The following is a 55,001-nucleotide window of genomic DNA, read 5'->3' as shown; positions in this document are numbered from 1 at the left end:
TGACGTCTGCTCAACGTTCCGTCCGGCCCCCCGGTTCCGCACGGCGGACCCCGCACCTTCGTCCGGGCGGGGACGCGCGGTGGGCCTGTTCCGTCGGTGGAAGCTGGTAATAAGGGGGGCATGATTGAAGCCCCCGACGCGGCGATGCTGCGCGAAGAGGCCGAGGAGCGGCTGCGGGCCCTGGCCGGCGACCACGCCCGGCTGCGAGACGACCAGTGGTCCGCCATCGAGGCGCTCGTGCTCGACCGGCGCAGGGTGCTCGTCGTGCAGCGCACCGGCTGGGGCAAGTCCGCCGTCTACTTCGTGGCCACCGCCCTGCTGCGCGAGCTCGGCGAGGGCCCCACGGTCATCGTCTCGCCGCTGCTCGCCCTCATGCGCAACCAGATCGCCGCCGCCGAGCGCGCCGGCATCAGGGCCGTCACCATCAACTCCGCCAACCCCGAGGCGTGGGAGGAGATCTACGGCCAGGTCGCCGAGGGCATGGTCGACGTGCTGCTGGTCAGCCCCGAGCGGCTCAACAACCCCGACTTCCGCGACAACGTGCTGCCCGAGCTGGCCGAGAGCGCCGGGCTCGTGGTCGTCGACGAGGCCCACTGCATCTCCGACTGGGGCCACGACTTCCGGCCCGACTACCGCCGGCTCGCCACGCTGTTCGACGAGCTGCCGCCCGGCATCCCGGTGCTGGCCACCACCGCCACGGCCAACGCCCGCGTCACCCGCGACGTCGCCGAGCAGATGGGCGAGGGCACGTTCGTGCTGCGCGGCCCGCTGGAGCGCGAGAGCCTCCACCTGAGCGTCGTCAAGCTGCCCTCGGCCGAGCAGCGCCTGGCCTGGCTGGCCCAGACCCTGCGCGAGCTGCCGGGCTCCGGCATCGTCTACACGCTCACCGTCGCCGCCGCCCACGAGATCGCCGGCTACCTGCGCGAGCAGGGCCACGAGGTGGCCGCCTACTCCGGCCAGACCGACCCGGCCGAGCGGCTGGCCGCGGAGGAGGCGCTGCTCAACAACAAGATCAAGGCGCTGGTCGCCACGAGCGCGCTCGGCATGGGGTTCGACAAGCCCGACCTGGGCTTCGTCGTGCACGTCGGCGCGCCGCAGTCGCCCGTCGCCTACTACCAGCAGGTCGGCCGGGCCGGGCGCGGCGTCGAGCGGGCCGAGGTCATCCTGCTGCCCGGCACGGAAGACCGCGAGATCTGGGCCTACTTCACCTCCCTGGCCTTCCCGCCCGAGCCCGTCGTGCGCGCCACGCTCCAGGCGCTCGAACAGGGCGGCGTGATGTCCACCCAGGCCCTGGAGACCGCGGTCGACCTGAGCCGCAGCCGCCTGGAGATGATGCTCAAGGTCCTCGACGTCGACGGAGCCGTGCGCCGGGTCAAGGGCGGCTGGGAGTCCACCGGCGAGCCCTGGGCCTACGACAGCGAGCGCTACGCCCGCATCGCCGCCGAGCGCAAGGCCGAGCAGGACGCCATGCTGCGCTACCTGACCACCGAGGAGTGCCGCGAGCAGTACCTGCGCAGGCACCTCGACGACGACACCGCCACGCCCTGCGGCCGCTGCGACAACTGCACCGGCCGCCACCGCTCGCCGGAGATCGCCGCCCAGGCCGTCGAGACCGCCCGCGAGCGTCTGAGCAGGCCCGGCGTCGAGATCGAGGCGCGCAGGCAGTGGCCCACCGGCCTGGCCGACCTGTCCGGCAGGATCAAGCCCGAGCTCGGCGCCGAGCCGGGCCGCGCGCTCGGCCGGCTGACCGACATCGGCTGGGGCAACCGGCTGCGCGAGCTGCTCGCCGGAGCCGACGGGCCGATGGCCGACGACATGTTCAAGGCCGTCGTCCAGGTGTTGTCGGCGTGGGACTGGCAGGAGCGGCCGGTGGCCGTGGTCAACGTGCCGTCGGCCACGCGCCCGCAGCTCGTGCGCGGCTTCGCCGAACGGCTGGCGCAGGTGGGCCGGCTGACCTACCTGGGCGAGCTGGGCTACCGGGCGGGGTCGCCCGGCCGGCAGTTCAACAGCGCCAAGCGCGTCCAGGCGATCAGGGGCACGCTGGCGATGCCGAAGGACCTCGGCGCCGCGATCGCGCAGTGCGGCGGCCCGGTGCTGCTGATCGACGACCGCGTGGACACGGGCTGGACGATGACCCTGGCGGCGGCCCTGATCCGGCACGCCGGCGCGCCGGCGGTGCTGCCGCTCGCGCTGGCCACCACGTCCTGACCGGCGGAAGGAAGCCCGGCCGGGGCAGGGGAAGCTCGGCCGGGGAGCGGGTCAGAACGGCGGGCGCGCGCCCAGGTGCATGATGGCCTTGGCGGCGAGCCGGCACGCGGCGGCCAGCGACTCGGCCGGCGGCTTGCCGGCCAGCCACGGCGGCAGGAACCCGGCCGAGAACGCGTCACCCGCGCCCGTGCCGTCGACGATCTTGTCGACCGGCTCGGCGGCCACCCGGACCGGGTCGGGGCGGCCGTTGCTGAACCACAGCGCGCCCTCGGCGTTCATCTTGATGACGACCTGCGGGAACCACGCGGTGAGCACCTTGGCGGCGGCCTCGGCGTCGTCACGGCCGGTCAGCACCTTGGCCTGGTCGATGTTGGCGAACAGCAGCTTCGCGCCGTTGGTCCATTCGAGGAACGGCTCGGCGCCCGTGCGCTCCAGCGGCGCCGAGGAGGCGCAGTCGACCGAGATCGACATGCCCGTGCGGCGCGCCATGTCGAGCGCCGCCAGACCGGCGTCGCGCGAGCCCTCGTTGACCAGCGTGTAGCCCGAAAGGTGCAGGTGGGCGCCCGAGGCGAACAGGTCGCGCGGCAGGTCTTCGGGGGACAGGGCGGCGTTGGCGCCCGGGTCGGAGAGCATCGTGCGCTCGCCCTTGTGCGTGACGAGCACCACGCAGGTGCCCGTGGGCCGCTCGGGATCCATGACGAGCCGGGCGTCGACGCCGTAGCCCATCAGCTCCATGTCGCGGTTGCGGCCGGTGATGTCGGCGCCCCGGCGGCCGATGAAGGCCACCTCCGCGCCCTCGACGGCGAGCCACGAGGCGATGTTGGCGCCGGAGCCGCCGCCGTGCATCGTCACGATCGCGGGCGTGTCACTCGCCCTGGCGAGCGCGTAACGGGCGCGCGCGACCGCGTCGGTCATGAGATCGCCCACCACGACGACCCGCGTCATGATGCCACCACCTTGCTGCCTTCAGAACGACCCTGGCCACGGCAAAACTAACAGCTTCCGGGCTGTTCGTGGGGCTGACCCCGGACACCGGGCAGCAGTCGATGCACAAGCGTTGCCCAAGAGGCCCGCCGGTCTTGGCATGTGGGATGCGGGTTTACGCTCGTGGCGTGGAGGCACAGTATCCGGCTCACTGGGAGGCCGACGTCGTCCTGGCCGACGGAGGCACCGCGCACGTGCGCCCCATCAGGCCCGCCGACGCCGACCGTCTGCGTGCTTTCTACTCCCGTCTGTCGGCCGAGTCGATCTATTTCCGGTTCTTCGGCCCACGGCCCCGGCTGTCCGACCGCGACGTCGAGCGCTTCACCAACGTCGACTACGTCAACCGCGTGGCCCTCATCGCCACCATCGGCGCCGAGATGGTCGCGGTCATCCGCTACGACCGCACCGAGCCGGGCGAGGCCGAGGTCGCCTTCCTGGTCGAGGACGCCCACCAGGGCAGGGGCGTGGCCTCCGTGCTGCTGGAGCACCTGGCGGCCACGGCCCGCGAGCGCGGCATCGAGCGGTTCGTCGCCGACGTGCTGCCCGCCAACATGAAGATGATGGGCGTCCTGCGGCAGGCCGGCTACACCGCGCAGAGCCAGTTCGCCGACGGCGTCGTCCGCATGACCCTCGACCTGACCCCGACCGAGACCTCGGCCGAGGTGACGACCTCGCGCGAGCACCGCGCCGAGTCGCGGTCGATCGCGCGCCTGCTGGCCCCCGGCTCGGTCGCGGTCATCGGCGCCTCGCGCGAGCCCGGCGGCGTCGGCCAGACCGTCCTGCGCAACCTGCTGGCGGCCGACTTCACCGGCCCGGTCTACCCCGTCCACCGGCAGGTGCGGGCCGTCGCGGGCGTGCGGGCCTATCCCAGCGTGACCGAGATCGACGGCGAGGTCGACCTGGCGGTCGTGGCCGTGCCCGCCGAGGGCGTCCTCGACGTGGTCAAGGAGTGCGCCGAGAAGGGCGTGCACGGGCTGGTCGTGGTCTCCTCCGGGTTCGGCGAGACCGGCGCGTCCGGCCGCGCCCGGCAGGACGAGCTGGCCCGCATCGCCCGCTCCTACGGCCTGCGCGTGGTCGGCCCCAACTGCCTGGGCATCGCCAACACCGACCCGGCCGTCAAGCTCAACGCCACGCTGGCCGCCACCGTGCCGGGCCGCGGAAGGGTGGGCTTCTTCAGCCAGTCGGGCGCGCTCGGCACCGCGCTGCTCCAGCGCGTGGCCCAGCGCGGCATGGGCATCTCGTCGTTCGTCTCGGCCGGCAACCGCGCCGACGTCTCGGGCAACGACCTCCTGCAGTACTGGGAGGAGGACGCCGCGACCGAGGTCATCCTGCTCTACCTGGAGTCGCTGGGAAACCCGCGCAAGTTCACCCGGCTGGCCAGGCGCATCGCGCGCAACAAGCCGATCGTGGTGGTCAAGAGCGGCGGCACCCCGGCCGGCCACTCGGCCGAGGAGCTCGGGCTGCCCGACTCCGCGATCAGCTCCCTGTTCGCCCAGGCCGGCCTGATCAGGGTCGACGACCTCATCCAGCTCTTCGACGTGGGCCAGCTGCTGGCCTACCAACCGCTGCCCGCCGGGCCCAGGGTCGCGCTCGTGACCAACTCCGACGCCCTCGGCCTGCTGGCCGCCGACTCCTGCCTGGCGGCCGGCCTCGAACCGCGCCCGCCGGTCAACCTGGGCGCCGCGGCCGGGCCGGCCGAGTTCGGCGCGGCGCTCGCCGGCGAGCTGGCCGCCGACGAGGTCGACGCGGCCGTCGTCATCTACATGCCGCCGATCCCCGGCGAGTCGGACGAGGTGGCGGCCGAGCTGCTGCGCGTCTCGCAGGGGTCCGCCAAGCCGGTGCTGGCCACGTTCCGCGGGCATCTCGGCATGCATCCGTCGCTGCGTGTGCCCAGCGGCTCCGGCGGCACGCCCGCGCGGGGCTCCATCCCGTCGTACGCGGCTCCGGAGGAGGCGGTCAGGGCCCTGGCCCACGTCGTGCGGTACGCCACCTGGCGGGCGCATCCGGCCGTGCCGCCGCCCGAGCTCGACGGCCTCGACACCGCCCGCGCCCGCGAGCTGGTGCTGGCCGCGCTGTCCGGCGCCCCTGCCCCGGCGGGTGAGGAGCCGGGCGGGTTCGCCGAGCCGGGCCCGCCGGTCGAGATCGACGCCACCGAGCTGCTGTCGTCCTACGGGCTGACCGTCTGGCCCGCCGAGGTCGTCCGCTCGCCGGAGGAGGCCGTGGCCGCCGCCGAACGGCTCGGCTGGCCCGTGGTGCTCAAGGTGGCCGACCCGGGGGCCTCGCGCCGCGCGGGCACCGTACGCCTGGGGCTCACCGGCCCCGAGATGGTGCGCCATGCCTACGCCGAGTTCGCCGACCAGCTCGGCGAGCGGGTCGAGCTGGCCGTGCAGCGCATGGCGCCGCAGCCGGCCGTGCCCACCGTCGTGGGGGTCGTCGAGGACCGCGCGTTCGGGCCGGTGGTCTCGTTCGGGCTCGGCGAGGTGACCGCCCGGCTGCTGCTCGACCAGGGCTTCCGGCTGGCGCCGCTGACCGGCGAGGACGCCGCAGCCCTGGTGCGTTCCGTACGCGCGGCCCCGCTGCTGTTCGGCGAGTACGGCTACCCGCCCGTCGCCGTCCCCGCCCTGGAGGAGCTGCTCGTCCGCGTGGGCCGCCTGGCCAACGACCTGCCGCAGGTGGCCCGGCTCGACCTCGACCAGGTGCTGGTGGGCGAGTCGGAGGTGCTGATCCTGGGCGCCCGCGCCACCCTGCGCACCCCGGCCGGACCACGCCTGGACGGCGGCCCGAGAAGGCTCTCCTGACCGCGCGCACAATGTCGTTCATGTCTAGACAAAGACGTTCATAGAGCGTTATGTCTGGCGGGTGAGTGCACTGCGCGGCCCTGGCAGGATGGAGGCATGAGGGAAACCCGAGTCTCAGCCGCGGGCCTGCGTGAAGCGATCGAGCGCAGCGGCTACTACCCCGACCTCGTCACCGATGCGGTCGAATCCGCGCTGGGCAAGGAGGCCGTGACCGCGTTCGTGGTCCACCACGAGGCCACCTTCGATCCCGCGATGGAGGTCCGCAGGCACGTCACCGTCCTGGTGCTGTCGACGACGAGGCTGCTGGTCTGCCACACCGACGAACACCCGGCGGTCGAGGGCGTCTCGGCCTCCCACGCGTCCACGACCACCGAGGCGGTCCGGCTGAGCCGCGTGCAGTCGGTGGCCGTCACCCGCGTGGTGCCCGACCCGGCCTCCTACGTGCCGGGCGTCCCGCCCACGGAGGTCACCCTCACCATCGGCTGGGGCGCGATCTCCCACGTCGACCTGGAGCCGGCCACCTGCGGCGACGAGAACTGCGACGCCGACCACGGCTACACCGGCGCGATCACGGCCGACGACCTGTCGCTGCGGGTCAGCGAGGCGGCCGACGGCCCCGAGGCGGTGACCCACGTGCTGGCCTTCGCCAAGGCCCTGTCCGAGGCCACCGCCAGAGCCGCCGCCTGACCACGACGGCCCGCCGTTCGGCGCATCGCGCGGCCACCCCAGATGACCGCCAGGGCCGCCGCCTGACCACCCCCGGCCACTAGGATGTGGGGATGCTGCCGGACTACGGCGCCGGGTCGCTGGCGGACCTCCCCGGTTCGCTGCTGGCCGCCCTCGGCCTGACCGAGCCCAACCCGCTGGCCCTCGACCCCGCGGCGCGCGTCTGCCTGCTCCTGGTCGACGGCCTGGGGGCCGAGCTGCTCCGCGCCCACCCCGAGACCGCCCCCTTCCTGTCCGCCCTGCCCGCCCGCACCCTCACCGCCGGTTTCCCCGCCACCACCGTCACCAGCCTGTGCTCGCTCGGCACCGGCCTGACCCCGGGCGAGCACGGCATGGTCGGCCTGACGCTGGCCGTCCCCGGCACCGGCCACCTGTTCAACTGCCTGCGCTGGACCCTCCCCGGCGGCCGGACGATGGACCCCGACGAGTGGCAGCCCGCCCCCACCGTCTACCAGCGAGCCGCGGCCCAGGGCGTCGACGCCGTCTACGTCGCCCCCGCCGAGTTCGAGGGCTCCGGCCTGACCAGGGCCGTGTACCGAGGCGTGCGCCACGTGCCCGCCGACGGCGTCGACGACATCGTCGCCCGCGTCGGCGAGGCGCTGCGCGCCGCGCCCCGCGCCCACGTCACCGCCTACTACGGCAAGCTCGACGCCGTCGGCCACATGTCCGGATGGGGTGGCGAGGAGTGGCTGGGCGAGCTGGCCGTCGTCGACGGCCTGGCCCGGCGGCTGGCCGAGTCGCTGCCGCCCGGTTCGGCCCTCTACGTCACCGCCGACCACGGCATGGTCAACGCCACCGAGAAGCTCGACGCCGAGCGGGTGCCCGCGCTGACCGAGGGCGTGGCGCTGCTCGGCGGCGAGGCCCGGGCAAGGCACGTCTACGCCGAACCCGGAGCCGCCGGGCACGTCATGGAGGCGTGGCGCGCGACGCTCGGCGACCGCGCCTGGGTAGTGTCCAGGCAGGAGGCGGTCGAGTCCGGCTGGTTCGGGCCCCGGGTGCGCGAGGCGTGGCTGGGCCGCATCGGCGACGTCGTGGCCGTGCCCCGCGCCGGTCTGGCCCTCACCGCCCCCACCCGTCATCCGATCGAGGCGCTGTTCACCGGCTACCACGGCTCGCTGACCGCCGCCGAGCTCAACGTCCCGCTGCTGGAGGTATCCACCCGATGAGTGCGCTGATCACGCCCGCCGAGCTCGCCGCGCTGCCCGACGTGTCCGTGCTCGACGTGCGCTGGCGGCTCGGCGGCCCGCCCGGCGTGCAGCTCTATCGCGAGGGGCACCTCCCGGGCGCCGTCTTCTGCGACGTCGACGCCGACCTCGCCGCGCCGCCCGGTCCCGCCGGCCGCCACCCGCTGCCCGGCGCCGACGAGTTCCAGCGGGCCATGCGCACGCTGGGCGTGTCAGACGGGCGCCCGGTCGTGGTCTACGACGACGCCGGCTCCACGACCGCCGCCCGCGCCTGGTGGGCCCTGCGCTACTTCGGCCACCGGTCCGTACGCGTGCTCGACGGCGGCTTGGCGGCCTGGGCCGAGGCCGGCCTGCCGATCACGAAGGACGAGCCCGAGGTCGCGCCGGGCGACTTCACCGCCAGGCCCGGCGGCATGCCGACGCTGACCGCCGACGAGGCCGCCGCGGTGGCCGCCGAGGGCGTGCTGCTCGACGCCCGCGCCGCCGAGCGGTACCGGGGCGAGGTCGAGCCCGTCGATCCGGTGGCCGGGCACGTGCCCGGCGCGGTGAGCGCGCCCACGACCGGCAACGTCGACCAGGGCGGCAGGTTCCTCGCCCCCGCCGTCCTGCGCGACCGCTTCGCCGGGCTGGGCGTGCGCGAGGGCGTCCCGGTGGGCGCCTACTGCGGGTCGGGGGTCACCGCCGCCCACGAGGTGCTGGCCCTGGAGCTGGCCGGCGTGCCCGCGGCCCTCTACGTCGGCTCCTGGTCGAACTGGGTCGCCGACCCCGCCCGCCCGGTGGCCACCGGCTGACGCCCGAACGCGGTCAGCCGGCCGGACGGACCGGCCGGTCGCCCGCCCCGAAACAGACGAACCCCAGCAAGCCGGTCTTGGCCGACGCGCAGGCCAGAGCCGCGTCCGGCGCCTGCCCATCGGCCAGCAGCTCGTGGAAGGCGCCCATCATGGCCATCGCGGCCTCGTCCCCGATGGGCACCATCCCCGCCACCACGCACGAGCTCCCGCGCGCCAGGAACGTGCCCGGCAGCCCCAGCGGCGCCCCCTCCGCCGGTGTGCGGGCCATGCCCGAGTTGCACGCCGACAACACGACCAGCTCCGGCGCGCGGTGCAGGCCCAGCAGGTCGTAGGCCATGAGCTGCCCGTCGCCGAGGGTGATGCCGGACAGCAGCGGGCTGCGGGCGTGGAAGGCGCCGTGCGCGGCCAGATGGAGGACGTCGGCCTCGCCGAGCGCCGCCAGCACGGCGTCCCGGCGGCCGGGCACCGCCCGCGCGCCCGGATGGCAGGCCAGCACGCGGGCCACCTCCTCCTCCGCGTGGGCCAGCTCGGGCCCGGCCGCCGCCAGCACCACCGGCGCTCCCTCCCGCACGCGGGCCCGCCGCCGCGCGCCCACCCACGCTGCCGCGCTCGCCGCCACGCTCACAGGACGCTCACGCAGCCCCGGCAGCGCGCCCCAGGGCAGGGTGTGCAACGGCCCCACCGGCACCACCACCAGCGGCCGGTCACCCAGCTCGGCCGCGAGCGGCCCCAGCAGCAGCCGCTCCAGCTCCGCGCCGGCGCCGGTCAGCTCGGTGAGCGCCTGCGCGGGACCGGCCACGTCGAGCCCCGCACCCCACTGACGCAGGGCGTGGCGCAGCCGCATGATCGCCTCACGCGCCTGCCGCACGCCGCCCAGCCGCCGCAGGATCAGCCGGTCAGCGGTGATCAGCACCACCAGCAGCGTCTCCTCCTCGGCCACGAACTCCACCAGCGCCGCGCCGTCGAGCGCCGCCCGGACCCGGTCGATCTCCACCAGGCCGCACGCGTGTTCCGGCGCCGCGACCGCGCGCCACCGCTCGGCCCACTCGAACACCTCGCCCGCGTACCCGTCGCGCACCGCCAGGCCCAGCCCGAAGGCGGCCAGCCGCTCACCGGACCGGGCCGCGTGCGCCCGCAGCGCCGGATCCTCGAACGTCTCCACCTGCCCGCTCACCTCGGCCAGCCCGTCGCGGACCGCCCGCAGCGCCCCCGTGACGTCCTCCCGCAGGGCCGCCTCCAGAGCCAGGGCGTGCTGGCGGACGGTCGCCGGGATCTGCGCGAGCTGCGTGGTCTGCGGCTCGGGGGCCAGCGAGGTCAGGCGGGTGCCAGCCGGCATCCAGCGTTCGGCGCGCTCGGCGTGCCGGGTGAGCCTGCGCAGCTGCGCCGAGGCCACCGGATGGTCGTCGACGGCCAGCGCCGCCTCGGCCGCGCTCAGCCGCAGCGCCGCGGCGGCGGCCACGTGCGAGGAGACGTCCTCCAGCTCGTCGGCGCACTTGATCAGATCGGTGACCAGCTCGGACGTGACCGGCCCCATCGCCAGCCTGGCGCGCAGGACGACCTCGCCGGCCAGCGGCAGCCACGACAGCCGCTCCTGCTCGGCCAGCTCGCGCGCCGCCTGCTCGGCCACCTGCCGGGCCCGGTGGGGGTCGCCGGTGAGCAGCTCGACCTGGGCCAGCTTCAGCCGCGCCTCGGCCAGCGCCACCTGCGCGCCGGAGGACTCCAGATCGGGCACGGCCAGGCTCAGCATCGCCCTGGCCTCGCCGGGCAGGTGCGCCGCCAGCAGCGCGCCGGCGAAGTCGGCCCGCATCGTGGCCAGCCGCTCGGGGAAGCCGAACAGGGTGTCCTCGGCCGCCCGGTAGTGCTCGAACGCGCCCGCGATGTCCCCCCGCCGCACGGCCAGGAACGGCAGGTTGGCGGCCGACAGCCGGGCCAGGTGGCGCAGGCCGGCGTACTGGGCGATCTGCAGGCAGGCCGCGATGTCGCGCATGGCGGCGTCCCAGTCGCCGCGGTAGGCGTGGATCAGGCCGCGGTTGAGCAGGCCGCCGGCCAGGAAGCGCCGGTCGTCGACCGTGCCGGGCGCGGCCACCAGGGCTCGCAGCGAGCGGTCGCAGGCGGCGATGGCCTCCTGGTGGCGGCCCAGGTGGGCCAGGGCGACCGCGCGCTGCGTGTCGAGCTTGGCGCGGTCGAGGGGCGACAGGTAGGCCCAGGCCAGGGCGGCCACGCGCAGGGCCTGGAGCGGGTGCCCGCGCTCGGTGCGCACGGTGACCAGCGACAGCCGCGCCTGGGCCTGGCGCTCGGCCGGGGCGCCCGGAGTGGCGATGGCCTGCCGCAGGCAGTGTTCGGCGCTGAGGAGGTCGCCCAGCTCGCGGGCGGCCAGAGCCATGGCGCGCAGCGCGATCGCCTCGGCTTCAGGCGCCTCGGCGCGGCGGGCGGCGGCCAGGACGGTGCGGCCGGCGTAAAGGGCCTGCTCGGGATCGACGTGCGCGCGCAGCACGGCGGCCTCGGCCGCCTCGACGAGCGGGCCGTGGTCGGGTGCTGATCCCGGTGGGGGAGAAGTGACGCTCATGGGGGGCTGACCGGCGGGGAGGAGGGGTGGGGACGTACTGCGTGGGCGGCGGCGTCACGGCCGGATGCGCACCCACCTGGTCTGGACGGGGGCATGACCGGGACGGTGGCACACGATGCTCAGCCATCCGGGCGGCAGCCCGGTGGCGGCGAACCGGCCGTCCTGGGCGACCTGCCGGGTGAGCGTCAGGTGGGGGGTGCGCACGTCGATGGCGGTGCCCTCCCCGGGATCGGGAAAGATCTGCCCGGCGACGTCGATCAGCCCGTCGCCCACGGTCACCTCCAGGTCGAAGGTGAGACCGTCGGTGACGAACCGCACCAGATGCGAGCCGTCGTCGCGGTCGGGCGCACCGGACCGCGCCGCCCGGCCACCGCCGTGGTCGACGGGGTTGGCGGTCACCGCCTGGGGGACGCGCAGCCCGTAGATGTCACGCGCGGCGGCCGACACGTGCCCGGGCATCGGGTCCATGCCGGCGGCCAGCCGGAGCGCCGCCAGGAAGTACTCGTCGTTGATCATTGCGCTGTCTCCTGTAGTGAGAGCAGAGTGCGCAGTTTCTCCAGGCAGCGGGCCCTGGTCGGCCCCACGCTGCCCACGGGCAACCCGAGCCGCATCGCCATCTGCTGGTTTCCCAGATCGGTCGCGACCAGCTGCAGCAGCGTGCGGCAGGGTTCCTGCAGGGCGGAGACCGACTTCCACAGCAGCCGCCTGCCGTCCGCCTCCAGCACGGCGGACGCCGGATCGGGCTCCTCGACGGCCCCGAAGGTGGGCCTGCCCTCCGGATCGGCGACCAGCAGGCCCGACGGCTCCTTCCGGAGCAGGAGGAGCGCCTCACGGCGGGTGGTGGTCATCAGCCAGCCGCCCACCCGCGAGGGGTCGCGGATGTCGTGCATGTGCTGGAGCAGCCGCAGCCAGGCGCCCTGGACCGCGTCGGCGGCGTCGGCCTCGCCCAGCCCGCACGAGCGGGCCAGCGCCCACATGCGCGGGCCGAACCGGGACTCCATCTCGTCCCAGGCGGATCGGTCGCCGTCGGCCGCGTCGCGGAGCAGCTCCGCCGGATCGCGCAAGTCGCTCATGCGGCCTCCTTTCGTCCCGCACGGGGAGGTCATTCTGCCTCACCGTGATTGGCCGAGGACTGAGCGTAAACTCTACAGACTCGTGGGTACGAGAACTCCCAGATCGGGAATTTGCCGGGACTGCCGGGGGTCGAGCAGTCGTTCGACGGCTTCCTTGGCGGGTTCGCGCCGGGCGGCGTCGGCCACGGCCCCCGACACCAGCGCGGTGGCGAACGACGTGCCGCTCCAGGCCGCGTAGCCGGCGAACTCGCCGGTGTCCAGGAAACTGCTGGTCAGCCAGTCGCCGCGGGCGCAGGCGTCGACCCAGGTGCCGTACCCGGAGAAGGGCGCGCGGCGCTCCTGGGCGGCGTCGAGGGCCGCCACGCCCACCGCGCACGGCAGGGCGGCGGGCCAGAACGGCCGGTCGGAGGCGGTGTTGCCGGCGCAGGCCACCGTCACGGTGTCCTTCAGCGCGCCGATGGCGTCGGCCAGCAGGGGCGGCGGCCGGTCGTCGAAGGAGTGGCAGCCGAAGGAGAGGTTGAGCACCTGGGGCGGGTCCTCGCGCATGCGGTGGAGGGTGCGCACCACGGTCGCCTCGTCGCCCAGGCCGTCGCCGTCGAGCACCCGGCGGACCCGCAGCCTGGCGCCCGGGGCCCGGCGGGCCAGCAGGCCGGCGACGAACGTGCCGTGCCCGGCCTGCGCCCCCTGGGCCGCGTCGGCGCTCTCCGGGCCGAGCCTGGAGTACCAGTCGCTGCCCGACCACCACGGGTGCTTGGCCACGCCGGTGTCGAGCAGGGCCACGACCACGTCCGAACGCGACCTGGCCGGCCTGAAGGATATGGGCGGAGTGGGGAACGGCCGGGACGCCGGTCCGCCGAAGAACAACGGCTGGCCGGTGAGCACGTGGTTGGGCGAGGCCCGGAAGCCCCGGTCACGAAGCTCGGCGGTGATCTCGCACGGGTCCACCCCGGCCGACAGATGCAGGACGGTGACCCCGTCGGCCTCGGAGACCGCCTGCGTCCAGCGGGCGGCGGCCGACACCGCGCCCCGGTCGACCAGCACCTGACCTGGCCGGATGAACGCCTCGCCGACAGATTGCATGTCCATGAGCCGGTTGTTTCCCCGCCCGCCACAACTGTCACGTGACACGCCCGCACCAACTTGGTATGGCCCCCCTCTGGTGTCCGATGGCGACCGACGGTAGTCTTCCCCTAGTCACTTGTGATCATCCCGGGGCGAGGCCGTTGGGGAAGGCGCACCTCGTACCGAAACGGGAGGTCCGGTGTCTGCTCGTGGCGTGCTTTACGTCCACTCGGCTCAGCCCGCGCTGTGCCCTCACATCGAATGGGCAGTCGCGGGTGTCCTCGGCGTGCCCGTTGATCTGACGTGGACTCCGCAACCAGCCGCGCCGAACGTCGTGCGCGCGCAGGCGGAGTGGGAGGGCCGCGCCGGCATCGCGGCGGCCATCGCCTCTTCCCTCATGGGCTGGCAGCGCCTGAGATTCGAGATCACCGAGGATCCCTCGCCCGGCGTCGACGGCTCCAGACACGCCTACACGCCGACGCTCGGCGCCTTCACGGCGGTCATCGGCGCGGCCGGGGACATCATGATCCCCGAAGACCGCCTGCGTGCCGCCATGATGATGGCCGCCCAGGGCCGGTGCGTGCTGGAGGACGAGCTCGACAAGCTGCTCGGCCGGCCGTGGGACGAAGAGCTGGAGCCGTTCAGGTACGCCGGCGACGGCGCTCCCGTCCGCTGGCTGCACGCCGCCGTCTGACCCCTCCCGCCTCCCGCCGAGCGCCTGCCGGGGCGGCCCGCGGCAAGCACGTCATGCCCTGGAGCCGTCCGGCTTCCCGAACAACGGAAAGGCCCCGCACCGGGTCGCGGTGCGGGGCCTTTCGCGTGGAACCGTCCTCTACAGCGGGATGTTGCCGTGGGCGCCCCTGGCCGGGGTGGCCTGGGCGAGCACCTTGGCGATGGCGCCGCGCGTCTCGGCGGGCTTGATCACCTCGTCGATGACGCCCAGCTCCTGGGCGCGGGCCAGGCCGCCGGCGAGCTGCTCGTGCTCCTCGGCGAGCCGCTGCTCCAGCGCGGGCCGCTCCTCCTCGGACGCGGCGGCGAGCTCGCGCCGCTTGAGCACGCGCACCGCCGCCACCGCCCCCATGACCGCCACCTGGGTGGTTGGCCAGGCGAACACCCTGGTGGCGCCCAGCGCCCGCGAGTTCATCGCGATGTACGCCCCGCCGTACGCCTTGCGCGTGACCACGGTGACCCGGGGCACCGACGCCTCGGCGAAGGCGTGCAGCAGCTTGGCGCCGCGCCGGACGACGCCGTCGTGCTCCTGGCCGACGCCCGGCAGGTAACCGGGTACGTCCACGAGGACAACCAACGGCACTCCGAACGCGTCACACATACGTACGAAGCGAGCGGCTTTCTCGGCGGACGTGGCGTCGAGGCAGCCGCCCAGCCGCAACGGGTTGTTGGCGACGACGCCGACCGTCCGGCCGCCGAGACGGCCCAGGGACGTGACGACGTTGGGCGCCCACTTGGCGTGCAGTTCGACGCCGGCCTCGTCGAGCAGGCCGTTGACCAGCGGCTTGACGTCGTAGGCCCGGCGCGCGGACTCCGGCAGCAGCGAGGAGAAGTCGACCTCCTCGACCGCGCCGGGCCGCACCCGGCCCTGGTGACCGAGCAGCGTGGCGAGCCGGCGCGCCTGGAGGTAGGCCTCGGCCTCGGTCTTGGTGACGACGTGCACGACGCCGCTGCGCCTGCTGTGCGGCTCGGGGCCGCCCAGCGCCTCGCTGTCGACGCTCTCACCGGTGACGCTGCGCACGACGTCGGGGCCGGTCACGAAGATGCGGCCGGTGTCGGCCAGGATCACCAGGTCGGTGAGCGCGGGGCCGTAGGCGGCGCCGCCGGCCGCCGGGCCGACGACCACCGAGATCTGCGGCACGACGCCCGACGCCTTGGTCATGGCCGCGAACACCCGGCCGACGGCGTGCAGCGACTCGACGCCTTCGGCGAGCCGGGCGCCGCCGGAGTGCCAGATGCCGATGACCGGCACCCGCTCGCGGACGGCCACGTCGTAGGCGTGCACGATGTGCTCGCAGCCCTCGCTGCCCATCGCGCCGCCCTGGTAGCGCGCGTCGCTGCAGAAGGCGGCGACGGGCACGCCCTCGATCCTGCCCATGGCGGCCAGGACGCCGCTGTTGTCCTGCGGGGTGATGAGCCGCAGCGAGCCCTCGTCGAGCAGCGCTGCCAGGCGGACGACTGGATCGCGGGGGTCGGCGGGCTCCTGGCCGGAGCCTTCACCCACCACCCGGCTGTCCAGTACGGTCATCAAGCCCCCTTGAAGACGACGGTCACGTTGTGCCCGCCGAACCCGAAGGAGTTGTTGACCGCGGCGATGTCGCCCTGCGGCAGCGAGCGGTTCGCGCCGTGGACGATGTCGACCTCGATGCCGTCGTCGAGGTTGTCGAGGTTGATGGTGGCCGGGACGATCCGCTCCTGCAGCGCCTTGATCGTGAAGACGGACTCGATGCCGCCGGCGCCGCCGAGCAGGTGACCGGTCATGGACTTGGTCGAGGTGACCAGCGGGTGGGTGCCGATGGCCTTGGCCACGGCCTGCACCTCGCCGACGTCGCCCGCCGGGGTGGAGGTGGCGTGCGCGTTGACATGCTTGACGTCGAGGCCGGTGATCTCGGCGTCGGTCAGCGCCTGCGTCATCGCCATGATGATGCCGCGGCCCTCGGGCTCGGGCTGGGTGATGTGGTGGGCGTCGGCCGAGTAGCCGACGCCGGAGGCGTAGGCGTAGATGCGCGCGCCGCGCGCCTTGGCGTGCTCCTCGGACTCCAGCACCACGATGCCGGCGCCCTCGCCGAGCACGAACCCGTCACGGTCGCGGTCCCACGGCCGGGAGGCGCCCTGCGGGTCGTCGTTGCGGGTGGACATCGCCCGCGCGGCGGCGAAGGCGGCGATGTTGAGGCCGTGGATGGCGGCCTCGGTGCCGCCGGCGACCACCACGTCGGCGCGGCCGAGCCGGATCATGTCCATGGCGTAGCCGATCGCCTCGGCGCCGGAGGCGCAGGCGGAGACGGTGGCGTGCACGCCCGCCTGGGCGCCCAGGTCGATGCCGATCCAGGCGGCCGGGCCGTTGGGCATGAGCATCGGCACGGTGAAGGGCGACAGCCGGTTCCAGCCGCGCTCCTTCCACGTGTCGTAGGCGGTCAGGGTGGTGCTGATGCCGCCGATGCCGCTGGAGACCACGACGCCCAGCCGCTCGGGGGCCACCTCGGGGGCGCCGGCGTCCTGCCAGGCCTCCCTGGCGGCGACCAGGGCGAACTGCTCGCTGCGGTCGAGACGGCGGGACTCGGGGCGGGGCAGCACCTCAGTGGGGTCGACCGCCGCCGTCCCCGCGAACCGCACGGGGACGGAGTCGATCCACTCCGTGGTGAGGGTCTCCACACCCGACTGACCGGCGAGGAGCGCCGTCCAGGTCGAGGTGACGTCTCCACCGACGGGCGTCGTCGCGCCGAGCCCGGTGACGACGACACGTACCCGGTTCGCACTCACGTTTTCGCGCTCCTTACTGGTCAGAACTGCTGGGTGTCAGGCCTGGATGAAGTTGAGGACGTCCTTGACCGTCTTCAGGTTCTTCAGCTGGTCGTCGGGGATCTCGACGCCGAACTCGTCCTGAGCGGCCACGGCGATCTCGACCATGGACAGGGAGTCGATGTCGAGGTCGTCGACGAAGCTCTTCTCGGGGGTCACCTCGCCGGCCGGAATGCCGGTGATCTCGTTGATGATCTTGCCGAGGCCCGCGAGGATCTCCTGCTCGGTGGCAGCCATGTCGCTACTTCTCCTTCATTTTCTGGTTTCTGTACGGCTTCCGCCGTACGAGCTGAGGTACGGCGGGAGCCGTACCGGATCCTACGGAATCTCGATCACTTGGCCCGCATAGGTCAGACCGGCGCCGAAGCCGAGGATGAGCGCGAGGTCGCCTGAGCGGACCTCGCCGCGCTCCAGCATCCGCGAGAGCGCGAGCGGGATGGAGGCCGCCGACGTGTTGCCCGCGGTGACGATGTCACGGCCGATGACGGCCTTGTCGGCACCGAGCTTGCGCGCGATGGCCTCGATGATGCGCAGGTTGGCCTGGTGGGGGACGAACGCCGCCAGCTCCGAGGGGTCGACCCCGGCGCGGGCGCACGCCTCCAGTGCCACCGGGTGCAGCGCGGTGGCCCAGCGGAAGACCGTCTGGCCCTCCTGGGAGAGGAACTTCGTCCGGTCGGCGATGGAGATGGCCTCGGACTTGTCGCCGGCGCTGCCCCAGACGACCGGGCCGATGCCGGGCGTGTCGGTCGGGCCGACCACCGCGGCGCCGGCGCCGTCGGCGAAGATCACGGCCGTGGACCGGTCGGTCCAGTCGACCCACTGTGACAGCTTCTCCGAGCCGACGACCAGCACGTTCCTGGCCGCGCCGCCGCGGACGGCGGCGCTGGCGGTGGCCAGCGCGTAGCAGAAGCCGGCGCAGGCGGCGTTGACGTCGAAGGCGCCCGGGGACTTGATGCCCAGCCGGTGGGCCACGACCGCCGCGGCGTTGGGGATCTGGGTCTCCAGCGTGCAGGTGGCCACGATCACCAGGTCGACCTCGTCGGGGGTCAGGCCGCTGGCGGCCAGCGCCTTGCCGCCGGCCTGGACCGCCATGTCCTCGACGGACTCGGTGGCCGAGGCGACCCGGCGCTCCTTGATCCCGACGCGGGACTGGATCCACTCGTCGTTGGTGTCCATGGTCTTGGCCAGGTCGTCGTTGGTGACGACGTTGTCCGGCTGGTAATGGCCGAGGGCCAGAATCCGGGCGCCGGGGGCGATGTCGGGGATCCTCACTTGATCAGCTCCCTGGCCGCGTCGAGGTCGTCGGGTGTCTTCAGCGCCACGGTCTCGACGCCGCGCAGGCCGCGCTTGGCGAGCCCCGTCAGCGTGCCGCCGGGCAGCAGCTCGATCATCTTGGTCACGCCCAGCTCGGCCATCGTCGCCATGCACAGGTCCCAGCGGACGGGGCTGCTGATCTGCGAGATGAGCCGCTGGACGAACTCGGCGCCGCCGGCGGCGGGCCGGCCGTCGGCGTTGGACAGCAGCGTGACCTGCGGGTCGCCGGGCACGACGTTCCAGGCCGCCTCGCGCAGGGCGTCGACGGCGGGGGCCATGTGCTCGGTGTGGAACGCGCCGGCCACCTTGAGCGGGATGAGCCTGGCGCGGGCGGGCGCGTCGTCCTTGAAGGCGGCGAGCTGCTCCAGCGTGCCGCCCGCCACGATCTGGCCCGCGCCGTTGATGTTGGCCGGGGTCAGCCCGTGACGCTCGATCGCGGCCAGCACGTCGGCCTCCACGCCGCCGAGCACGGCGGTCATGCCGGTCTCGGTGACGGCGGCGGCCTTGGCCATGGCCTGGGCGCGCTCGCGGACCAGGCCCAGGGCCTGTTCGGAGGTGAGCACCCCGGCCAGCGCGGCCGCGGCGAACTCGCCCACGCTGTGGCCGGCCAGCACGTCGGGGGAGGCCCCCAGCGCTTCGGCGGCGGCCAGCGCGGCGGCCACCAGCAGCGGCTGGGCCACGGCGGTGTCGCGGATCTCGTCGGCGTCGGCGGTGGTGCCGTAGGCCACCAGGTCGATCCCGGCGACCTCCGACCAGGCGCCGAGTCTGTCGGCCAGACCGGGCAACTCAAGCCAGGGGGTCAGGAAGCCTGGGGTTTGGGCGCCTTGGCCCGGAGCGACGAGTACAAGCACAAAAACCACCATGCCCTGTAGAACTTCGACACGCGGATGGAGATCCGTACGAACTTTGTCCCGGGTGCTTTGTAGGAACCCTACAGTGAAGATTTCGGGAATGTTACGTTAGGGCCCGCCATGCCGCGGCGCCTTCGGAAAGCCGGCCCAGGATGAGACCGACCTGCAGCGTGAAGGCCGACCTGCCCTCGGTGGGCTGGTAGCCCGTGAGCTCGGTGATCTTCTTCAGACGGTAGCGGACCGTGTTCGGGTGCACGAACAGCAGCCGCGCCGTCGCCTCCAGGGAGGTGCCCTGTTCGAGGTAGGTGGCCAGCGTATCGAGCAGGGGTGTGCCGGCCAACGGCAGGTAGACGTTCTCGATGAGCTGCTCCCTGGCGTCGGCGTCGCCGTCGAGGGCGCGTTCGGCCAGCAGGTCCTCGGCGTGCACCGGCCTGGGGGCGTCCGGCCAGCCCGCGGACGCCTTGAGCCCGGCCAGCGCGGCCCGCGCCGACCGCGCGGCGGCGTGCAGGTCGGGCACCTCGGGACCGATGACGATCGGGCCCACGCCGAAGCGCGCCACGACCTGCCGGGCCGCGTCGTGGACGCTGTCGGCGCCGCCCACGATCACGATCAGCCGGTCGGCCTGCACGCCGGCCAGCAGGTCCATGCCGATGCGGCGGCCCTTGTCGCGCAGGCCGTCGATGACCGCGCGCGGGTCGTCGTCGGGGGCGTGCCCGGCGATCACGACGACGGGGGAGGAGGTCCAGCCGAGGGCGGCGGCCCAGGAGTGGAGGCCGTCGTCGACCTCGCCGCGCACCAGCGCGTCGACGATCAGCGCCTCCAGCCTGGCGTCCCAGGAGCCGCGGGCCTCGGCCTCGCGGGCGTAGACGTGCGCGGCGGCGAAGGCCACGTCGCGGGTGTAGCGCAGCATGGCCTGCTGGAGCTGGTCCTCGCCGCCCGGCGCGGCCAGCTCGTCGGTCTGGGCCTCGACCACCTCGACCACGATCCGGACGATGTCGACCGTCTGCTGGAGCGAGATCGAGCGCTTGAGCTCGCGTGGGGCCGTGCCGAAGAACTCGATGCTGGGCGTCGGCCGGTTCTCGCCGGCGTGCTGGAACCACTCCACGAACGCGGCGATGCCGGCCTGGGCGACCAGGCCCACCCACGAGCGGTCCTCGGCGCTGAGCGCCCGGAACCAGGGGAGCTGGTCGTCCATGCGGGCCATCGCCGCCGTGCCGAGCGCGCCCATGGCGCGCTCGAGCCTTCGCGTGGTGTCCTCCCGGGTCCGGTCTGTCACGCCTCCTAGAGTGCCAGGTCGCTTCCGATGACCGGAACGGTGGTGTTTCAGATGACCGCAACCGCCGTGATCAGGCCGATCGCCACGTGGGTGACCGCCAGCAGGCGCGCGCCGGGCTGCAGCTCCGGCTCCTTCACCAGCTCGCGTACGGAGATCCCGACGACCTTGTCGAACACCAGCATCGCCACCGTCTGCACCACGATGCCGACCAGCCCGAACACGGCCGTGCCCGCGAGCCCCTCGGCCAGACGGCCGCCGGAGGACCAGATGGACGCGGCCACGATGAGCCCGATCGCCGCCAGCGCGGACGTCGTGAGCAGCGTCGCGTTCGCGTTGCGCTGGGTGCGGATGATCTCGCTCAGCTTGCCGGGCGTGGCCCAGTCGATCACGTAGAAGCCGACGATCAGCAGGATCACGCCGACGGCCGCGTACGCGGCGATCGCGCCGGCGCCGCGGGCCAGGACTTCGAGAAGGGTCACGTCATTTCCAATCACGGGGGTGCTTCAGTTCGCGATGCGATGAGGGACGAAGGAGGAGGTGTCGTCGGTGATCAGGCCGGTGGTCTCCCTGATGCCGAGCCCGGCGGCCTCGTCGGCGACCACCCAGGCGCCGAGCACCGGCCGCTGGCCCTCGAACGCGGGCAGCGCCTCGAACTCCTGGAAGACGTAGCCTTCCCGGCCGTAACGGCCCGGAGTCTCCTGGGCGCCCTCGGGGGTGACGACGCGCATCGAGGCGCCCTCCCGGCCCAGCAGCGGCTTGGCGATGTAGGAGGTCAGCTCGCGCGGCCCGTCGAGGTAGGCGGGCAGCAGGTTGGGATGGCCGGCGTAGAGCTCCCACAACACGGCGAGCAGCGCCTTGTTCGACAGCAGCGACTTCCACAGCGGCTCGATCCAGGTGGAGTGGCGCACCGCGTGCCGGCCGAAGTCGTCGGCGAGCATCCACTCCCAGGGGTAGAGCTTGAACGCCGAGCGGATCATCTCCTCCCCGGCGTCGACGAAACGGCGGTTGAGCTCGTCCCAGCCGATGTCCTCCATGGCGACGGCGACCGTCCGCCGGCCCGCCTGCTCGGCGGTCTCCTGCAGGTAGGCGACCGTCATGGCCTCCTCGCCCGTCTCGTCGGCGTTGGTGAAGGCGAAGTGCGTGGGGCCGGGCGGCAGCGGCAGCTCGCGCCAGCGCTCGATGAGCCGCTCGTGCAGGGAGTTCCACTGGTCGTCGCCGGGGTGGACGTCCTGCAGCCAGAACCACTGGATCACCGACGACTCCACCAGCGACGTCGGCGTGTCGGCGTTGTACTCCAGCAGCCGGGCCGGGCCGGTGCCGTCGTAGCGCAGGTCGAAGCGGCCGTACAGGTGGGGGTCGCGGCGCTCCCAGGAGCGGGCCACGGCGTCCCTGGCCCACTCGGGGACGGCGAAGTCGGCGTAGCGGCCGGTGGAGACGACGTGCTCGACGGCCCGCAGGCACATGCCGTGCAGCTCCTCGACCTGCTCCTCCAGCGACTCCACCTCCTCCAGGGACAGGACGTAGTGGACCGACTCGTCCCAGTAGGGCCTGCTCAGGCCCTCGGGGTGGGCCACCCGGTGGTAGGCCAGGCCCTGGCTCTCGATCGTCTTCTCCCAGCCGGGACGGGCGATGCCATGCTCGCGGCGCACGTCAGCTCCCGCCGCCCCAGCTGTTGCCGAAGCCGCCGCGCTGGATCGACTTGCCGCTGCGGCTGGAGATGTTCACGTCGGAGGGCCGGTACGTGGTGCCGCCCTGCATGCGGTTGCCGACCCGGCGGCCGCCGTAGTACCACATGTACGCGCCGCGCGAACCGGCGTAGTAGTGGGACCCGCCGCCGCTGCCGCCGTCGTCGTCGCAGTAGTCGTCGTCGACGACCTCGTACGTGCCGTCCTCCAGCTGCACTACGCAGTCGGCGGTGACGTCGTCGTCGTCCTGGGTCGCCGCGCAGTAGCCCACCAGCATCACCGACAGGACCCCGAGAATGGTCAGTGGGACGGCCTTGGACGACTTGCGCGGAGGTGGGGGAGCCGGCATGCGCGGCGGTTGTGCCATGTGGTTCCTGCTTTCCTGGGCGAATCAGCCTATCGGTGCGCTTCGCCCCTGTTCAATGCCGGTCGTCGTCCGCTCGGGTATGAATGACTCATGGAACCGGTCCAGGCCCTGCGCGAGATCGCCTTCCTGCTCGAACGCGCAGGTGAGCCCACCTATCGGGTCCGCGCGTTCCGTCGCGCGGCCGCGGTCGTGGACGACCTGCCGGAAGGGGAGCTCGCGCGGCTGGCCGGAGCCGGCGGGCTGGGCGACCTCCCCGGCATCGGCAAGGTCACCGCCCTCGTGATCAACGAAGCGCTCGACGGTCAGGTTCCGACGTATTTGCGTAGGTTGCGAGCCACCGAGGGCGTCGAGCTGGACGCCGAGACCGCGGCCCTGCGCGAGGCGCTGAAGGGCGACCTGCACAGCCACTCGGACTGGTCCGACGGCGGCTCGCCGATCGAGGAGATGGCCGAGGCCGCCAGAGGGCTCGGGCACGAGTACTGGGCGCTGACCGACCACTCGCCGCGCCTGACCGTGGCCAAGGGACTGTCGGCCGAGCGGCTGGAGCGGCAGCTCGACGTGGTGGCCGGGCTCAACGAGCGGCTGGCGCCCTTCCGGATCCTGACCGGCATCGAGGTCGACGTCCACCTCGACGGCTCGCTCGACCAGGACCCGGCGCTGCTCGGACGGCTCGACGTGGTCGTGGCCAGCGTCCACTCCAAGCTGCGCATGGACCGCGAGGAGATGACCCGCCGCATGGTCACCGCCGTCGCGAACCCCCTGGTCGACGTCCTCGGCCACTGCACGGGGCGGGTCGTGCGGGCGGGCGGCGAGCGCGGGGTCAAGAGGCCGGAGTCGGAGTTCGACGCCGAGCTGGTCTTCGAGGCGTGCCGGCGGTTCGGGGTCGCCGTGGAGATCAACTCCAGGCCTGACCGGCTCGACCCGCCCAAGCGGCTCATGCGGCTGGCGTACGAGACGGGGTGCGTGTTCTCGATCGACTCCGACGCGCACGCGCCCGGCCAGCTCGACTGGCAGCGCTTCGGCTGCGAGCGGGCCGCCCGGTGCGGGATCGAGGCCGCGCGGATCGTCAACACCTGGCCCCTGGACCGGCTGCTGGAGTGGACGGCGGGGTGAGCCCTGGGTGGCGGCGGAGCCAGGTCGTTGTCGCGGGGGCCGCGCGGGGCCGGTGATTGTCGGTGGCGGCGCGTAGCGTTCCGGCTGTGAACCGTACCGACCGGCTCTATGCGCTCGTCGAGGACCTGCGCGCCATCGCGCCACGCTGCCGCTCCGCCCGCGAGCTCGCCGAGCGGTTCGAGGTCAGCGTGCGCACCATCGAGCGCGACATCACCGCGTTGCAGGGGTCCGGGGTGCCGATCTACGCCGAGCCCGGTCGCAGGGGCGGCTACGCCCTCGACAAGAAGATGTCGCTGCCCCCGCTCAACTTCACCCCGGCCGAGGCGGTGGCCATCGCGGTGGCCCTCAGCCAGGCCGGCGACCAGCCGTTCGGCCGCCAGGCCCGCAGCGCGTTACGCAAGGTGGTCTCGGCCATGCCGGGGCCCGAGGGCGATCTGGCCAGGGAGCTGGCGCGGCGGGTGCAGCTCGTCAGCGAGCCGCCCGAGCCCGGCTCCCCGAGCCGGCCGCTCGGCGCCGAGGGCATCTCCAGGGCCATCGAGGAGGCGCTGCTGCGGCGGCGCGTGCTCAGGCTCGACTACGCCGACGCCAAGGGCGCGCTCACCTCGCGCGACGTCGAGCCGGGGGTGTTCCTGGGCGGGCGCGGCGGTTTCTGGTACCTCGTGGCGTGGTGCCGGTTGCGGGAGGACGTCCGCGTCTTCCGGCTCGACCGCATCGCCGCGGCCGTCGTCACCGTCGAGCGCTGCCCCGAACGGCCGCTCGAAGGGTTCGCCCCCGACGTGCCGGAGATGGTGGTCCGCGGAACCATGCTCGATTAATCATGCGAAAACACCGACATAGGGTTGTCGCCATAGCGATACATCGTTGTCTTGTTCGAAAGACGAGGAGACGATGATGGACAACACGGTGACCTGGTTCGAGATCGCGACCGACGACCCCGAAGGCGCCGAACGTTTCTACGGCGAGCTGTTCGGCTGGTCGTTCAGCCGCGACGACGACGGCCCGCTCGACTACCGCATGATCGGCTACCCGGGCGGCGAGCGGCCCGGCGGCGGGCTGTTCAACAACAAGGGCGACTTCCCCGCCCACGCGGTGTTCCACGTGCAGGTCGCCGACGTCGAGGCCGCGTGCGCCAAGAGCGAGGCGCTCGGCGGCAAGGTCGAGATGAAGGTGATCGACGACGGCGCCGGCACCGACTTCGCCTATCTGCGTGACGTCTCGGGGAGCCTGTTCGGAGTCTTCCACCGCAGGTGAGCCCTTCGGCGGCGGACGCCGCCGGAGCTCGCGGGACCTCGCCGCGATCGCGCCCCCCGGGGAAGCACCTTCCCCGCCGAACCGAGGCCGCGCGACGCGGGCCGTCCCGCCTGAGAGCGGTTCACCCGCCCTGGACACGCCGCCGATCGCCGAGCGGCGGCGCGTCCAGGGCCCCTTCCCCCGGCCCGGGGGTCGTGTCAGAAGCGTCAGAAGGCGGCGGCCGCCAGCCAGCGGGTCAGCAGGTCGTGGTCGCCGAAGACGGCCGGCGACCGCGGGGGCCGCCGACCGTAGAGCACCAGGAGCAGCTCGCTCGCCGGGCCGCGTACGGCGGCGTCGCCCTTGGTGTGGCCGCGTTCGCAGCTGACCGCCCCGTCGGCGCCCTGCGTGATGGTCCACTCGCCGTCGAGGTCGCTCGCGTGGAGGTGGATCGTGGCCCCTTCCGTGCCGAGCCCGGCCAGCGACTTGGTCACCCAGGTCGCGTACGGCAGGTTGTGCAGGAACTCCTCGACGCCGTCGACGGCGGTCGCCGCCGGGATCTCCGGGTCGAGGCCGAGTGCGAGCTCGGCGTCGGCCCGGTGGATCACCAGCTCGAAGAGCATCCTGGGCGCCCACCATCCCGCCCGCCGGTCCGGGCCCCACGTCCACACCGCGAGGTCCGGGTCGGTGGTGCGCAGCACGTCCAGGAGGGCGGCGGCGCCCTCCACGAGCCAGGCGGCGTCGCCGTGCGCGCCCTCGGCCAGGCCGCTGGGCACCTCGCGCGACCAGACGCGCTCCTGGACCCGGTTGCGCAGCACGTACGTCGCCCAGCGATGGGTCCGGCCGACATGCGTGACGAGATCGCCGATCGTCCATCCCGGACACGTCGGCACCGGGACGGACAGATCGGTCGCCAGCGCCGCCAGCCGCGCGGCTTCGCCCTCGATCCGGGCGATGAAGGTGTCGTTGTCGGTCACCCGTCACACACTAGGCCGCCGGGCAGGTCGCACCCTTGGCGGGCAGCTTGCCCTCCACCAGGTACGCGTCCACCAGCCCCTGCACGCACTTGCTGCCCGACAGGTACGCCCCGTGCCCCTCGCCCTCGTACGTCACCAGCCGCGCGGTCCTGAGCTGGGCCGTCAGCCGCGGCGCCCACTGGTACGGCGTGGCGGGGTCGCCCTTGCCGCCCACGACCAGGATCGGCGCCGACCCGGTGGCGTTGACGTGCCGCGCCTCGTTGCTGCCCTTGGCCGGCCACACCCGGCACAGCCCGCCCGAGCCCTCGCTGCCGAACAGCGGCGAGATCCGCAGCGCCGCCGCCTCGGTGCGCCGCAGCTCGGCCTCGCTGGGCCGCTCGGCGGTGTCCACGCAGGTGATGGCCGGGAAGCTGGTCATCTGCGTGGAGTAGGTGCCGTCCTCCGAGCGTCCGGTGTAGGAGTCGGCCAGGTACATCAGCGCCTCGCCGTGGCCCTTCAGCGCCTCGCCGAGCGCCTTCTCCAGGAACGGCCAGGTCAGCTCGGAGTACAGGGCGGCGGCCACGCCGGTGGAGGCCAGGCCCTGGGTGAGCTGGCGGCCGTCCACCTTCAGCGGCTTGCTGGTGAGCTGGTTCATCAGGTTCTCGACGTTGGCGTTCGCGGCGGTCACGTCCTTGCCGACCTCGCAGCCGCCCTTGACGCAGCTGCGCAGGAAGCTCTCGTACGCCTGCTGGAAGCCGCGGGTCTGGGTCAGCGTGCGCTGCTCGAAGGTGACCGTCGGGTCGAGCGGCGCGTCGAGCAGCATCCGGCCCACGTTCTTGGGGAACTGGGTGGCGTAGACGGCGCCGAGCTGGGTGCCGTACGACATGCCGACGTAGTTGAGCTTGGGGTCGCCGACGGCGGCGCGGATGCGGTCCATGTCACGGGCGGCGTTGACGGTGCCGACGTAGGGGAGGACCTTGCCGGAGTGCTGCTGGCAGAGCTGCGCGAACTCCTTGTTGGCGTCCAGGCTCTCCTGACGGGTCTGCGCGTTGGTGGGCAGCGTGTCCAGGGAGACGAACCGGTCCATCTGCGCGCTGTCGCCGCAGCGCACGCCCGCGCTGCGCTCGACGCCGCGCGGGTCGAAGCTGACCAGGTCGTAGTGGGCGCGCAGGGTGGTGAGCACCTTGGCGGCCTGGTCGAGGGTGTCCACGCCGGAGGCGCCCGGCCCGCCGAAGTTGAACACCATCGAGCCGAGCCGCTTCTTCGGATCGGTGGCCGTCAGCTTGATGAGCGCCAGCTCCAGCTTGTCGCCGTCGGGGCGGGAGTAGTCGAGGGGCACCGCCAGCTTCCCGCAGCGCACCGAGGCGTCCTGCTGTGCCGGTGGCTCGCCGTCCGGGCGCTTGATGTCGGTGCACGGCCCCCACGCGATCTTGTCGGTGTCGGCGGCGGGCCCGTCGGTGGCGGGCTCTGCGGGTGCACTCGCGCAGCCCGCGGCCGTTACGAGCAGGGCGGCGGCTAGGACGCGTCGCATACGAACATTCCCCTTCGTGTCTTCGGGGGAAGTAGTGCCCACGATACGGGACCTCGCGTCGAACCTGGGTGAGGCGGCCCTGGGTGAGGCGGCACGTACCCCTCCTGGACGTGCCGCCTCATCCGTCGAACGGAGCGCAGGCCCGGACATGACGGCGCTCCCGCGAGAGACAGTTCGCGGGAGCGCGCCTTCCGGATGACTCAGACGCCCATCGACTGGGTGTCGTTGCTCTCCGCGCCGCCGGCTTCGGTGACGCCGTTCTTCAGGTGGTAGCGGGCGATGGCCTCGCGCAGCACCTCGCCGTCGAGCTCGCCCCGCTTGACCAGCCGGGTGAGCACGGCCAGCGTGATCGAGGCGGCGTCCACGTGGAAGTGGCGACGCAGCGCAGAGCGGGTGTCGGACAGGCCGAACCCGTCGGTGCCCAGCGAGGACCAGTCACCCGGCACCCACTGCGCGATCTGGTCCTGGACCGCCTTCATGTAGTCGCTGACGCCCACGAACGGGCCGCTGGCCTGCGAGAGCGCCTGCGTCACGTACGGGACGCGCTGCTCGGCGTCGGGGTTGAGCAGGTTGTGCTCCTCGCACGCCAGCGCGTCGCGCCGCAGCTCCGACCACGACGTCGCCGACCACACGTCGGCGGACACGCCCCACTCCTCGGCCAGCAGGCGCTGGGCCTCCATGGCCCACGGACCCGCCACGCCCGAGGCCAGGATGTTGGCCTTCGGCCCCTGCGTCTGCGGGCCCTCGGCGAACTTGTACAGGCCCTTGAGCAGGCCCTCCACGTCGAGGTCGGCCGGCTGCGCGGGCTGCAGGTAGGGCTCGTTGTAGACGGTCAGGTAGTAGAAGACGTCCTCGGGCTGCTCGCCGTACATGCGGCGCAGGCCGTCCTTGACGATGTGGGCGACCTCGAAGGCCCAGGACGGGTCGTAGGAGACCGCGGCCGGGTTCGTCGAGGCGATGAGCGGCGTGTGGCCGTCTTCGTGCTGCAGGCCCTCGCCGTTGAGCGTGGTGCGGCCGGCGGTGGCGCCGAGCAGGAAGCCGCGGCCCATCTGGTCGCCCATCTGCCACATCTGGTCGCCGGTGCGCTGCCACCCGAACATCGAGTAGAAGATGTAGACCGGGATCATGTGCTCGCCGTGCGTGGCGTAGGAGGTGCCGGCCGCGATGGTCGAGGCCATCGAGCCCGACTCGCTGATGCCCTCGTGCAGGATCTGCCCCTGCACGGCCTCCTTGTACGACAGCAGCAGCTCCCTGTCGACCGCCTCGTACGTCTGCCCGTGGGGCGAGTAGATCTTGGCCGTCGGGAACATGGCGTCGAGACCGAACGTGCGGGCCTCGTCGGGGATGATCGGCACGAACCGGTGGCCGATCTCCTTGTCGCGCATGAGGTCCTTCAGCAGGCGCACGAACGCCATGGTGGTGGCGACCTGCTGCTTGCCCGAGCCCTTGCGGAACTGGCTGTAGACGTCGTCGCCGGGCAGCTTGACCGGCTTGGCGCGCATGACCCGCTTGGGCAGCACACCGCCGAGCGCCGCGCGGCGCTCCTTCATGTACTGGATCTCGGGGTCGTTCTCGCCCGGGTGGAAGTACGGGGGCAGCTCGCCCTCCAGGGCCGAGTCCGGGATCGGCAGGTAGAGCCGGTCGCGGAACTCCTTCAGCTCGGCCTTGGTGAGCTTCTTCATCTGGTGGGTGGCGTTGCGCGCCTCGAAGTCCTTGCCCAGCGTCCAGCCCTTGATGGTCTGGGCGAGGATCACCGTCGGCTGGCCGACGTGCTCGCGGGCCGCCTTGAAGGCCGCGTAGACCTTGCGGTAGTCGTGGCCGCCGCGCGACAGCTTGCGGATGTCGTCGTCGGACAGGTGCTCGACCATCTTGCGCAGGCGCGGGTCGCCGCCGAAGAAGTGGTCGCGGATGTAGCCGCCGGTCTCGACCGAGTAGGTCTGGAACTGGCCGTCGGGCGTGGTGTTCATCTGGTTGACCAGCACGCCGTCGACGTCGGCCGCGAGCAGCGGGTCCCAGTCGCGGCCCCACACGACCTTGATCACGTTCCAGCCGGCGCCGCGGAAGTACGACTCCAGCTCCTGAATGATCTTGCCGTTGCCGCGTACCGGGCCGTCGAGCCGCTGCAGGTTGCAGTTGATGACGAACGTGAGGTTGTCCAGCTCCTCGCGGGCGGCCAGGCCGATCGCGCCGAGCGACTCGGGCTCGTCCATCTCGCCGTCGCCGAGGAAGGCCCACACGTGGCTGCGCGAGGTGTCCTTGAGCTCGCGGTTGAGCAGGTAGCGGTTGAACCGCGCCTGGTAGATCGCGCCGATCGGGCCGAGGCCCATGGAGACCGTCGGGAACTCCCAGAAGTCGGGCATGAGCCGCGGGTGCGGGTAGGAGGGCAGGCCGCGGAAGCCGTGCGACAGCTCCTGCCGGAACGCGTCGAGCTGGGCCTCGTTGAGGCGGCCCTCCAGGAAGGCGCGGGCGTAGATGCCCGGCGCGGCGTGGCCCTGGAAGAACACCTGGTCGCCCGACTCGCCGTGGTCCTTGCCACGGAAGAAGTGGTTGAAGCCCACCTCGTAGAGCGAGGCCGCCGAGGCGTAGGTGGCGATGTGGCCGCCCACGTTCGTACGGGCGTTGGCCCGCGACACCATGACCGCGGCGTTCCACCGGATGTAGGCGCGGATGCGCCGCTCGACGTGCTCGTCGCCCGGGAACCAGGGCTCGCGCTCCGGCGGGATCGTGTTGATGTAGTCGGTGCTGCGCAGGCCCGGCACGCCGACCTGGTGCTCGCGGGCCCGTTCCAGCATGCGGAGCATGAGGTAGCGGGCTCTGGTGCGGCCTTCGGTCTTGACGACATTGTCGAGAGACTCGAGCCACTCGTTGGTCTCACTGGGGTCGACATCAGGCAGCTGGCTGGGTAGGCCGTCGCTGATGATCGAGAATCGCTGGCGTCCGGAAGCCACTGGGTCTCGCCTTCCGAGAATGACTGAAGTCTGGTCTGGGTCGCCTTCCATCCTGGTCGCTAGTCGTAGAAAACGCATCTCTACTGACGGGTAACCAGAGCGTCCCTGCTGGCAGGGCCATGTTGGTGGCCTAGACCACCGATGGTAGGACGAATCGCCACCAAAGGTTACATCGGTGGAGCAATTTAACAAGACTAGAAAACGGACGAAATTTCCCCCCAATCCTAGGGGGCTGGCCCGGTGGGTCGGCCTCCGCCCTCAACCCTCCCCCGAACCGGGCGGTCCTCACCCGGAGGGGGCGGCCGCGCCGCGCCGCGCGAGTCTAGCCACCGTCTTCCTGGCGGGGGCGGGCGGGGCGGCGTCCGCCGGGAGGGCCGAGGCGCACACCTCTTCTCCTTGCTTCTGTACGCGCTTCGGACCCGCCTCTCGGAGCCCCTCTCGGAGCCATCGCCATCGCCATCGCGGCGGACGGCGGACGGCGGACGGCGGTCTCGGGCGGGCCGCGGGCCGTGCGGCCTTGTCTCGTGTGTGTCCCGTTGGAGAACGCGGAGGGTGACCTCCTGGGCACTCAGGGAGCGTCGGGCCGTCGCGAAGCCGGGCCCGCATCCTGTCGGCTCGCCCGGAGCTGTGTGGCCGGCTCCCTGGACGCCTCTCTCCTTGTCTCTCTTGTCGAGCCGACCCTCTGTCGCGCATCCCGCCGCTGCCTCCGCGCAAGTGCACAAACGGCCCTCGGCCGGGCCGCTGCCGAAATGAGGCCATATCGGAACCATCAGGCGACAGAGCCGGACGCGACCCCGCCGTCCTGCCCCTGACCAGCCGTAACGCCGTGGTGGTCAGGTGATCCGACGACCACGGTCCGGCCGTGCCGGCTGAAACGCCGCGCCCGTGCCGCGTAACGTTTCGGTCATCATTTTCGGCCCCTATGAAGACCGGGCAAAAAATCGCCGTCCCGGGCATCCGCTCTTTTCTCGGGCCGTTCGTCGTACCAATGTGGAAGGTATGAATGCGACGGCAGGAGACCGGCTCCTGATGCACGGCAACACCGTCGGCGAAAAGGAGCGGAGCGGCGTCATCACCGAGGTCCACGGCACGGACGGCGAGCCTCCGTACATGGTGCGGTTCGACGACGGCCACACCGGGCTGGTCTTTCCCGGCCCTGATGCGGTCGTTGTGCCTCAGTAGGATTTCCCTGTGAGATCAGAAATCATCTCCGTGGCCACGGGTTCACGCGAGACCGTGCACGACATCACCGCTGAATGCGCTGAATTCGTGCGCGCGCAGGGAGAAGACGGCCTGTTGCACGTTTTCGTGCCGCACGCGACCGCGGGCGTGGCGCTGCTGGAGCTCGGCTCCGGCAGCGACGACGACCTGCTCGCCGCGCTGCGTGACCTGCTCCCGGCCGACGACCGCTGGCGTCATGCCCACGGTTCGCGCGGTCACGGCAGGTCACACGTCATGCCCGCGCTGATCCCGCCGTACGCCACGATCCCCGTGCTGGGCGGGAGAATGGCGTTGGGCACATGGCAGTCCGTCGCGCTGGTCGACCTCAATGTCGACAACACGCAACGCCAGGTTCGCCTGTCGTTTTTGTCAGATTGATTCTGGCCGACTACGGCCGTACCCGTGGCGACCGTTGACGACTGAGGGTCACAGCGTGTGGACTGTGCCGAAGCGATAAACCGCATAGAGCGGGGCCACTCAAGCAGGAGGGATAAACGTGAGCGCGACCGCGGGTCAGGCGCAGGGCGAGCGCGGCCTGGCCGAACGACTCGGCCTCAAGCCGGGTCAGGTGGTGCAGGAGATCGGTTGGGACGAGGACGTCGACGACGAGCTTCGCGACTCCATCGAGGACCTGACCGGCAACGAGCTGCTGGACGAGGAGAGTGACGACGTCGTCGACGTGGTGCTGCTGTGGTGGCGCGACGGCGACGGGGACCTCTTCGACGCCCTCAGCGACGCCATGCGAGCACTCGCCGAAGCCGGCCAGATCTGGCTGCTGACTCCCAAGGCCGGGCGCGATGGCCACGTGGAGCCGAGCGACATCGGGGAGGATGCCGCTACCGCGGGTCTCTCGCAGACCAGCAGCATCTCAGCCGCACCCGACTGGTCCGGGACCAGGCTCGTCGCCCCGAAGGGCCGACGTTAGGAAACTCCGAGGCCGGCCGATACGGCAGGATGGTGGGCTGTGAACGCACATCCTGCCGAGGTCGGCGCACTGGCTCCGGATTTCGAGCTGCAGGACCAGCACGGCGCCCCGGTGAGACTGTCCATGTTCCGGGGCGAGAAGGTCGTGCTGGTCTTCTATCCGCTTGCCTTCAGCGGGATCTGCGAGGGCGAGCTCACCGCGCTGCGCGACCAGCCTCTCGACGCGCGGGTGCTCGCCGTGTCGGTCGACTCCGTGTTCGCCTTGCGTGCCTGGTCCGATCGGGAAGGTTACGGATTCGCCCTACTCTCCGATTTCTGGCCACATGGACAGGTCGCCCAGGCGTACGGTGTGTTCGATGAGGCGAAGGGGCTCGCACGTCGGGGGACCTTCGTCATCGACGGCGAGGGCGTGATCCGGTGGTCGGTGATCAGTCCGATCTCCTCGGCACGTGACGTCGCCGACTACGTGAAGGCACTCGCCGACATTTCCTGACTTCGGAGGGAACGATGCCCTGCTACCGATGCGGGGCCCGGCAGACCGACCCGGTCCGTGGCGCCAGCCCGTGGCAGCGCGGGGTGCGCAACGAGTCCCAGGTGCTGATCTGCCCGGACTGTCAACGGCTGCACGACCTCGATCTCGACTCCTGCGCCACCTGCGGGTCCACCGCGCTCATCTGCCGGCTGGGGGAGATCGAGTGCCGCGGCTGCGGCGCCGTCCGGCAGGCCCGGGAGCCGAAGGGGTTCGAGGAGCAGGGGGCGTACGTGGGGTCCGGGGCTCCGCCCGGGCTGTCGGCGGAGGTCGAGGCGGCGCTCAACCGGGTGCTGGGCAGGGCCTGACCGCCTGGGTGATCTTGAGTTCGAGGCCCAGGCGTCGTGTGGTTGATCGCCAGTTCAGGGCCCTGGTGTCGCCGGCCTGGATCGCGGCGCGGCGCCCTCCGTCCAGCTGAGAGATTCTCAAGCGCCTTTTCAGACATTTGCTGACCTGCGCTATCGTCTCCTTTCGTGTCCGCTATGAGTTCGTTCGTCGTCGCGCTCGACGTCGGTGGCACGTCCATGAAGGGCGGCCTGGTCAGCGAGTCCGGTGAGGTGTTGCTGAGCGAGCGGCGCCACACTCCTCGCGAGGAGGGCCCTGAGGCGGTCGTGTCCGCCATTTCAGACTTCATCGGCCACCTGGCCTCCTCCGGCGACGGGGAACCGGCAGGCGTCGGTCTGGCCGTCCCGGGGCTGGTGTCCGAGAGCGCGGCCCTCTATGCGGCGAACCTGGGCTGGCGTGACGTCCCCGCCTCGAACTTCACCACCCTGGACATCCCCGTCATGCTGGGCCACGACGTCCGCACGGGCGGTCTGGCCGAGAGCATCCTCGGCGCCGGAAGAGGCGTCTCCGACTTCCTCTTCCTCCCGATCGGCACCGGTATCGCCGGAGCCTCGATCATCAACGGCGACCCGTACGGCGGCTCCTCCGGCTGGGCCGGCGAGATCGGCCACACCCCCGTCTTCCCCGACGGCGAACAGTGCGCGTGCGGCCAGTTCGGCTGCCTGGAGACGTACGCCTCGGCGGCCTCGGTCGGCCGCCGCTACAGCCAGCGCGCGGGCGTGGAGGGCGTACGCGCCGAGCAGGTGGTCGCCTCCGACGACCCCATCGCCATCGAGGTGTGGGACGAGGCCGTGGAGGCCCTGTCGCTCGCCCTGGCGACGTACACGCTGCTGCTGGACCCGTCGGTGATCGTCCTCGGCGGCGGTCTGGCCGAGGCCGGTCCCGCCCTCTTCGATCCCGTACGTACCCGCCTGGTCAAGCGCCTGGCCTTCCGCGACGCGCCTCCGCTCGTCCCGGCCGCGCTGGGCGTCGACGCCGGCATGCTGGGCGCCGCCCTGCTGGGCTGGCGAGCCGCCGGCCGCCCCGAACTGGGCCCCGGCTGGACGGTGAATGTGCGATCGGCCCCTCTGGTGTCGTAAGGTTAGTGCCGATCAGGGGGCGGTTAGCTCAGCGGTAGAGCACTCGCCTTACAAGCGAGGGGTCACTGGTTCGAACCCAGTACCGCCCACCAGCGTAAACGTACAATCTCTGGTCTTGAAAACGGCGCCCGAGTGACTAAGTCCCGGATCTGGTGCCGGTAGACGGTCTCGGTAACCAGGCTCAGCCACCGGTAGCCAGGTGGCATGAGCCTTGGCGCCACGGGGCCGTCGGCCCGCTTGGCGGGCTTGCGTGTGCAGCGGGGGGCCGTTCGTGCCCGCCACCGCACGTTGGCCGGCATCCTCGACGATGAGCTTCCAAGTTTCTGCCGCCTCGCTTCCGGTGCTCGGGCCTGGAGGTGCGCGGTCCGGGGCGAGTTGCCATCGATTCACCGGGGTTGCTGCCTGTGGTGGTGCCCGGCGTGGGGCAGGGCCGTTTCAGTCGGCAGCTCTCGCCGATGGCCGGGCTCGTGGAGAACGCGGAACCCTCCGATCGGGCCGACCTGCGACGTGCCCTTGCCAAGGTGTGGCGGGCGTACCAGGGAGCCCGGTACAGCTACGTGATCCGGACTCTGCCCGGACTCCTGGGAGAGGCGCATCATGCTGCGCGCGCAGCGAACGGTGGCGCGCGCATGGCCGGATTGGGAGTGCTCGGGCGGGTCTACCACGCGGCTGCCAGCATCCTGGCCAAGGCGGGTGAGGCTGATCTCGCCTGGATCGCCGCTGAGCGGGGACTGTCCTTCGCACGGCAATCCGGTGATCAGCTCGTGACAGCCTCACGGCTGAGCTGCTTTCGGTGTACGGCACGCTGTACCTCGCCGGGTCGATGGCGGCGGCGCGAGACGACGACCGCAGCACGACACGCGCGTTCCTCGCCGAGGCGCAGGAAGCGGCGGTGCGGCTCGGCGGTGACGCCAACCATGTCTGGACCGCGTTCGGGCCGACGAACGTTTATCCATCAGGTGGCCACGGCGATCGAGCTGGGGGACATCCAGGTGGCTGTGGAGCTCGGGCCGAAGCTGGATACCAGCGGGCTTCCGATCGAACGTCGCGCTCGTCATGGCCTGGCCGTGGCGCATGCCTTGAGCCTGTGGAACCGTACCGACGACGCGATGGCCGCGCTGTTGGAGGCCGAGACGATCGCTCCCGAGCAGGTGCGCCATCACTACCTCAGTCGCCAGCTCACGATGTCGTGGATCAGAAGGCAGAAGGGCAAACCCAGTTTCCAACTCGCAGCTCTCGCCCGGCGACTGCACATCGTGTGAAGGCAGTCCCTGTGGCGTAAGGTCGGGCTGTGAACGATCAGGAAGCTCCGCCGTTCGCCCAGGCCCGTGCCGCCGCTGGCGCGCTGTTCTTCGATGACAGTGGCCGTGTGCTTCTCGTCCGTCCTACGTACAAGCCCTCCATGGACATCCCGGGTGGGTACGTCGAGCCGGGGGAGACCCCGTATGAGGCGTGCGTTCGAGAGGTGCAAGAGGAACTGGGCATTCGGCCGGCCATCGGTCGCCTCCTCGTGGTCGATTGGGCGCCTCTCCCTAAGGAGGGCGACAAGGTCCTGTTCGTGTTCGATGGCGGCACCTTGGGCGGCGAGTTGCTCAAGCAGATCAGGTTCGTGGACAACGAGCTGAGCGCCTATGAGTTTCATCCCGTCGAGGAACTGGACGGGCTTTTGATCGAAAGGCTTGCCCGTCGCGTCAAGGCCGCCGCCATTGCACGTGAGCTTGGCAGGACCGTTTATCTGGAGCATGGCCAGGCCGCTCCCACTGAGTGACTATCTGAGTGACAACGGCCCAGGACGAGCGTGGACGATCGAGGGCCAGGGCGGAACGTTCGCCGAGGTGGGGCCCCGAATCATCCGAGGTCCACCCTCTTGCGGCGAGCCTTGCAAGCGAGGAGTCACTGGTACGAACCCAGTACCGCCCACCTCGTAGAACAGCCCCTTTTTTCCCGTCGCGGAAACGGGGCTTCGTGCCATTAGCCGGTGCGAGGGCTTTCCTTGATCTTTGCGTTCATGGCGTCGGCGATCTTGCTATCGGCAGGGGTTCGCGGCTCGGGCAGTTCGGGCCAGGAGCGTGCGTGTCATATACGCAAGGCTCATCGGCGGAACGGAGAACGGCGAATGCACTGGCTGTGGGCTGGCCCTCCCCCGAAGACGACCGACCCGAAAAGCGAAGGTAGGTACGAGGCTGCACCCCCGATACGGTGCCACGCCTGCTTTCCTCTGGAGCGCAGGAAGAGCGAGTACACGGAGAGCCCTCCGGGGCTGCTGTTCCGCGTCACCTGTAGGTCCGGTCGGTGCTCAGACAGAGTGCCAGATGGACTGGACGACGATGGCCAGCGCCGACGCTGTCGCGCTCAGGAGCATCGCGACGATTGGCAGGGTTCGATTGGTGGCTGTCCCGACGCGAGCCTTGGCCATGCCGAACCCCGACATGAAGATGGCCACGTACGACACCCAGATCCCGACGCGGGCCAACCCGATGGTCACGTCGAGCAGGAGGGCGAGGATGCCGAGGCAGAGGCCGACGACACCTGCCCAGTTGCGCATTGCCGGGGCTGGCAGAGGCGGCTGATGAGAGTGCTGCCCGTACGGCTGTGATGGTTGGTGGGGATACGGCTGGCCGTCCTGGTCCTGCGGGCCGGGATACGCCATGTGGGGCTCCTGAGGGAGTAGGGGTGCGTGCGTAAGACGCGTCGACAGCGGGTGCGGTTTGCACCGTTACACGACAGGACCGCTCAAGTCCTGCAATCGCGTAATTTCGGGCTCCAGGGCGGAGAGACTCCGACATGACACCGCACCGTGCATCCTGTGGGTTTATGTCAGGCGTGGCCCGGGTCGACCGTATCGACCCGTAGAGAGTGAAACCCCGAGCCGGCCCGACTGTGTGCAGATTCGAGATCGCACGCTGGGAGTCTCGAACTCGGGGGTCCGGGCCGCGATTCTCGCGGCCGTTTCCGAAGTCGTATCGCTTGTAGAACTCCACGATGTACGACTGGTAGGCTCGGCGAATTTTTGTGATCCCAGCCGCTCGCGGCCGCCCTCGGGACGGGTTCCGCCCGGGCCAACGTGGGCGCCCGTTGGTCAGCCGGCAATTCAGCGCGTCTGCGACGGTGTGGTTAGTTGTGTGATCGCAAGGTCATCCTCGTGATCGCGTAGAACATCCTTGGCATCTGCGCACGCTGGAAGGGGTGCCCTCCTGGTGGTCGGCCACCCTATCCGCGTGAAAGGGATACGCGTCGCCGTGAAAGGAAGGCAGCGAACAACGAGGCCCCACCCGCAGCGATCAGTACGGTCGCGGGAATCCTGACGAGGCTCCGCAGGTCTGTGCAGTTGTCCAAATGGTGCAGCCTGTCGGCCAAGGCGGAGGACGGATCGAGTTGCGTCCAGGTAACTCCGACAAAGGCCGAGCCGCAAGATTCACCGCCTGACGTAACGGACATCAGGCCGGTGAGAATGCCCGAGCCGATTAACATGAAGGCGACAAACGCCATCGCTCTGGGAGACATGCCAGTCCTTACGTGGATCCAACCGCAGTGGATCATTTCATGGCGAGGCTTGAGCCGGGAAGACGTCTGGCTCAGCCAGGGGGACGACAAGCGCCAGGGGGCAGCCCCGTTTCCATTTGTGGCAACGAGGCTTCGTGCCGTCAACGGGGGATCAGTCGGTGCGGGAGCTCTTCCCGATCTCTGCGTCAGCGGCGGCGGCGTGGTGCTCGACGGGGCTCAGGTGGCTGGCATGCTCTGTGGCGTGACGATTCGTACTGCGACGCGCCGGGATCTGTCCGCGATCATCGCGCTCCTGGCTGATGAGGACACCGTGGTCGATCCCCGGACGGTTGAGGTCGACGAGGCGTACGAGCGAACCTTCAAGGCCGTCGACACCGACGAGCGCAACGAGATGATCGTTATGGACGAGGGAGACGGTACGGTCGTCGGCTGCCTCCAGCTGACGTACATCCCTGGCCTGGGACGACACGGGCAGGAGCGGGCGCTCATCGAGGCGGTCCGGGTGCGTGCCGATCGACGTGGGGCAGGGCTCGGGCGCGAACTGCTCACCTGGGCGATCGAGCGGGCACGCGCCCGCGGCTGCACCCTGGTCCAGCTCACCAGCAACAAGCGACGCACCGAGGCCCATCGTTTCTACGACTCTCTCGGCTTCGTCCGCAGTCACGACGGGTTCAAGCTGTCGTTCTGAGGCGGGGCGCCGAGCGGGGTGGTCATGGCCCTCTGCGAGATGAGCCAACGATTTTGATCGTGCGTACCCCGGGTTTTCCGATCAGCTCGGCGAGTGCCGGTTTCGAGTGTCCGTAGACGACCAATCCATAGATCCTGCCTTCATGTGCCGCTTGACGTAAACGGCGGAGATCGAGCCCGAACGACTTCAGGTTCAGCGCGTCGGTCCACTGCAACTTGGCCGCCCAACGTCTGTACAGCCCGATCGGTGACGTGTTCTCGCATTCGGTTTCATAGACCGCGCACGACCGCCAGTAGACCGGTTTGTCGGCGTCCCCGCGCGATCGGGAGAGGAACAGGAACACGGCGTCCGATCGGATTCCTCGCACGCCCAGGGTGGTGGTCAGTTCGTTCTCGGTCATGGGGGCGGTCAGTTCCACGACGGCGGTGGAGAAGTCATTCCTGCCCAGGGCCGCAATCGCCTGGCGGGCCTGGCTTTTGGCCGGCTCGTCCACTCCCTCGCCGCCGTGGAACGAGCGCAGCAACGGGCTCATCATCGCCTCCGGCACGGCCGGAGCGGAGGTCGTGCCCAGCACGTCGGTCACTATCTCTTCGTGTGCTGGACGACCTCGCAGACTCGGATGCGTCTCGAAAGTGCTGACCGTCACGCCCATCGACAGGGGGCCCACACCCACCTCGTGGCCCACGATGACGTCGTACTCCGGATGCGCCACCTGAAAGGCGCCGCCATAAACCTCGCGCATGCGTTCAGCGCGCCCGCCGAACAGGTGCACGCCTTCGGCCAGACAGGCGAGCAGAACGAGTATGACGACGATGACGTACCCGGTTCTGCGTGAATTCCTGGTGCGGCTGTCTGCGGTCAAGGCGGTCTCCCGTGCGTGCCGATGCCGGTCGAACAGTGATGATCAAATCAGATCGTCCGGTGAATGGGGGCGCCTGGCCGACACCGGTACGGCATCGTTTGTTCCGCCGTGCCGGCCGGTGTAGCCGTGGCGGCCGGTGTAGTCGTGCCGGCCGGTGTAGGAGTGCCGCACCAAGATCGCACTAAGATCGCGTGCCGTGTCTTCGGAACATTTATGGCGGTTTATCAGGATCGGATTAGTAAGTCTGATTCTTCTGGCGGCGGTCGCGGGGCTGGTGCTCGGCGACACCTGGCTCTGGGTGGCCGCCGAGTGGTCGCCGCCGACCTTCGGCGAGCTCTACACGGCCGACGGGTCCGACGCCTCGGTCGGTCTTGCGCTGTTCGGGGCCGCCCTGGTGAAGGCGGCGCTCCTGTGGCTGATTCTGCGCACCCCGGAACGGGGGCCGCTGGACCGCGGGGAGAGGGCGCTGCGCCGGCTGTTGTACCTGGCGGTGGCCCACGCGCTCGTGCTGTGGTTCCCGATCGCGCTGCTCCCGGACACGGTCGACGCGGCGTTCACGCTCGTTCTGTGGGCCGCGATCGACATCCTCTACCTGCTCGTCATCCGGTGGCGGTCCCGCCTGTTGCGCGGGGCGGCCGGAGTGCTGTTCGCGGTCGAGCTGGCCGGGGCGGCCGACGACCTGCTCGACGACCTCGACCTCCCGGAGCTCGGACCGGGCGGTGTCATCCAGGCGGTCCTGATCGGGGGTGGAGTGCTGGCGACCCTCGTCACCGTCCTCGGGCAGTGGCGTGACGGCCGCTGGAGCCGCGGCACGCTGATCGCCGGGGTGGCGTCGGTGGGCGGTTACGCGCTGGCGATCCCGTTCAACCTCCTCGTCGGAGGACCCTTCGGTGGCGGTCTGGCGATGGTGATCGCGATGGACGCGATAGGGCTCGTCACCACCGTGTGGATCGCGGCCACCGCTCGTGAGCTGCCCGCCGAGGGCCGCCCGGCGGATCTTCCGTCCGTCCGGCGGCGCGGGTTCCGCGTCGCGGTGGCGGCCGTCGCCGTGCTGTCGCCCGTCGTACTGATCAATCCGGAGCGGGACGCGCGCCTGACCTACACCGCCGGGTCGGCGGACTGCTACGACCGGCCCAGCTTCGGCGACGTGCAGCCCGCGGAACGCGACGCCGTGTTCCTGTGCCGGGCGCGGAGCACAGACGGCGCGACTCCGCCCATGTTCCCCGACACCACGTCGGACCAGGCGGTCCTCGCGTACGGACGGGCACTGTGCCGTGCCAAGGACGCCGGCGAGCAGGAGGCGATCCTGACGCGGGCCGGCAGCGCCCGCGCGGCCTGGCGGGTGGACCCCGATGAGCTCGTCTACGTCTGCCCGGAGATCGTCGGCGCCACCCGCCCCGACCTGCTGCGGTCGACGGCGGAGGAGGCGGCGGCGAACGCGGCCCACATCGCCGGGGAGAACGCGACGTGCCGGGACCCGTGGCCCCGGACGAAGGGTGTCGTCCAGGCCACGGCCAAGTACTTCCTGTTCGTCGACGGCGATCCCGGATATCTGGTCCAGGACGGCGAGGGCGAGTCGGCCATGGAGGAGGCGGGGCTGGCCACGGCCCGGTCCTACGAAGACGGCGCCCTCATCGGGGTGGCCGGCGGCACGGCGCTCATCGGGCACGTCGAGGACGTCGTCGATCTGTGCCTCACGGTGAAGGCCTTCCGCGCCGCGCCGCCACTGCGGACCGCCGGGTGGGATCAGGTCCACGAGGTGCCGGTCGTCAGCCGCGGCGGCCGGCTCGCGGTGCCCGAGATGGCCGACGGCGGCGACGTGGGGGCGGGCGCCCCGATGCCGAACCTGGCGATCGCCGGGAAGGGCCGCTACCGGATCCGTGTCCACGTGCGGATCGGTGAGGCGGGGGAGGAGCACCTGGTCGTCGTGTTCCCGGGCACGTCGAGGAAGAGGCTGAAGCTGAAGTCCTGATCCGAGGCCGGGCGAGCCGGGGCTGGTCAGCGGCAAGGAGCGGATGCGGCACGGGCCGGGCGGGAACACTGTCCGATCGCCAGGTCGATGTGCACTGACTGCGACTTCTCCGTAGCGGCGGCGAAGTATTGTGGTGGAGGTCCCCGGGGTAAGGGCTCTTAAGCCGAAGGGGCTGCGCAGTCCGTGAACGGAGAGCCACCTGCCATGCGAAATCGCACGCTGCGGATCCCCGCCACCGCGGCCGCCGTCCAGGAAGCCATTGACCAGGCGACGGCGGGAGAGGTCGTCCTGCTGGAGCAGGACGGCCGCCTCGTGGCCGCGGTGGTGCCCTACGAGGTGGCCGCCGCCGGCGTCGAGCTGCTCAACGAGGCCCAGGACGCCGCTGACCGGCTGTCGGGGCTCAGGCTGATCGCGGAGCTCGAAGCCGGCATGGAGACGATGCGGCTCAGCGACCTGCGCCGTGAGCTTGCCTCATGAAGGGCTACTACGAGATCCAGCTCTCGTCATCGGCGGTGCGGCAGATCCGTGCCGTGCACGCCGCGGAGCCGATGGCCGCCACGTTCGTCCTCAACGGCCTGGAGTATCTCTCCACCGACCTCGACTCGGGCCTGCTGCGCACGATCGACAAGGAAGCGGGCCTGCTCAAGGCGGAGATGGGCGACTTCGAGGCCCTGTGCTGGGTGCGGCACGACGAGATGAGCCTGGTGATCCTGACCGTCTCACGGAGTCGTCACCCAGCGTGACGCCGCGCCCTCGTTCGCCCGGACGGCGAAGTCGCGGACGTCCCGCATCCGCCGCGTGCTGACCGGCTCGGCGTAGACGTAGGGGCACATGTCCGACCGGGTCATCTTCGATCGCTGGTAGAGCGAGAAGTCGCACCAGGCGTAGTCGTGCCGGATGATCTGCTCGATCACCTCCTCCCTGATGTGTGCGCCGTACATGGAGTCGTGCATCTCGATCAGGAGCGCCGGCTGGTGGTGGGCGATCGTCTCCGCCGCGCCCGCCAGCGCCCTCCCCTCATGACCCTCGATGTCCATCTTGACCAGCCGGATCCTCTCCCGGGACCGGGAGGCCATGACGTCGATCGGCAGGCCGTCGGCCTCCCCGAGGAACGCGCCGTACCCCTCCTCGCCGTGGTGGAGGGTGGAAGTGACGCAGTCGGCGGGGATGGTCGCCGGCTCGCCGGCGGCGAGCGTACGGGTGCAGGGGCCGGCGGTGACGTCGTAGGGGTCCCAGAGTCGCAGTCGTGCTCCGGAGTCGTGCGCGGCCACCGGGTGGACGTCGACGTTGCCGATCTCGTTGAGCTGCAGATTGTGGTGCAGCGCGCGCAGTGCGACGGGGTTCGGCTCGACGGCGATGACCGTCGTGAAGGCCCTGGCCATCCGTAGGGCGTAGTGGCCGACGTGGGCGCCGACGTCGAGGAAGGCCGAGCCCGGCTCGGCGAAGGACTGCAGGAGGCGCCAGATGTCCTGCTCGTGCGGCCCCGGACCGACGCGGTCACCGCTGGCGGGCCGGAGGGCCCAGGTGAGTCCGTCGCGCTGCGAGAGGGAAGGTGTCGTCGACATCAGGACTCCCGGGGAGGTGTTCCGCGCTCACCCACGTGTGATCGTTCTCGCGTCGGAGGAGATCCAGCTTCGGTGCGGGTAGTAGCTCCTGAGTTCCCGCATGCGCGAGGAGTCCGTGAAGAAGACGAACTCCAGGTTGGCCCGCCGCAGCATGCTGTGTTTCGCCTCCTCGCCCAGCAGGCCCCCGACCAGCGGGACCGCGTTGACCGCCACTTCGGTGAGCGTCGACAGGCCGGTCATCGCGAACCGTTCGGCGACCTTCGCCAGTCCGGGCATCTTCCTGCGCAGGAAGATGCCGAGCTTCGTGGGTTTGACCGCCAGATGAGGACGCGTCGCCCGGATGTGGTCGCAGATGCGCTGCCAGTAGTCGGCGGCGCAGTCGGCCAGGGCCGCGGCCAGCACGTCGTCCGCGTCATGGGCGTTCGAGACTTCGAGGTAGGACTGGATCTCGAACAGCTCCCTGGCCTGTTCGCGCAGTTCGACGATCTCCTCGAAACGGAGCATGGCCAGCAGGTCGGGCGGCGGACCCTCGACCATCCGATAGGCCGTCTCGACGAGCTCCCGCACGTCGAACTGGGGATCCGGCCGGCTGGGCGCACGCTGCGCACCGGTGAGGACGGCCTCGGCGAGGCCGGTGGCGTCCCCGGAGTTCCAGTCCGAGCCCATGATCCTCGCGTTGAACGCGCGTGCGTGCGCGGTCTCGTCGAAGAGGCCGTGGATCTGGATCAGCTCGCTGCTCACCGGCAGGCCGGAGTCGTGGAGCAGCGCGAAGATGGGGGTGTGGGAGAACCGCGGCCTCGACAGGATGTCGTCGTACCGTCTTCTCAGTTCGATCGGCTGCGCCGACAGCAGGCCGGTCAGGACGGAGTCAGGCGAGTTGGCGGCCTCGCGGACCTGCCGCATGAAGTCGTCCTTGGCGGTGACATAGTCATAGCGGACGACGACGGAACCGTCTCCGGCGAGAACGCCGTCGAGTTCCCTGATCATGCGGTCGCGGGCGGCCGAGACCGGCGAGACGACCCATCCCTTCCCGTCGGGGCTGTTCCGCTTCCAGCTGTCCAGGACGTCCGCCAGAGAGTCGCAGGGGTCGAGCCGGTCCTCCTGGTAGAGGTAGTTGTGGGCGCGGAGCCCGACCGCGACGACGCCTCCCGCGACGAGATCTCTGAGCAGGCGGTAGAAGTTGTTCTCCCGCAGGTCCGACCTGCTGAAGTCGCCCACGACCCGGGGGTTGTCCACGAGCTGCGTGTCATGCACGTAGACCCGCTCGTTGAAGAGCGCCCCGAACACCAGCAGGGCCCGCAGCTGCATGGTGGAGCTGATGCCGGCCCAGATCGGTTCCAAGGCGGCGAATTGGGACGTGGCGCGCAAGGCGTTGATGGAGCGGGAGTCATCGCGCTTCATCTCTTCGAGATACCACCCTTCGGTCGCCACCCCCAAGGGAAGCACAGCCGGGTACCGCAGGGAAGGTCATCATGGATAGTGGCCCGGCCGGGGGTTCCGCGTCGTACGATCCGCTTGGGTCGCTCGTGGTGTCTCCTCGGGAAGGGGCCGGTTGTGTCGTCGCTCGAAGAGGCCGTGGAGTCCAGGGATCATCTCGTCGCCGTCTGGAGCGAGCTGGTACGGGACAGAGGCGGCCGGATCGGTACGGACGACGGCGTCGTGCACATGTGGGCCGACAGCCCCTTCGGCTTCTGGAACACCGTGACCCTGGCCGGTACGGGCATCCCCGCGGACGCGCTCGGCGAGCGGCTCGCGCGGGCGGCGTCCTTCATGAGGGGCAGGTCCGAAAGCGGATATCTGTGGGTCTTCGAGGATCTGTTGAGCCCCCAGGCGCGACAGAGCCTGTTCCGGCGCGCGGCCGAGGCCGGGCTGGAGCCGGCGTTCTCGGGCCGGGGCATGGCGGGCGACCTGTCCGTGCCCGAGCCGGATCATCCGCACCTGGAGTTCCGGCGGGTGGAGAACGAGGAGCACCTCGCCGCGTACGGCGACATCAACGCACGCGCCTACGGCATGCCGCCCGAGGCGGGCAGGCTCGCCCTGGCCGGCTCCCAACTGTGGCGCGGCGATGTGCACGCCTACCTCGGATACCGCGACGGACGGCCCGTGACCTGCGCCGCCACCGTCGCCGGGCCGCATTCCATCTTCCTGGCGCTGGTCGCCACCCTGCCGGAGGAGATGCGCAAGGGGTACGGCGAGGCCGTCACCCGCAAGGCGATCCACGAAGGCGGCAGGCGGAGCGGGCACCGGCGGCTGGTCCTGCACGCCACGCCGGCCGGGCAGCCGGTCTACGAACGCATCGGCTGCCGAGCCAACACCGCGATCCACTTCCTCCGACTCGCCGGTCATGCCTACATCGGATGATCACGGGTAGCGCTGTGCGACCACCCCAGCTACAGAAGTGGAACACGGCATGATCACTCTCATCCTGCTCATCCTCGCCCTGGCCTGCTTCGTCCTGTCCGCCTTCAACATCGGCGGCGCGCGCGTCAACCTGCTCGCACTCGGTCTGGCGCTCTGGGTGCTCAGCGAGATCATCCCGAAGCTCGGCCAGCTCTGATCCCCGGCGCCTGAGACCACCCCCTACGGGCAGGAACACGCACATGGACGCCCTCACCATCGTCGCTCTGCTGGCACTCCTCGCCGGAATCCTGGTCGCCCTCACCCAGAGGGTGTGGCCCATCGCGTTGTTGTGCGGGGGACTGTTCATGTCCGTGCTGGCGGACGCCGGTCTCATCGTCACATAGGCGAAGGAGACCGGCCGCCCGGCCCGTGCGGGTTCAGCAGTAGGTGATGCCCGTGACGGTGAACGGGATGTTGTGGTACGGCGTGTACTCCGACCGCTGGCCTGGGGAGACGCAGGGGCCGACCTCCGGCCACGAGCCCACCGTGGGGTCCGGATGGGTGACGCGGATGACCACGGCGTAGTTGCCGGAACCGCCGCTGCAGTACGCCCAGGCGGTCTTGCCGTCCCGGCCGGTGGTGCAGCCGGTGGGGGAGGCGTGCGCGGGGGAGGCGGCGCCGAAGAGGGCGACGCTGGTGAGGACGGTGGTGAGGACGGTCGCGAGGCGGAGGGTCAAGTGCTTTCTCACGCGCATGTGCTGACCTCCAGTGGGTCGTCAGGCAGTGCACTCTTAGGAAAGCTTCTTAAGAGAAAGTAGCCGCACCGTCCTCGTCGTCAAGCCCCTGTCCGGTCTCCGGGACGCCGCCGTCAGCGGGGACGCGGGCCCTTCTTCTTGCGGCTCGTCGGCGCGGCGCGGCGACCGGCGCGGTTCTGGGCGGCCGGCTTGGGGGGCTGGCGTCGTGCCTGCTTCTCCTGGGGACCGGCGGGAGCGGCGGGAGCGCGGCCGCGGGAGCTGTTGACCGTGCGGCCGCGCACGATGCCGATGAAGTCCTCCACCAGGTCGGTGGTCGCGTCGGTGGGCCAGGCCAGGGCGACCTGGGACTGGGGCGCGTCCGTGACCGGGCGGTAGGTGAGGTCTTTGCGGTGGTGGAGGCGGGCCAGCGACTGGGGGACCAGGAGCAGGCCGGTGCCGGCGGCCACCATCTCGACCGCCTCGGCCGTGGTGGCGGGACGGGCGAAGGCCGGTTGCCCGGGCCGCGACGCCCACTCGATGGCGTCGTCGAGGGGATGGAAGATCTCCTCCTCGGCCAGGTCGGCGAGGGTCACCTCGTCGGCGGCGGCCACGGCGTGGTCCTTCGGCACCACGACCACCGTGGTCTCGACGTAGAGGGGGATCGCGCTCAGGCCCTCGCGGTCGATCGGGAGCCGGACGAACGCGGCGTCGGCCCCGCCGCCCCGCAGGAGGGCCAGCGCCTCGGGGGTGGGGGCCGTGACCAGCGTGAGCGGCACGTCGGGCAGCCTCTCGGCCCAGACGCCGGCCCACTTGGCGGGGGTCACGCCGGGCGCGTACGCCAGCCGGAAGTCTTCGCCGCTCTCGTCAGTCACGTCCTCAGGGTATCGATGTCGGGGACGCTGTCCCGACTGGCTAGGCTTGGGGGCATGACCTCGTCCAAACCGAAGAGCATCCAGACGATGAAGCCCGAGACGGCGGCCAAGAAGCTGGGTGTCCTCCTCTCGGCCACGCCCGCGGAGTTCCAGGCGGGCGTCGTCTCCAGGGACGAGCTGAACGAGCTGCAGGCCAAGCCGCCCGCGTGGCTCGCCGACCTGCGTCGTAACGGGCCGCACCCCAAGCAGGTCGTGGCCGCCAAGCTCGGCGTCTCCATCTCGGGGCTGCTGCGGGCCGGGATCACCGAGCCGCTCACGACCGCCGAGATCGACGCGCTGAAGGCGGAGAACCCCGACTGGCTGGAGCGGGAGCGCACCGTCCAGGCGGAGACCCGCAAGGAAGCCGTCCGGCTCAAGCAGCGCTAGTCGCCGCGTTCCAGACATGACGGCGCGGCCCGCCGGCGGGCAGGCCGCGCGTCACCGCGCGGTCAGGCGCGTGCCAGGTCAGGGATGCTGGACAGGCCGTGGGCGAGGTCGTCGTCCGTCGGCTCGTCGTCGGGCAGCAGCCCGGCCTGGAACATCTCGTACGCGGCCAGGTCGAAGTGGCCGTGCCCGGACAGCGCGATGAGGATCGCCTTCGACTGGCCCTGCTCACGGCAGCGCAGCGCCTCGTCGATGGCGGCCCGCACCGCGTGCGCCGACTCGGGGGCGGGCACGATGCCCTCCTCGCGGGCGAACAGCACGCCGGCCTCGAAGCAGGCGGTCTGCCGTACCGCGACCGCCTCCATCAGCCCGTTCTCGACGGCCCGGCTGATCAGCGGCGAGATGTCGTGGGCGCGCAGGCCGCCGGCGTGCACGGGCGGCGGCACGAACTTGTGGCCCAGCGTGTGCATCCGCGACAGCGGGGTGAGCCGGGCCGCGTCGGAGTGGTCGTAGGCGATGCGGCCACGGGTCAGCGTGGGGCAGGCGACCGGTTCGGCCGCGACGAGCCGGATCTCGCGCCCGCGGCGCAGCTTGTCGCGCAGGAACGGGAAGCACATCCCGGCCAGGGTGCTGCCGCCGCCGCAGGGGCCGACCACGATGTCCGGGTAGTCCTCGGCGAGCTCCATCTGGAGCATCGCCTCCTGGCCGATGACGGTCTGGTGGGCGCACACGTGGTTGAGCGAGCTGCCGCGGGTGTAGCCCAGGTCGGGGTTGCCGTAGGCGACCTCCAGGGCCTCGGACTTGGCGATGCCGAGGCTGCCGGGGTGGTCGGGGTCCTCGGCCAGCACGGCCCGCCCGGCCGCGGTCAGCGGGCTGGGGCTGGAGTTGCAGACCGCGCCGTACGCCTCCATGAGGGCCCGGCGGTACGGCTTCTGCCGGTAGCTGACGCCCACCATGAACACCTGCGCGCTCAGCCCGAACATGGCCGCGGCCGAGGCGATCGAGCTGCCCCACTGGCCCGCGCCGGTCTCGGTGACCAGCCCCGTCTTGCCGATCTGCTTGTTGTAGTACGCCTGCGGCACCGCCGAGTTGGGCTTGAGGCTGCCGACCGGCGAGACGCCCTCGTACTTGTAGTAGATGCGGGCGGGGGTGTCGAGGGCGCGTTCGAGGCGGCGCGCCCGGTAGAGCGGGGTGGGCCGCCACTGGCGGTAGATGTCGCGGACCGGGCCGGGGATCTCGAACTCCGGCTCGGTGCTGAGCTCCTGGTCCACCAGGGGCTCGGCGATCGTCCTGCACAGCTCGGCCCGGGTGATCGCCGCGCCGGTGGCCGGGTCGAGGATGGGGGCCGGCTCGCCGAAGTCCGCGGCGATGTTCAGCCACGTGTACGGGATGTCGTCCTCGTTCAGGGTGTATTTGACGGTCTCGTTCAACGGATACCTCTCATAAGGACTTCGTCGATGGATGTCAGACGCCCGCTTCCGCGGTCAGCGAGCCCTTCACGGTCTGGTCTCGGCCGCCCAGCAGCCCGGGGTGGGACGTCCTGAAGCCCTCCAGGACCAGCTCGTAGGGGAAGTCGTCGAACTCGCCGTGCCAGTGCAGGAACTCCATGTGCCGCCGGCCTGCCTCGTCGTGCGGGTGGTAGACGCTGTCGGCGGTGCCGTCGAACTCCAGGGGCTTCAGGCGGTACAGCCGGCACAACAGCTTGTTGAACACGGGGGTGGCCTTCACCCAGCGGTCTTCGAGCTGGACGGAGACCAGGCCGTGGAAGCGGAACACGTCGCCGCCGACGAGCTCCTTGAGCCGTCCGGAGGCCAGGTGGTTGCGCACGTCGGCGAACGCCAGCCGGCACGGGATGCCGAGCGCACGGGCGGCGGCGGCGTACACCACCGACTTGTGCAGGCAGAAGCCGCTGCCCCGGGCGATGATCGTGCTGGCCCGCAGGCCGTCGCGGGACATGTCGATGTCGTAGACGTCGTACAGGATGGTGTCGCGCACCTTGTAGTAGAGGCGTACGGCCTGCTCGGTGGGCGTGGTGGCGCCCTCGACGGCCCGTTCGGCGAACTCGCGCACCACGGGGTGGCCGGCGTCCAGGAACTTCGTGGCGGCCAGGTCAGCGGTCATGTGTGTGACTCCTTGAGGCCGAGCATCCGGGCGATGCGGATCCGTTGCATCTCCGAGGTGCCGGAGTAGATGGTGCCGCCGACCGCGTCCCGGAGCTCCTTCTCCAGCCCGGTCCCGGTCAGGTAGCCGCTGCCGCCGAAGATCTGGATCGCGGCCAGCGCCGACCTGACGTTCGCCTCGCTGGTGACCACCTTGGCGATCGCGATGTCGGTGGCGACGTCCCGGCCGGCGGCGAAGCCGCGCGCGGCGTCGTACAACCAGCGCCGGGCGGTCTCCACGCCGATCTTCATGTCCACGATCTGGCCGGCGACCAGCTGGAACGAGCCGATCTGCCGGCCGAACTGGCGGCGCCGGGAGGCGTGCTCGACGCAGCGGTCCAGCCGGTGCCGCATCGCGCCGGCCTGGACGATGAAGGAGCACAGGATCTCCCACCGCATCACGTGCTCCAGCACGGTGAAGCCCATGCCGGGCCGGCCCACCACGTTGGCGGCCGGGACCCGGCAGTCGCGCAGCGTCAGCTCGCCGAGCGGGGACGTGCGCAACCCCATCTTGGGCACGTCCGGGCCGGTCAGCAGGCCCGGGGTGTCCCGTTCGACCAGGAAGGCGGTCAGGCCGAACGGGCCCAGGTCGCGGTCGGTCACCGCGTAGACCACGATCAGGTCGGCGACCGGGCCGTTGGTCACGAACACCTTGTCGCCGTCGAGGATCCAGTCGTCGCCGTCCGGTTTGGCGGTCATGCCCATGCCCAGCACGTCGGAGCCGCCCCCGGGGTCGGTGATCGCGTGCGCGGTGATCGTCGTGCCGTCGCAGATGCCCGGCAGGTGGCGGGCCTTCAGCTCGGGGCTGCCGAAGCGTTGCAGCGGGATCCCGGCGCTCACGATCTGCGTGCAGAGCGAGAAGCACAGCCCGCCGTCCCGGCAGCCCTCGCCGAGACCCTCCAGGACGTACATGGTGCTGAGCAGGTCAAGGCCGCGGCCGCCCCATTCCGGCGAGAACGGCAGGCGCAGCAGCCCGGAGGCGCGCACCTGCTCCCACTTGTGCGCCGGCAGGCCGGCGGTCCGGTCGGCGTCGCGGTCGGCGTCCAGGTGGCCTTCGCCCAGCACCTCGTACCAGTCCGCGAACTCGGCCCTGAGCTCGCGGTGTGTGTCGCTCCACTCGTCCATGGGTGACCAGATCCGTCAGTAGTGGGAGAACTCAGCCTCAGCGAGCTGGTGGCGCTCGTCGCCCTGCAGCGCGGGGGAGAAGACGCAGATCAGCCGCAGGTCCTCGCCGGGGTCGGCGATCAGGTGGTGCGGGTCGTTCTGGTCGAGCGCGTACATGGTGCCCGGCTCCAGGACGTGCTGGCGGCCGTCGGCGTCGATCACGGCGCCCCGGCCGCTGATGCAGTAGCACGCCTCCAGGTGCTTGCGGTACTGGAGGGGGGAGCTGGTGCCGGCCCAGACGATCGTGTCCGTGAGCGAGTAGCCCATGCCGTCGCGCTCGACCAGGAAGCGGTGGCTCAGCCCGTTCCCCCACTCGACCGGCGTCACGTCAGAGATCTTGCGGATGATCATTGCAGTGTCCGTTCTGCTGGTGCTGATAATGCTTTTCCGACGAATTCGTCAATGGCGGCCACGGTCCGGAAGTTCTCCGGGGCGATGTCCAGCTCGTCGACCGGGACGTCGAACTCGTCCTTGATCCAGCCGATGAGCTTCAACAGGCCCAGACTGCTGATGACCCCGTTGCGGAAAAGGTCGTAGTCGGCCTCGAGTTCGTCGGGCGGAGTATCGGGGAGATACTCGGTCACCACGAATTCTTTAATGCGGTGTGTGATGTCCACGAAAGGCAGCATCACACGCGCGCGCACGCGGTCGCATCTCCGAGAATGCGCGTGCCCGCAATAGGCTTTTGCGTGTCAGCCGATGCGCTTTCGGTCCACCTTTCCGGTCGAGGTGCGCGGGAACGGCTGCTCGACCAGCCTGATGGCGGACGGGATCGCGGCCCGCGGCAGCCGCATCGCGCAGTGCGTACGCAGGCGCAGCCCCGACAGCCGCCCCGGCCCCGTCCCGCGGACGAACGCGGTGAGCCGGGTCTCGGCGCCGTCCACGGCCGGGACGACGGCGGCCTCCAGGACGTCGTCGTGCTCCAGCAGCACCCGCTCGATCTGCTCCAGGTTCACCCGGATGCCGCGCACCTTGAGCTGGAAGTCGTCCCGGCCGACGAGGAACAGCCGGCCGGCGGCGTCCCGGCGGACCAGGTCGCCGGTGCGGAAGAAGCGGCGGCCGTCCGGCCCGGTCACGAACCTGCCGGTCGCCGCGGCCGGGTCCGGGGTCACGTACCCGTCGGTCTGGAAGGGCGTCCAGACCAGGAGCTCGGTGCCGCCGTCGTCCGGCGGGACGGGGGCCAGATCGGGGCCGAAGGCCACGACGACGCCGGGCAGCGGGCGGCCGATCGGCAAGGGGGCGGGCCCGGCCGCCTCGGCGGCGTCGAACTCGTGCCAGAAGCTGTCGTTGGTCTCGGTGCAGCCGTAGACGTTGTGCAGCCGGGCGCGCGGGAACCTGCGCGGCAGGCCGGCGCGCAGCGGGACCGGCGCGTGGTCGCCGGTGACGATGACGTGCCGCACGCCGGGGAAGACGCCCTCCTCCAGCAGCTGGTACAGCATGGGCACGCCCTGGACGACGGTGACCCCGCAGGCGGCGAAGAAGTCGCAGACGTAGCGCGGGTTGGCGGCCAGCGCGGGGTCGACCAGGGCGACGCAGCCGCCGTGCCGCAGCGTGGCCCACACGTCCAGCAGGCACAGGTCGAAGTTGAGCGGCGCGTAGTTGAACACCACCTCGCCGGGGCCGAGGCCGAACGCGTCGCCGGCCCAGCCGGTGAACCGCGCCACCGCCCCCGCCGACAGCGGGACGATCTTCGGGGTGCCGGTCGAGCCGGACGTGGTCAGCATGAACGCGGTGTCCTGCTCGGCGACGGCCACCGGGTGGGGAACCGCCGGCCCGCCGCTGGGCTCGTTGTCGCGCCCGCCGATCACGGCGGTCACCACGTCGGGGTGTTCGGCGGCGTCCTCGGGGGTGGCGGCCAGCACCTCGACGCAGCCCGCCCGCGCGCACAGCTCGCCGAGCGCGACCGCGCCGAGGTCGATCGGCGGCAGCAGCAGCGGACGCCCGGCCGCCAGGCAGCCGAGCACGAGCGCGACCGCCTGCGGCGACTTACGGGCGAGCACCGCGACCGGGCCCGGCGCAAAAGCGTCGAGTTCTTTCTGGGCCCGTCCGGCCATGGCGGCCAGTTCGGCGTAGCTGACTTTCTCCGTCCTGGTGCGCAGCGCCGGCGCGGACGGTTCTCTCTCGGTGTGCGCGATGAAATCGCGGAGCAGTTCTGTGGTCATCGGAAGGTCACCCATCGATTTCTTGGTTGCCGGATACCAATGATTTTGTTCGATGTGCGACCGCGAAATCGGAAATGCGGGCTTCAGCTAATTGCCCGCGTCCGGCAGCTTCCTGCAACGCCTCGACCACGAGAACGGGTCAGGACCGTACTTCCAGTTCTTCGGCCCGCTCCGGCGGGCCGGCCGCCGGGGCGGGCGGCTCCTCCTCGGCGCGGGTGGCCAGCACGCAGCCGCCCAGGATCAGCGCGAACGAGACGACGATCAGGGCGGTCAGCGGCTCGTCCAGGATCAGCACCCCGGCGACGATGGCCACCGCCGGGTTCATGTACGTCGACACCAGCGCCCGCGACGGCCCGGCCTCCTTGATGAGCTCCACGAACACCACGAACGCCAGCCCGGTGCAGACCACGCCGAGGCCGCCCAGCGCCGCCAGCACCTGCCAGCTCGGCATGGCGGACGGCCAGGTCCAGATCGCGGCGGGCGTGTAGACCAGCGCGGCCAGGGTGAGGCAGGCAGCGGTCAGCGGGATGGTGGGCAGGTCCCGCAGGTGCCGGTCGGCGACGAGCGGGGCGATCGAGTAGCAGAGCGCGGTCAGCAGCACCTCGCCCATCGCCCAGGCGTCCCCGCCGCCCAGGTGCGGCCCGGCCAGCACGGCGACGCCGGCCAGGCCGATCACCAGCCCGATCCAGCGGGCCCGGCCGAGCCGTTCGCTGCCGCCGCTCAGGCGGGCCAGCGCCACGCCGAGGATGGGCGCCGCGGCGATCAGCAGGCCGCTGGTCGAGCTGGTCAGCCGCCGTTCGGCGTCCGACAGCAGCCACCAGGGCGCCAGGATCTCCAGGCAGGCGAACGCGAAGACCGGCCGCCAGTACCGCCGGACCATCGCCAGCTGCCCGCCGCGGATCGCCAGCGGCAGCAGCAGCGCGGCGCCGATCGCGGTGCGCGCGAAGACCAGCACGGGCACCGGCACGCCGCCGACCGCGACCTTGATGAGGAGGTAGGGGATGCCCCAGATCACGGACATCAGGGCGAACAGCACCCAGCCACGGCGGCTCACATGCGTCTCCTTGGGGTCGAGATGGACGGTCTGCTCAGGCGAGGGGCGGGGGAGCGGCCGGCGGTGCGGCGGGAGGAGAGAGAAGGGCGGGAGCGGCGCCGGGGATGCGGGCCGGCGGCCTGCGGAAGACCGACGGCGAATCCATGAAAATCCTCCAGCCTATTCGCTGCCGCGCGACAATTCCCGCACGAAAGCAATTCTTCCCGAGAATCGCACGGCGCCCGTGTCGCGGCTTCTTTCAACGTGCTCTTTCAGTGGACAATCAGCTCGACGCCAAGGGATGCTGGACGCGCGACCGGAGTGCCGCCGATCGGTGTCCTCGCAGGTCAGCCGCGAAATCACCGGCCCTCGCCGGACGGCATCGGGCCGTTGGTCCCGCCGCGCCAAGCCGTGCACTGTCACCCTGAAACGGAGGGAAACCACCATGACCGATAAATCCCCCAATCCCGCGCTCCGGCAGCTCGACGTCCTCATCGGCACCTGGCGGGTCAGCAACGTCGAGGACGGCAAGGCGACCGACGCCGGCACCGTGCGCTTCGAATGGCTGGAGGGCGGCAACTTCCTGGTCCAGCACGTCGACCTGGCCGACACCAAGGCCGTGGAGTACATCGGCTACGACGAGGAGAGCAAGACCCTCAAGTCGCACCTGTTCGGCCAGTCCGCCGAGATCCTCAAGTACACCTGGGAGGTCAGCGGCGACACGCTGACCATCTGGTACGGCGACCAGGGCTCGCCCGCCCGCTTCGTCGGCAAGTTCAGCGAGGACGGCGACACCAACTCCGGCGCCTGGGAGTGGCCCGGCGGCGGCTACCAGTCCACGATGACCCGGGTCTAGCCCCGTTCGGCGCTCCGGCCCGGTGGCGAGGTCGCCGGGCTGCGGCCGGGCGTGATTTGGCAGATCCTTGTCAAGGATGACCGAAAAGTCCGTAAGATACGGCCCCTAATGGTACGGATGTGACTTGGGGGCCCTGACGTGACGCTGCTGTCCCGGCGAAATCTTCTCAGAACCGGCGCGATCGCGGTTCCGGCCGCGATCCTCGCGCCCGCAACGGCGGGCCCGGGGGGGGGGGGGGGGGGGGGGGGGGGGGCGGGGCGGGGGGGGGGGGGGGGGGGGGGGTGTGGGGGTCAGGGGAGGGTGGCTATCAGGTCGGGGATTGTGGTGGGGTCGTGGAAGAGGGTGGCGCCGAGGCCGGACAGGCGCGAGGGGGGCGTCAGA

At 71.3% G+C, this 55,001-nt stretch carries 56 protein-coding genes and 1 tRNA gene; 27 read left to right on the top strand and 30 right to left on the bottom strand.

Translation table 11 applies throughout. The features are described 5' to 3' along the window. Window positions 1-120: 120 nt before the first annotated feature. Entirely contained in the window at window positions 121-2,208 is a 2,088-nt protein-coding gene (locus ACIBQ6_RS44960; protein ID WP_397218907.1) for a RecQ family ATP-dependent DNA helicase, read from the top strand. 51 nt (window positions 2,209-2,259) lie between these two features. On the opposite strand, the gene ACIBQ6_RS44955 is transcribed toward ACIBQ6_RS44960, so the two are convergent. Beyond that, window positions 2,260-3,153, bottom strand: coding sequence for a carbohydrate kinase family protein (locus ACIBQ6_RS44955; RefSeq protein ID WP_397218906.1), 894 nt, complete (start codon window positions 3,151-3,153; stop codon window positions 2,260-2,262). 167 nt (window positions 3,154-3,320) lie between these two features. Between ACIBQ6_RS44955 and ACIBQ6_RS44950 the strand changes: the two genes are divergently transcribed. From ACIBQ6_RS44950 to ACIBQ6_RS44935, 4 genes are all read left to right on the top strand, one after another. Continuing rightward, window positions 3,321-5,990, top strand: coding sequence for a GNAT family N-acetyltransferase (locus tag ACIBQ6_RS44950; RefSeq protein WP_358284279.1), 2,670 nt, complete (start codon window positions 3,321-3,323; stop codon window positions 5,988-5,990). Between the two features lie 96 nt (window positions 5,991-6,086). After that, entirely contained in the window at window positions 6,087-6,677 is a 591-nt protein-coding gene (locus ACIBQ6_RS44945; RefSeq protein ID WP_352323634.1) for a DUF5998 family protein, read from the top strand. A gap of 92 nt (window positions 6,678-6,769) precedes the next feature. After that, a complete protein-coding gene (locus ACIBQ6_RS44940; RefSeq protein WP_397218905.1) occupies window positions 6,770-7,882 on the top strand; it encodes an alkaline phosphatase family protein in 1,113 nt (370 codons plus the stop codon). After that, window positions 7,879-8,691, top strand: coding sequence for a sulfurtransferase (locus ACIBQ6_RS44935; protein WP_397218904.1), 813 nt, complete (start codon window positions 7,879-7,881; stop codon window positions 8,689-8,691). Before ACIBQ6_RS44940 ends, ACIBQ6_RS44935 begins: the two co-directional genes overlap by 4 nt. A 13-nt stretch (window positions 8,692-8,704) precedes the next feature. Here the strand turns inward: ACIBQ6_RS44935 and ACIBQ6_RS44930 are convergent, their stop codons facing one another. The 4 genes from ACIBQ6_RS44930 to ACIBQ6_RS44915 all read right to left on the bottom strand — a co-directional run bounded on the left by ACIBQ6_RS44930 (window position 8,705) and on the right by ACIBQ6_RS44915 (window position 13,416). Then, window positions 8,705-11,257 carry a CHAT domain-containing protein gene (locus tag ACIBQ6_RS44930; RefSeq protein ID WP_397218903.1) on the bottom strand — a complete coding sequence of 851 codons (2,553 nt, stop codon included), beginning with the start codon at window positions 11,255-11,257 and terminating at the stop codon, window positions 8,705-8,707. Window positions 11,258-11,311: 54 nt separating this feature from the next. After that, window positions 11,312-11,773, bottom strand: coding sequence for a hypothetical protein (locus tag ACIBQ6_RS44925; RefSeq protein WP_397218902.1), 462 nt, complete (start codon window positions 11,771-11,773; stop codon window positions 11,312-11,314). After that, entirely contained in the window at window positions 11,770-12,330 is a 561-nt protein-coding gene (locus ACIBQ6_RS44920) for a sigma-70 family RNA polymerase sigma factor (protein WP_352357697.1), read from the bottom strand. The genes ACIBQ6_RS44925 and ACIBQ6_RS44920 overlap by 4 nt, the downstream gene beginning before the upstream one ends. A 72-nt stretch (window positions 12,331-12,402) precedes the next feature. After that, complete coding sequence (locus tag ACIBQ6_RS44915) at window positions 12,403-13,416, bottom strand: S8/S53 family peptidase (RefSeq protein ID WP_358284289.1); 1,014 nt, start codon at window positions 13,414-13,416, stop codon at window positions 12,403-12,405. A 175-nt stretch (window positions 13,417-13,591) separates the two neighbouring features. On the opposite strand from ACIBQ6_RS44915, the gene ACIBQ6_RS44910 reads away from it, so the two are divergent. Then, on the top strand, window positions 13,592-14,086 hold the full coding sequence (locus ACIBQ6_RS44910) for a DUF3145 domain-containing protein (RefSeq protein ID WP_352323642.1): 495 nt from the start codon (window positions 13,592-13,594) through the stop codon (window positions 14,084-14,086). Between the two features lie 138 nt (window positions 14,087-14,224). Here ACIBQ6_RS44910 and ACIBQ6_RS44905 read toward each other — a convergent pair whose 3' ends face one another. The 9 genes from ACIBQ6_RS44905 to ACIBQ6_RS44865 all read right to left on the bottom strand — a co-directional run bounded on the left by ACIBQ6_RS44905 (window position 14,225) and on the right by ACIBQ6_RS44865 (window position 22,413). Further along, window positions 14,225-15,649: an acyl-CoA carboxylase subunit beta gene (locus tag ACIBQ6_RS44905; protein ID WP_397218901.1), complete on the bottom strand. Its 1,425-nt coding sequence runs from the start codon at window positions 15,647-15,649 to the stop codon at window positions 14,225-14,227. Further along, the gene (gene fabF, locus ACIBQ6_RS44900; RefSeq protein ID WP_358284293.1) at window positions 15,649-16,881 is read right to left on the bottom strand and encodes a beta-ketoacyl-ACP synthase II; all 1,233 of its coding nucleotides are present in this window, start codon (window positions 16,879-16,881) and stop codon (window positions 15,649-15,651) included. The genes ACIBQ6_RS44905 and fabF overlap by 1 nt, the downstream gene beginning before the upstream one ends. A 36-nt stretch (window positions 16,882-16,917) precedes the next feature. Further along, the gene (locus tag ACIBQ6_RS44895) at window positions 16,918-17,157 is read right to left on the bottom strand and encodes an acyl carrier protein (RefSeq protein ID WP_125639869.1); all 240 of its coding nucleotides are present in this window, start codon (window positions 17,155-17,157) and stop codon (window positions 16,918-16,920) included. Window positions 17,158-17,238: 81 nt separating this feature from the next. After that, complete coding sequence (locus ACIBQ6_RS44890) at window positions 17,239-18,192, bottom strand: beta-ketoacyl-ACP synthase III (RefSeq protein ID WP_358284296.1); 954 nt, start codon at window positions 18,190-18,192, stop codon at window positions 17,239-17,241. Continuing rightward, window positions 18,189-19,085, bottom strand: a complete 897-nt coding sequence (locus tag ACIBQ6_RS44885; RefSeq protein WP_387663656.1) for an ACP S-malonyltransferase — start codon at window positions 19,083-19,085, stop codon at window positions 18,189-18,191. Before ACIBQ6_RS44885 ends, ACIBQ6_RS44890 begins: the two co-directional genes overlap by 4 nt. 103 nt (window positions 19,086-19,188) lie before the next feature. Then, window positions 19,189-20,313, bottom strand: coding sequence for a helix-turn-helix domain-containing protein (locus ACIBQ6_RS44880; RefSeq protein ID WP_352358034.1), 1,125 nt, complete (start codon window positions 20,311-20,313; stop codon window positions 19,189-19,191). A 95-nt stretch (window positions 20,314-20,408) separates the two neighbouring features. Then, entirely contained in the window at window positions 20,409-20,840 is a 432-nt protein-coding gene (locus tag ACIBQ6_RS44875) for a DUF350 domain-containing protein (RefSeq protein WP_352323647.1), read from the bottom strand. A 24-nt stretch (window positions 20,841-20,864) separates the two neighbouring features. Beyond that, a complete protein-coding gene (locus ACIBQ6_RS44870; RefSeq protein ID WP_397218900.1) occupies window positions 20,865-22,010 on the bottom strand; it encodes a glutathionylspermidine synthase family protein in 1,146 nt (381 codons plus the stop codon). Between the two features lies 1 nt (window position 22,011). Next, window positions 22,012-22,413, bottom strand: coding sequence for a hypothetical protein (locus tag ACIBQ6_RS44865; RefSeq protein ID WP_397163294.1), 402 nt, complete (start codon window positions 22,411-22,413; stop codon window positions 22,012-22,014). A gap of 90 nt (window positions 22,414-22,503) precedes the next feature. Between ACIBQ6_RS44865 and ACIBQ6_RS44860 the strand changes: the two genes are divergently transcribed. The 3 genes from ACIBQ6_RS44860 (at window position 22,504) to ACIBQ6_RS44850 (ending at window position 24,777) form a co-directional block, all read left to right on the top strand. Next, complete coding sequence (locus ACIBQ6_RS44860) at window positions 22,504-23,526, top strand: PHP domain-containing protein (RefSeq protein ID WP_358284304.1); 1,023 nt, start codon at window positions 22,504-22,506, stop codon at window positions 23,524-23,526. A gap of 86 nt (window positions 23,527-23,612) precedes the next feature. Next, entirely contained in the window at window positions 23,613-24,341 is a 729-nt protein-coding gene (locus ACIBQ6_RS44855) for a YafY family protein (protein WP_352357678.1), read from the top strand. 73 nt (window positions 24,342-24,414) lie between these two features. Then, entirely contained in the window at window positions 24,415-24,777 is a 363-nt protein-coding gene (locus ACIBQ6_RS44850; RefSeq protein ID WP_358284308.1) for a VOC family protein, read from the top strand. 206 nt (window positions 24,778-24,983) lie between these two features. Here the strand turns inward: ACIBQ6_RS44850 and ACIBQ6_RS44845 are convergent, their stop codons facing one another. The 3 genes from ACIBQ6_RS44845 to aceE form a co-directional block, all read right to left on the bottom strand. Then, window positions 24,984-25,730: a maleylpyruvate isomerase family mycothiol-dependent enzyme gene (locus ACIBQ6_RS44845; protein WP_397218899.1), complete on the bottom strand. Its 747-nt coding sequence runs from the start codon at window positions 25,728-25,730 to the stop codon at window positions 24,984-24,986. A 10-nt stretch (window positions 25,731-25,740) separates the two neighbouring features. Then, entirely contained in the window at window positions 25,741-27,240 is a 1,500-nt protein-coding gene (locus ACIBQ6_RS44840; protein WP_397218898.1) for an alpha/beta hydrolase, read from the bottom strand. Between the two features lie 200 nt (window positions 27,241-27,440). Continuing rightward, on the bottom strand, window positions 27,441-30,239 hold the full coding sequence (gene aceE / locus ACIBQ6_RS44835) for a pyruvate dehydrogenase (acetyl-transferring), homodimeric type (RefSeq protein ID WP_358284315.1): 2,799 nt from the start codon (window positions 30,237-30,239) through the stop codon (window positions 27,441-27,443). An 834-nt stretch (window positions 30,240-31,073) separates the two neighbouring features. Here aceE and ACIBQ6_RS44830 point away from each other — a divergent pair. The 9 genes from ACIBQ6_RS44830 (at window position 31,074) to ACIBQ6_RS44790 (ending at window position 36,054) form a co-directional block, all read left to right on the top strand. Beyond that, a complete protein-coding gene (locus tag ACIBQ6_RS44830; RefSeq protein WP_397218897.1) occupies window positions 31,074-31,370 on the top strand; it encodes a DUF1918 domain-containing protein in 297 nt (98 codons plus the stop codon). 9 nt (window positions 31,371-31,379) lie between these two features. Beyond that, window positions 31,380-31,787 carry a secondary thiamine-phosphate synthase enzyme YjbQ gene (locus ACIBQ6_RS44825; RefSeq protein WP_352321050.1) on the top strand — a complete coding sequence of 136 codons (408 nt, stop codon included), beginning with the start codon at window positions 31,380-31,382 and terminating at the stop codon, window positions 31,785-31,787. A 118-nt stretch (window positions 31,788-31,905) separates the two neighbouring features. Further along, complete coding sequence (locus tag ACIBQ6_RS44820; RefSeq protein WP_352321051.1) at window positions 31,906-32,334, top strand: DUF3052 domain-containing protein; 429 nt, start codon at window positions 31,906-31,908, stop codon at window positions 32,332-32,334. 39 nt (window positions 32,335-32,373) lie between these two features. Next, window positions 32,374-32,826 carry a peroxiredoxin gene (locus tag ACIBQ6_RS44815; protein WP_358284319.1) on the top strand — a complete coding sequence of 151 codons (453 nt, stop codon included), beginning with the start codon at window positions 32,374-32,376 and terminating at the stop codon, window positions 32,824-32,826. A gap of 14 nt (window positions 32,827-32,840) precedes the next feature. Next, the gene (locus ACIBQ6_RS44810) at window positions 32,841-33,170 is read left to right on the top strand and encodes a hypothetical protein (RefSeq protein WP_397218896.1); all 330 of its coding nucleotides are present in this window, start codon (window positions 32,841-32,843) and stop codon (window positions 33,168-33,170) included. A 174-nt stretch (window positions 33,171-33,344) separates the two neighbouring features. Then, window positions 33,345-34,286, top strand: a complete 942-nt coding sequence (locus tag ACIBQ6_RS44805; protein WP_358284323.1) for an ROK family protein — start codon at window positions 33,345-33,347, stop codon at window positions 34,284-34,286. A gap of 17 nt (window positions 34,287-34,303) precedes the next feature. Continuing rightward, window positions 34,304-34,378, top strand: a tRNA-Val gene (locus ACIBQ6_RS44800). 867 nt (window positions 34,379-35,245) lie between these two features. Then, window positions 35,246-35,548, top strand: a complete 303-nt coding sequence (locus tag ACIBQ6_RS44795; protein ID WP_397218895.1) for a hypothetical protein — start codon at window positions 35,246-35,248, stop codon at window positions 35,546-35,548. Window positions 35,549-35,577: 29 nt separating this feature from the next. After that, window positions 35,578-36,054, top strand: a complete 477-nt coding sequence (locus ACIBQ6_RS44790; protein ID WP_397218894.1) for an NUDIX domain-containing protein — start codon at window positions 35,578-35,580, stop codon at window positions 36,052-36,054. A gap of 528 nt (window positions 36,055-36,582) precedes the next feature. Here ACIBQ6_RS44790 and ACIBQ6_RS44785 read toward each other — a convergent pair. After that, on the bottom strand, window positions 36,583-36,936 hold the full coding sequence (locus ACIBQ6_RS44785) for a hypothetical protein (RefSeq protein WP_397218893.1): 354 nt from the start codon (window positions 36,934-36,936) through the stop codon (window positions 36,583-36,585). 903 nt (window positions 36,937-37,839) lie between these two features. Between ACIBQ6_RS44785 and ACIBQ6_RS44780 the strand changes: the two genes are divergently transcribed. After that, window positions 37,840-38,478 carry a GNAT family N-acetyltransferase gene (locus ACIBQ6_RS44780; RefSeq protein ID WP_397218892.1) on the top strand — a complete coding sequence of 213 codons (639 nt, stop codon included), beginning with the start codon at window positions 37,840-37,842 and terminating at the stop codon, window positions 38,476-38,478. A gap of 22 nt (window positions 38,479-38,500) precedes the next feature. On the opposite strand, the gene ACIBQ6_RS44775 is transcribed toward ACIBQ6_RS44780, so the two are convergent. Continuing rightward, window positions 38,501-39,340 (bottom strand): hypothetical protein, encoded by an 840-nt coding sequence (locus ACIBQ6_RS44775; protein ID WP_397218891.1) that lies wholly within the window; start codon window positions 39,338-39,340, stop codon window positions 38,501-38,503. 274 nt (window positions 39,341-39,614) lie between these two features. On the opposite strand from ACIBQ6_RS44775, the gene ACIBQ6_RS44770 reads away from it, so the two are divergent. The 3 genes from ACIBQ6_RS44770 to ACIBQ6_RS44760 all read left to right on the top strand — a co-directional run bounded on the left by ACIBQ6_RS44770 (window position 39,615) and on the right by ACIBQ6_RS44760 (window position 42,055). After that, the gene (locus ACIBQ6_RS44770) at window positions 39,615-41,312 is read left to right on the top strand and encodes a hypothetical protein (RefSeq protein ID WP_397218890.1); all 1,698 of its coding nucleotides are present in this window, start codon (window positions 39,615-39,617) and stop codon (window positions 41,310-41,312) included. A gap of 204 nt (window positions 41,313-41,516) precedes the next feature. Next, window positions 41,517-41,789, top strand: a complete 273-nt coding sequence (locus tag ACIBQ6_RS44765) for a hypothetical protein (protein ID WP_397218889.1) — start codon at window positions 41,517-41,519, stop codon at window positions 41,787-41,789. Continuing rightward, on the top strand, window positions 41,786-42,055 hold the full coding sequence (locus ACIBQ6_RS44760) for a hypothetical protein (protein WP_358284347.1): 270 nt from the start codon (window positions 41,786-41,788) through the stop codon (window positions 42,053-42,055). The genes ACIBQ6_RS44765 and ACIBQ6_RS44760 overlap by 4 nt, the downstream gene beginning before the upstream one ends. Here ACIBQ6_RS44760 and ACIBQ6_RS44755 read toward each other — a convergent pair. Further along, entirely contained in the window at window positions 42,032-42,877 is an 846-nt protein-coding gene (locus ACIBQ6_RS44755) for an FkbM family methyltransferase (protein ID WP_397218888.1), read from the bottom strand. The two genes, ACIBQ6_RS44760 and ACIBQ6_RS44755, sit on opposite strands and share 24 nt — an antisense overlap. Window positions 42,878-42,904: 27 nt before the next feature. Further along, window positions 42,905-44,278, bottom strand: a complete 1,374-nt coding sequence (locus ACIBQ6_RS44750) for a hypothetical protein (protein ID WP_397218887.1) — start codon at window positions 44,276-44,278, stop codon at window positions 42,905-42,907. Window positions 44,279-44,431: 153 nt separating this feature from the next. On the opposite strand from ACIBQ6_RS44750, the gene ACIBQ6_RS44745 reads away from it, so the two are divergent. Genes ACIBQ6_RS44745 through ACIBQ6_RS44735 form a run of 3 tightly spaced genes read left to right on the top strand, consistent with a single transcriptional unit; the run spans window position 44,432 to window position 45,621 of the window. Next, window positions 44,432-45,238, top strand: coding sequence for a GNAT family N-acetyltransferase (locus ACIBQ6_RS44745; RefSeq protein WP_397218886.1), 807 nt, complete (start codon window positions 44,432-44,434; stop codon window positions 45,236-45,238). Between the two features lie 49 nt (window positions 45,239-45,287). Beyond that, window positions 45,288-45,434 carry a hypothetical protein gene (locus ACIBQ6_RS44740; protein ID WP_352323191.1) on the top strand — a complete coding sequence of 49 codons (147 nt, stop codon included), beginning with the start codon at window positions 45,288-45,290 and terminating at the stop codon, window positions 45,432-45,434. 43 nt (window positions 45,435-45,477) lie between these two features. Beyond that, a complete protein-coding gene (locus tag ACIBQ6_RS44735) occupies window positions 45,478-45,621 on the top strand; it encodes a hypothetical protein (RefSeq protein ID WP_357965512.1) in 144 nt (47 codons plus the stop codon). A gap of 33 nt (window positions 45,622-45,654) precedes the next feature. On the opposite strand, the gene ACIBQ6_RS44730 is transcribed toward ACIBQ6_RS44735, so the two are convergent. Beyond that, complete coding sequence (locus ACIBQ6_RS44730; RefSeq protein WP_397218885.1) at window positions 45,655-45,966, bottom strand: hypothetical protein; 312 nt, start codon at window positions 45,964-45,966, stop codon at window positions 45,655-45,657. Window positions 45,967-46,085: 119 nt separating this feature from the next. After that, complete coding sequence (locus ACIBQ6_RS44725) at window positions 46,086-46,823, bottom strand: LysR family substrate-binding domain-containing protein (RefSeq protein WP_397218884.1); 738 nt, start codon at window positions 46,821-46,823, stop codon at window positions 46,086-46,088. 54 nt (window positions 46,824-46,877) lie between these two features. Here ACIBQ6_RS44725 and ACIBQ6_RS44720 point away from each other — a divergent pair, with 54 nt between their 5' ends. Further along, on the top strand, window positions 46,878-47,249 hold the full coding sequence (locus ACIBQ6_RS44720; protein ID WP_358284359.1) for a DUF5997 family protein: 372 nt from the start codon (window positions 46,878-46,880) through the stop codon (window positions 47,247-47,249). A gap of 62 nt (window positions 47,250-47,311) precedes the next feature. Here ACIBQ6_RS44720 and ACIBQ6_RS44715 read toward each other — a convergent pair whose 3' ends face one another. The 7 genes from ACIBQ6_RS44715 to ACIBQ6_RS44685 all read right to left on the bottom strand — a co-directional run bounded on the left by ACIBQ6_RS44715 (window position 47,312) and on the right by ACIBQ6_RS44685 (window position 53,785). Beyond that, the gene (locus tag ACIBQ6_RS44715; RefSeq protein WP_358284361.1) at window positions 47,312-48,676 is read right to left on the bottom strand and encodes a TrpB-like pyridoxal phosphate-dependent enzyme; all 1,365 of its coding nucleotides are present in this window, start codon (window positions 48,674-48,676) and stop codon (window positions 47,312-47,314) included. A gap of 34 nt (window positions 48,677-48,710) precedes the next feature. Beyond that, the gene (locus ACIBQ6_RS44710) at window positions 48,711-49,367 is read right to left on the bottom strand and encodes a transglutaminase family protein (protein ID WP_397218883.1); all 657 of its coding nucleotides are present in this window, start codon (window positions 49,365-49,367) and stop codon (window positions 48,711-48,713) included. Continuing rightward, window positions 49,364-50,530: an acyl-CoA dehydrogenase family protein gene (locus tag ACIBQ6_RS44705; RefSeq protein ID WP_397218881.1), complete on the bottom strand. Its 1,167-nt coding sequence runs from the start codon at window positions 50,528-50,530 to the stop codon at window positions 49,364-49,366. The genes ACIBQ6_RS44710 and ACIBQ6_RS44705 overlap by 4 nt, the downstream gene beginning before the upstream one ends. Before the next feature lie 15 nt (window positions 50,531-50,545). Then, complete coding sequence (locus ACIBQ6_RS44700; protein WP_352323183.1) at window positions 50,546-50,920, bottom strand: ectoine synthase; 375 nt, start codon at window positions 50,918-50,920, stop codon at window positions 50,546-50,548. Beyond that, window positions 50,917-51,186, bottom strand: coding sequence for an acyl carrier protein (locus tag ACIBQ6_RS44695; RefSeq protein WP_358284366.1), 270 nt, complete (start codon window positions 51,184-51,186; stop codon window positions 50,917-50,919). Before ACIBQ6_RS44695 ends, ACIBQ6_RS44700 begins: the two co-directional genes overlap by 4 nt. A gap of 75 nt (window positions 51,187-51,261) precedes the next feature. Then, window positions 51,262-52,731, bottom strand: a complete 1,470-nt coding sequence (locus tag ACIBQ6_RS44690; RefSeq protein WP_397218880.1) for an AMP-binding protein — start codon at window positions 52,729-52,731, stop codon at window positions 51,262-51,264. Window positions 52,732-52,870: 139 nt separating this feature from the next. Continuing rightward, a complete protein-coding gene (locus ACIBQ6_RS44685) occupies window positions 52,871-53,785 on the bottom strand; it encodes a DMT family transporter (RefSeq protein ID WP_352358898.1) in 915 nt (304 codons plus the stop codon). A 424-nt stretch (window positions 53,786-54,209) separates the two neighbouring features. Between ACIBQ6_RS44685 and ACIBQ6_RS44680 the strand changes: the two genes are divergently transcribed. After that, window positions 54,210-54,620, top strand: coding sequence for a hypothetical protein (locus tag ACIBQ6_RS44680; RefSeq protein ID WP_358284371.1), 411 nt, complete (start codon window positions 54,210-54,212; stop codon window positions 54,618-54,620). Window positions 54,621-55,001 lie beyond the last annotated feature (381 nt).

It is taken from the genome of Nonomuraea sp. NPDC049655, assembly GCF_044465465.1.
In the GTDB taxonomy this organism is placed as follows: domain Bacteria; phylum Actinomycetota; class Actinomycetes; order Streptosporangiales; family Streptosporangiaceae; genus Nonomuraea.
The sequence above is the reverse complement of the archived record's forward strand: the minus strand, read 5'-3'. Positions and strand labels throughout refer to the sequence as shown.

Excerpts from the sequence above, each read along its gene's own strand:
- ACIBQ6_RS44960 (WP_397218907.1), top strand. The coding sequence starts at position 121 with ATGATTGAAGCCCCCGACGCGGCGATGCTGCGCGAAGAGGCCGAGGAG.
- ACIBQ6_RS44955 (WP_397218906.1), bottom strand. The coding sequence starts at position 3,153 with ATGACGCGGGTCGTCGTGGTGGGCGATCTCATGACCGACGCGGTCGCG.
- ACIBQ6_RS44945 (WP_352323634.1), top strand. The coding sequence starts at position 6,087 with ATGAGGGAAACCCGAGTCTCAGCCGCGGGCCTGCGTGAAGCGATCGAG.
- ACIBQ6_RS44940 (WP_397218905.1), top strand. The coding sequence starts at position 6,770 with ATGCTGCCGGACTACGGCGCCGGGTCGCTGGCGGACCTCCCCGGTTCG.
- ACIBQ6_RS44935 (WP_397218904.1), top strand. The coding sequence starts at position 7,879 with ATGAGTGCGCTGATCACGCCCGCCGAGCTCGCCGCGCTGCCCGACGTG.
- ACIBQ6_RS44930 (WP_397218903.1), bottom strand. The coding sequence starts at position 11,257 with ATGAGCGTCACTTCTCCCCCACCGGGATCAGCACCCGACCACGGCCCG.
- ACIBQ6_RS44925 (WP_397218902.1), bottom strand. The coding sequence starts at position 11,773 with ATGATCAACGACGAGTACTTCCTGGCGGCGCTCCGGCTGGCCGCCGGC.
- ACIBQ6_RS44920 (WP_352357697.1), bottom strand. The coding sequence starts at position 12,330 with ATGAGCGACTTGCGCGATCCGGCGGAGCTGCTCCGCGACGCGGCCGAC.
- ACIBQ6_RS44915 (WP_358284289.1), bottom strand. The coding sequence starts at position 13,416 with ATGGACATGCAATCTGTCGGCGAGGCGTTCATCCGGCCAGGTCAGGTG.
- ACIBQ6_RS44905 (WP_397218901.1), bottom strand. The coding sequence starts at position 15,649 with ATGACCGTACTGGACAGCCGGGTGGTGGGTGAAGGCTCCGGCCAGGAG.
- ACIBQ6_RS44895 (WP_125639869.1), bottom strand. The coding sequence starts at position 17,157 with ATGGCTGCCACCGAGCAGGAGATCCTCGCGGGCCTCGGCAAGATCATC.
- ACIBQ6_RS44880 (WP_352358034.1), bottom strand. The coding sequence starts at position 20,313 with ATGGGCGCGCTCGGCACGGCGGCGATGGCCCGCATGGACGACCAGCTC.
- ACIBQ6_RS44865 (WP_397163294.1), bottom strand. The coding sequence starts at position 22,413 with ATGGCACAACCGCCGCGCATGCCGGCTCCCCCACCTCCGCGCAAGTCG.
- ACIBQ6_RS44860 (WP_358284304.1), top strand. The coding sequence starts at position 22,504 with ATGGAACCGGTCCAGGCCCTGCGCGAGATCGCCTTCCTGCTCGAACGC.
- ACIBQ6_RS44850 (WP_358284308.1), top strand. The coding sequence starts at position 24,415 with ATGATGGACAACACGGTGACCTGGTTCGAGATCGCGACCGACGACCCC.
- ACIBQ6_RS44840 (WP_397218898.1), bottom strand. The coding sequence starts at position 27,240 with ATGCGACGCGTCCTAGCCGCCGCCCTGCTCGTAACGGCCGCGGGCTGC.
- aceE (WP_358284315.1), bottom strand. The coding sequence starts at position 30,239 with ATGGAAGGCGACCCAGACCAGACTTCAGTCATTCTCGGAAGGCGAGAC.
- ACIBQ6_RS44810 (WP_397218896.1), top strand. The coding sequence starts at position 32,841 with ATGCCCTGCTACCGATGCGGGGCCCGGCAGACCGACCCGGTCCGTGGC.
- ACIBQ6_RS44805 (WP_358284323.1), top strand. The coding sequence starts at position 33,345 with ATGAGTTCGTTCGTCGTCGCGCTCGACGTCGGTGGCACGTCCATGAAG.
- ACIBQ6_RS44785 (WP_397218893.1), bottom strand. The coding sequence starts at position 36,936 with ATGGCGTATCCCGGCCCGCAGGACCAGGACGGCCAGCCGTATCCCCAC.
- ACIBQ6_RS44765 (WP_397218889.1), top strand. The coding sequence starts at position 41,517 with ATGCGAAATCGCACGCTGCGGATCCCCGCCACCGCGGCCGCCGTCCAG.
- ACIBQ6_RS44760 (WP_358284347.1), top strand. The coding sequence starts at position 41,786 with ATGAAGGGCTACTACGAGATCCAGCTCTCGTCATCGGCGGTGCGGCAG.
- ACIBQ6_RS44755 (WP_397218888.1), bottom strand. The coding sequence starts at position 42,877 with ATGTCGACGACACCTTCCCTCTCGCAGCGCGACGGACTCACCTGGGCC.
- ACIBQ6_RS44750 (WP_397218887.1), bottom strand. The coding sequence starts at position 44,278 with ATGAAGCGCGATGACTCCCGCTCCATCAACGCCTTGCGCGCCACGTCC.
- ACIBQ6_RS44740 (WP_352323191.1), top strand. The coding sequence starts at position 45,288 with ATGATCACTCTCATCCTGCTCATCCTCGCCCTGGCCTGCTTCGTCCTG.
- ACIBQ6_RS44735 (WP_357965512.1), top strand. The coding sequence starts at position 45,478 with ATGGACGCCCTCACCATCGTCGCTCTGCTGGCACTCCTCGCCGGAATC.
- ACIBQ6_RS44720 (WP_358284359.1), top strand. The coding sequence starts at position 46,878 with ATGACCTCGTCCAAACCGAAGAGCATCCAGACGATGAAGCCCGAGACG.
- ACIBQ6_RS44710 (WP_397218883.1), bottom strand. The coding sequence starts at position 49,367 with ATGACCGCTGACCTGGCCGCCACGAAGTTCCTGGACGCCGGCCACCCC.
- ACIBQ6_RS44705 (WP_397218881.1), bottom strand. The coding sequence starts at position 50,530 with ATGGACGAGTGGAGCGACACACACCGCGAGCTCAGGGCCGAGTTCGCG.
- ACIBQ6_RS44700 (WP_352323183.1), bottom strand. The coding sequence starts at position 50,920 with ATGATCATCCGCAAGATCTCTGACGTGACGCCGGTCGAGTGGGGGAAC.
- ACIBQ6_RS44690 (WP_397218880.1), bottom strand. The coding sequence starts at position 52,731 with ATGACCACAGAACTGCTCCGCGATTTCATCGCGCACACCGAGAGAGAA.
- ACIBQ6_RS44680 (WP_358284371.1), top strand. The coding sequence starts at position 54,210 with ATGACCGATAAATCCCCCAATCCCGCGCTCCGGCAGCTCGACGTCCTC.